Source organism: Streptomyces sp. NPDC006997 (assembly GCF_040635175.1).
Classification (GTDB): Bacteria; Actinomycetota; Actinomycetes; order Streptomycetales; family Streptomycetaceae; genus Streptomyces.
Map to the genome: position 1 here is coordinate 60226 of NZ_JBEYHH010000021.1, position 55531 is coordinate 115756.

Here is a 55531-nt window from a genome sequence, read left to right on the forward strand (position 1 = left end):
CGGTCGGGGTGGGGTCAGCGGCGCGGGGTGACCGGCAGCGACTCCAGGCCGCGCAGCATCATCGTGTCGCGCCAGCGCAGGTCGCGCTCCTGGCCGGCCAGGGTCATCCCGGGGAAGCGGGCGAGGAGCGCGGTGAGCGCGGTCTCGGCCTCCAGCTTGCCGAGCAGGGCCCCGAGACAGCGGTGGATGCCACCGCCGAAGGCGAGGTGGCCCGCGTCCCGGCGGTCGAGGACGAGGCGGTCGGGGTCCTCGAAGCGCGCCGGGTCGCGGTTGGCCGCGCCGAGGGACAGCAGCACGAACTCGTCCTCCGGGATCTCCACCCCGCCGACGTCCACCGGCTCGGTGGTGAAGCGGGTGGTGGCCATGCAGATCGGGGAGTCGTAGCGCAGGAACTCCTCGACCGCCCCGGGCATCCGGGTGGCATCGGCGCGCAGCCAGGCGGCCTGGCCGGGATCGCGCAGCAGCGCGAGGCAGGAGGTGCCCAGCAGGTTCACGGTGGTCTCGTGCCCGCCGATCAGCAGCAGGGCGACCATGCCCACGATCTCGTCGTCCGTCAGCTCCCCGCGCTCGCGGGCCGCCAGCAGGTCGGTGAGCAGATCGGCGGGACGGTCGTCGCGGCGGAGCCGCCGGTCGGCGAGGGCCAGGACGTACGCGCCCATCTCCTGGACGGCCCGCCGGAACGCCTCGTGGTCGCCCTCCCGGGTGACGATGGCGGTCGACCACGTCCGGTAGAGGTCGCGGTCCTCGCGCGGAAAGCCGAGCAGTTCGCAGACGACGAGGATCGGCAGCGGGAAGGCGAAGTCACGTATCAGGTCGACCGTGGCGGTGGTGCCGCTGGTCGTGGGTCGCGCGGCGACCGCGTCCAGCCCGTCGAGGAGTTCGCGGGTGATGCGCTCGACCATCGGCCGCATCGCCTCGACCCGCCTGCGGCTGAACGCCGCCTGGACGACGCGGCGGAGGCGGGTGTGGTCGGGCGGATCGCTGCTGAGCATGTGGGTGATCTCGGCGCCCAGGTGGACACCCTCGAACCTGCTGTCGGCCAGGGCCTGGGCGCGCCGCGCATCCTGCGCGAAGCGGCGGTCGAAGAGCGCGGCCCGGACGTCGGCGTAGCGCGGGATGATCCACAGCCGCAGGCCGCCGTCGCTGTGCAGCACGGAGACGGGGGCCGCTTCCCGCATCGCGGCCAGGGTCGGGTACGGGTCGCTGAGGAACGTCGGCGGGCTCTGGCGGGGTTCCGCCGTCTCCGGCGGCTGCTTCCGCGGTCGCTGGTCCTCCGGCCGGGGGCTGTTCGTCCGGGGTGCTGCCGTCGCTGCGGTGGCTGTGGTCATGGGGTCTTCCTGTCCTCACCGGTGCGGCCTGCGCCGCGGCGGGGTGCCGGGGGTGGCACCCCGCTACGGCACTGCCTGGGCTCACTGCACGGGCGACTTCTTCTCCGTGCAGGTGGTGCGGGTCCGTGCCGGGCGGTTCGGCCGGACCGGGACCGCCTTGCCCAGCGCGGTCTCGGGCCCCGGGTGGATGATGATCCCGCGCTCCCGCTCGGTGGCACTGAGGGGGTCGACGCGCAGTCCGTGACGCTTCATGGGATGGTCCTCTCTTCGGTTTCCTCGGTGTGGTGGACGGGGTGGTGCGAGCCGGTCCGCCCGTGCTGGCGGCGGTCGGCGGTTCTGGGGGAGGCGCGCAGCGCGTCGTCGGCGTAGCGCACCATGGCGGCCCAGGCGGCGGCGTGTCCGGCCGGGTCACGGCCCACGTCGTGTCCGCCGCCGAGCCACCGGACGCGGTGCGGGACGTCGCGGCGCCGCAGCGCGGCGAGATAGCGCTCGATCTGTTCCGGGGGGCACTTCTCGTCGTCCGCCGAGGCGGCGAGGAAGAGCGGGCCGCGTACGTGGTCCACATAGGTCATCGGGCAGGCCGCGCGATAGCGGTCCGGCACCTGCTCGGGGGTGCCGCCGAAGAGGCGGTCGTCGACCTCCCGCAGCGCTGGCGTCGTCGCCCGGTACGCCGCGGTGTAGTCGGCCACCGGGGCGACGGCCAGCCCCACGTCCCACAGCCGGGGCTGGACGCCCATCGCCAGCAGCGTCAGATAACCGCCCCAGGAGTAGCCGCACAGGCCGGTACGGCCCGGCTCCGAGACTCCCGCGTCGATGAGGTGGCCGCGCACCGCGGCGAGGTCTTCGAGCTGCGCGAGGCCGACCCGGTGGCCGAAGTCGTCCCGCCAGCGGGGGCCGTAGCCGGTCGAGCCCCGGTAGTTGGCGCGCACCACGGCGAACCCGGCCCGGACCAGGGCCTCGGTCCGGGCGTCGTAGGCGTCCCGGTCGTGGGTGTGGGGCCCGCCGTGGACGAGGAAGACCGTCGGCCAGGGGCGGTGGGGGCCCGGCCCGCGGCCGGGCGGGGTGGCCACGAAGCTGTGGATGCGCCCGTACGGCCGGGGTGTCCACAGCTCACGGCGGCTGGACCCGGTCGTCGCGGCGTGCGACGTGCGGCGTGCGGCTGTCGTGGAGTGGCCGGAAAGGCTGGAGTGGCCGGGGCTACCGGAACGGCCGGAGCCACCGGGATGGCCGGAGCCACCGGAGCGACCTGACTGTTCCGGGTGTCCCTGGCCTGTCTGGCCTGCCTGGCCTGCCTGCCTTTCCTCGCCCTCCCGGCTTTCCTCGCCGTCCTGGCTTTCCTCGCCCTCCCGGCTTTCCGAGTTCTCCGCGTGGCAGGTCAGCGGCCGGGGCGGTTCCCCGTCGCGGCTCCACAGGCAGTGGACCGTGCCGTCGGGTGCGCAGGAGAAGTCGATGATCGTGCCCTCGGGTGTGGGAAGCACCGTCGTCGTCCCGCGGTCGAGGTCGGCGCGGAGCAGGCGGCTGCGTCCCGCCCGGTCCTGCTGGACCAGCGCCGTGCGGCCGGGACCGTACCAGCAGGCGGTGATCTCCGTGTCGAAGTCGAGGGCGGAGCCGGGGCCGTGTGTGCGGAGCCCTTCGCCCTGCCGCCAGCAGGCCAGGGTGTAGCGGCCCGCGCGTTCGAGGACGAGCAGCAGTTCGGGGCGTGCGGTGGTGAGGTCGGGGCGGAAACCCAGCGCCCACACCGCGCCGCCGTCGCCATCCCCCGTCTCGCCGGGGATGGTGTCCACGAGGGCGCCGGAGGCCGGGGACCACAGCCGGACCGCGGCCGGTCCGGTCGGGTGCCCTGCGGTGGCCAGCAGTCGGCCGCCGGGGGCCAGGTCCACCACGGCCGCGTAGCCGGGCTCGTCGGCCACCAGGCGGGCGTGCTCGCCCGGGCGGCCGAGGTAGTACCGCGAGCGGTCCGCGACCCCGACGCCGACGGCGGCGAGGCCGCTCCGAGCGTCGAAGGCCAGGCCGTGCATCCGCCCGACGGGTACGCCGTCGAGCGCCGGGCGCGGGTGCCCGCCCTCGAACGGCACACGCAGCCAGCGGCCCTGACCGCCGGGGTCGGCGTCGAACCACCACAGGCCGTGGCCGTCCGGCTCGATGGCGGCGGTCTCCGCACCCAGCGGCGCGGTGGTCGCCTGGCGGCGCTGACCCGTCGTCAGGTCCCAGGTCACGATCTGCGGGAGACCGTCCACGTACCGGGTCTCGACCGCTCGCCGTCCGTCGCGGGCCGCGAAGGACGGGACGTGCACCGCCGGTCCGATACCGCCGCTCATCGCCGTCCCTCCCTCCGCTGGTGTCCGCTTCCGCCGCCGGTGGCCCCGGCTGTGCTGGGCTCCGACGGCCCTCACACTGCCGGACCAGCGGGCGGCGTGGCAGGGAAGAAAGCGCAGCGGCACCGGCAGTGAGCCACTGCCGGTCCTTCCCTGGCGGCGGACGGCGGGACGGCGACAGGGTGCGGGGGCGACTGAATGGCCCGGACCCATCGAAGAGAGAGGGGCGACTCGATGACGATCGCGGCGGCCCGACACGGCGCGACCCCCGTCCCACCTGGCGGAGCGCCGAACGGCACAGCGGGTGGCAGGCCGAGCCGTACGCTGGCGGCGGTCTACGTCGCGGGCGCGGTGACGGCGTTGGGCACCCAGATGACCCTGCTCGCGCTGCCCTGGCTGGTGCTGGAGACCACCGGCTCGGCCACCCGGGCGGGCCTGGTCTTCGCGGCCCAGGTGCTGCCCATGGCGCTGTTCGGCTTCGCGAGCGGGGAGGTCATCCAGCGCCTGGGCGCCCGCCGCACCATGGTCGTCTCCGATCTCGCCCGCGCCCCGGTGGTGGCGCTGATCCCGCTGCTCCAGGCCCTGGGCGCGCTCAACCTGGCCGTCCTGGTGGCGATCGTCACGGCGCTCGGGACGCTGGCCGTTCCGTACCACGCGGCGCAGCGGGTGCTGGCGATGGAACTGCTGAGCCCGCACGCCCGCTCGCTGGCCCGCGCCAACAGCGCGCTGGAAGGTGTGCAGAACGGCTCGGCGTTCGCCGGACCGGCGCTCGCCGGCGCGCTGATCCCGCTGGTGGGGACCACGTCGGTGGTGTGGCTGGACGCGGCCTCGTTCGCGTTCTCCGGGTTGCTGCTGCTGCGCCGGGTCCCGGCGGGGCGTGCCGGGGCGGGAGGGCCCGGGGCCGGGCCGCGCGGGCTGTGGGCGGGGGTGCGGCACCTGTGCGGCGACTGGTTCCTGAGGCGGGCGATGCTGTCCACGGTGGTGTTCGGGCTGATGCTGCGGACCCTGATGATCACCATGCCGGTGCTGGCGTTCGTCCGGTACGAGGGGGACGCCAGGGTCGGCGGCCTGCTGATCGCCGCCCTGGGCGCGGGTGGCCTGGCGGGCTCGGTGACCGCCTATGTGCTGGCGGCCCGGGTCGCCCCCGTACGACTCGCCTGTACGGCCCTGGTCCTCGTCGCCCTGCCCCTGTGGGCGCTCCTGGTACCCGTGCCGGCCAGCGTGCTCGTCGTCGCCGTCGGCCTGTCGTCGGCCGCCGCGCCCCTGGCGAACGCGCCGCTGATGGGCCTGCTCTCCGCCCGGCTGCCGGACGGCTTCGGGCCCAAGGTGCTCCAGGCCGTGGTCACGATCAGCACCCTGGCCGGACCGCTGGGCTTCCTCACCGCGGGCGCCGCGCTGGACCGGGCCGGTGTCGCGGCGACGCTGTGGGGCGTCGCCGCGCTCGCCACGTTCGGCAGCGGCAACCTGATCCTGGCGCTGCGCCGCCTCCGGGCCACCGGGGGCCCGGACTGACCTGGTCTTCCGAGCGGACCTCCGGTCGACGAGGGTCACGCGGCGGCGGAGTTCACCGGAAGTCCTCCTCGCGGTACTCGGCGTCCGAGCCCGCCGCCGTGGCCTCGCGCAGTTCGATGCGGCGGATCTTGCCGGAGACGGTCTTGGGCAGCGGGGCGAACTCCAGCCGCCGGACGCGCTTGTACGGCGCCAGGGTCTCGCGCGAGTGCTCGAAGATCACCTTGGCGGTGTCGGGGCCGGGCTCCCAGCCCTCCGCGAGGACGACGTACGCCTTGGGTACGGCGAGGCGCAGCTCGTCCGGCGCGGGGACGACGGCGGCCTCCGCGACCGCCTCGTGCTCCAGCAGGGCGCTCTCCAGCTCGAAGGGGCTGATCTTGTAGTCGGACGCCTTGAAGACGTCGTCGCTGCGCCCGATGTAGGTGAGGTACCCGTCCTCGTCGCGGGAGGCGACGTCGCCGGTGCGGTAGTAGCCGTCCGCCATGGCCTCCGCCGTGCGCTCCGGGTCGCCGTGGTAGCCGGTCATCAGGCCGACGGGGCGGGCGGCGAGGTCGAGCGCGATCTCGCCCTCGGTGGCGCCGGGCGCGCCGGTGGCGGGGTCGAGGAGTTCCACCCGGTAGCCGGGGCTGGGGCGGCCCATGGAGCCGGTCTTCAGGGGCTGGCCGGGGCTGTTGGAGACCTGCACGGCGGTCTCGGTCTGGCCGAAGCCGTCCCGGATGGTGACGCCCCAGGCCCGCCGGACCTGCTCGATGACCTCGGGGTTGAGCGGCTCACCGGCGGCGACGGCCTCGCGCGGCGGGGTGCGCAGCTGGCTCAGGTCGGCCTGGATGAGCATCCGCCACACGGTCGGCGGGGCGCAGAACGTGGTGACGCCCGCGCGGTCCATCTCGGCCATCAGGCGGGCGGCGTCGAAGCGGGTGTAGTTGTGCAGGAAGACCGTCGCCTCCGCGTTCCACGGCGCGAACAGGTTGGACCAGGCGTGCTTGGCCCAGCCGGGCGAGGAGATGTTCAGGTGTACGTCTCCGGGCCTGAGGCCGATCCAGTACATGGTCGCCAGGTGCCCGACGGGGTAGGAGGCGTGGGTGTGCTCGACGAGTTTGGGGCGGGCGGTGGTGCCGGAGGTGAAGTACAGCATCAGGGGGTCGGCGGCGCTGGTGGGGCCGTCGGGGGTGAACCCGGCGGGCGCGGCGTACGCCTCCTCGTACGGCTCCCAGCCCACGGGGGCGCCGCCGACGGAGATCCGGGTGTAGTCGCCGGGGACGTCGGCGAACTTGCCGGTGTCGGCGTGCCGTACGACGGCGTGCCGGACGGCGCCCCGGTCGACGCGGTCGCGCAGGTCGGCGGGGCCGAGCAGCGGGGTGGCCGGGATGACGACCGCGCGCAGCTTCATCGCGGCGAGCGCGAGCTCCCACAGCTCCGCCTGGTTGCCCAGCATCACCAGCACCCGGTCCCCGGCGCGCACCCCGAGCCCACGCAGCCAGCGCGCGACCCGGTCGGAGCGGTCGGACAGCTCGGCGAAGGACCGCAGCGTCTCGGTGCCGTCCTCCTCGACGATGTGCAGGGCGGTGCGGTCGTTGCCGTCCGCGACGGCGTCGAACCAGTCGAGCGCCCAGTTGAACCGTTCGGGGCGGGGCCAGGTGAAGCCCTCGTAGGCGGCGGCGTAGTCCGCGCGGTGTTCCAGCAGGAAGTCCCGTGCTCTGCGGAACTCCTCCGTGGGTGTCGTCATCTGTCCTCCTAGGTACCGGACCATTGCCGGGCGGCTCTGGGACATCGTGTAATCCGTGATGCCGGTCTTACCACCCCCGAACGGGGGGAAGCGCGGTGCGGCGGGCGGCGCGGTGGGTGCGAAGGGCGCGGGAAGGACGAGCACGTGGCAAGGGAGCCGGGCGGCACGGTGGAGGGGACGGCGGGCGGATCCCCGTGGGGGACGGCGCTCGGGGCGACGGACGGACCGGCGCTCGGGGCGACGGACGGACCGGTGCTCGGGGCGGCGGACGGGGCCGCGCTGCGGCCCGACCTGCGTTCCGCGATGCGCGGGTCGGGCGCCCGGACCCGGGGTGCGGCGGTCGTCGCGGCGCGCCGGGCGGGGGTGCTGCCGTAACTCTTCCCGTTATTCGACCGATGGCCGGAGAATTTCGCTCCGCTCAGCCGGTGTACTCGGCCCCTGTTATTAGCCTCACCACCTCCGCCCTCCGAATTTCAACGTTCGGTTGCCTAGAATTTGGCCGACCACACACACGGAGGGAGCGGTGACCGTGCGACGGGACTTCCAGGAGTCTGGCCGACGCCGCCCCGACCTGGTCATCGGCCGGGAGGAGCTGTTCACGGCCGCGCGTGAGCAGCTCGGCCGAGGCGGCAGCGTCCTGCTGCACGGCCCGGCCGGAATAGGAAAGTCGCATGTGCTGCGGGCATTGGCGGCGGAATACGGGGAGGGCGCCCGGACCGTGTTGCGGTGCTCGGCGACCGAGTCCGAATCCCATCTGCCGTTCCTGGCGCTGGCCGATCTGCTCGGTCTGGTCCTCGGCGAGGTGGCCGGGAAGCTGCCCCCCGCGCAGCGCACCGCGCTGGAGTCGGCGCTCACCGGCCGTGGCGAGTCCACGCTCCAGCGTGACGGCCTCGCCCTGCGGCTCGCGGTGCTGTCGGCGCTGCGCGCCCTCGCCGCCGACGGGCCCGTCCTGCTGGTCGCCGACGACCTCCAGTGGCTGGACCCGGCCAGCGCCGAACTCCTCGGCTTCGCCGCCCGCCGCCTGGGCGACACCCCGGTGCGGATGCTGTGCGCGGTCCGCACCGAGGGCCAGGAGTACGACCGCCACCTGCGCGCCTCCCCGCCGGACACGCTCGCGCTGCGGCTCGGCCCGCTGACCCGGGCCCAGGTGTCCGGGCTGCTGGAGCAGCGCGGCTACGGCGGGCTGTCCCGCTCCACCGTCCGGGACATCCACCGCACCAGCGGCGGCAACCCGCTGTTCGCCCTCGAACTGGGCCGGGCGCTCGCCGAGAGCCCCACGCCGCCGCGGCCCGGTGAGCCGCTGCCGGTGCCGACCTCGCTGCGGGCGCTGGTCCTCAGCCGCCTCCAGATGCTGCCGCCGGGTGCCCGGCACACCCTGCTGGTCGCCAGCGCGGGCGCCCGCCCCACCCTGGCCCTGCTGCACGCCGCCGGGCGGGAGGACGCCGAGGCGGAGACCGCCCGCGCGGCGGAGCTGGGGCTGCTGGCGACGGAGCCGGAGGGTCCCGCCGTACGGTTCGCGCACCCGCTGATCTCGGCCGCGCTGTACGCCGAGGCGACCGGGCAGCAGCGCCGGGCCGCGCACGCCGCGCTGTCCCGCGCCGCCTCCGACCCGATCGAACGCGCCCGGCACCTGGCGCTGGCCACCACCGGCGCCGACCCCGAGGTGGCCGCCCGGCTCGCCGAGGCCGCCGCGCTGGCCCGGGACCGCGGGGCGCCCTCGGTCGCCGCGTCGCTGGGCCTGCTCGCGGCCCGGCACACCCCGGCGCACGGCGTGCCGGGACCCGACGGGCGCAGGCTCCAGGCCGCCGAGGACGCGCTGCTCGCCGGCGAGGTGGACCTGGCGCGGGACATCGCCCACGAGGTGCTCACCCGGGCCACCGCCTCCGCCGAGCGGGTGGGCGCCTGGATGGTCGTCATCGAGGCCGCCGGACAGGCGCTCGGCGAGGTCGACGCCGTCTTCCCGCAGGCCCTCGCGGACGCGGGCGACGACCCGCGGCTGCTGGCGCCGGTCCACTACCAGCTGGCGTGGCGCGGGCTGATGGTCGAGGGCGACTTCGCGGAGGCCCGGCACGAGGCCGCGCACGCCGCCGAGCTGGCCGCCCGCGGCGGCGACCGGCGCACCGAGCTGCTGGCGCTGGCCTTCCAGGCGCAGACGGAGACCCTGATGGGCCACCCGGACGCGCCCCTGACGATCAAACGGGCGCTGCGCGAACCGCAGGACCCGCAGGTGGCCTGCCACCACAACGGCGCCGGCGCCGCCCGGTTCCGCTGGCTGCTGATGGGCGACCAGCTCACCGAGGCCCGCACCACCGTCACCGCGCTGCTGCGGGAGGTGCGGCGGCGCGGCATGGTCGAGTCCGAGGTGCACTTCCTGCGTTTCCTCGCCGACACCGAACTGCGCTCCGGACACTGCGGCCGGGCCCTCGACCTGGCCCGCGAGGGGCTCAGACTCGCCCGGGACTGCGGGATCGGCGAGGGCGCGTCCGCGATGCTGACCTCGCTGGCGGAGGCCGGGGGCGGGGACGCCGGGCGGGCGCTGACGCTGGCCCAGGAGGCGGTGTCGCACGCCGAGGAGGACGGCGACACGGTGTACCTGTCGCGGGCGCTGGCGGCGCTCGGGCACGCCCAGCTGGTCGCGCGGGACGCGGTCGGCGCGGCCCGGTCGCTGCGCCGGGTCCGGGTCCTTGAGGTGGGACTCGGGGTGACCGACCCGGCGCGCGGGCGGTGGCAGGGCGACCTCGCGGAGGCGCTGGTGCGGATCGGGGAGACCGGGGAGGCGCAGGACGTCATCGACGTCACGCGTGAGCAGGCGCTGCGGCTGGACCGGGAGAGCGTGCTGGCCGTCCTGGACCGGGCCGAGGCGCTGGTGCGCGCCGCGCACGGCGACGTCGACGCGGCGCTGGCGCAGCTGACGTCGGTTCAGGACCGGCTCGCCAAGCTGGGGTACGGCCTGGAGGAGGCGCGGGCCGCGTTCGAACTGGCGCGGCTGCGCGCCCTGCGGCCGGGTGCGGTGCCGTCGTCGTACGAGGAGGCGGCGCGGCTGTTCCGGCGGTGCCGGGCGCTGCCGTGGCTGCGGCAGGTGGACGCGGCCGTCGCCGCGGGCACGCCGGAGCCGGTGGCGCCGCCGCCCGCGCCCGCGCCGCCCGCCGTGCTGGAGGGCCTGGCGGCGATGGAGCGCCAGGTCGCGGCGCTGGTGATGGAGGGCGCCACCAACCGGGAGATCGCGGCGCGGCTGTTCATCAGCGTGAAGACGGTCGAGGCCACCCTCACCCGGGTCTACCGCAAGCTGGGCATACGCTCCCGGGTGGACCTGGTCCGGCTGGCGGCGGGCCGCCAGCCGCGCTGACCACAACGAAGGTTTGCCGTCCGGGACCGAGGGTTTTCCCTGCCAACTCCCCTCCCCTTCTAGGGGGTTCCCTCATTGGGTGCGCGCTGACGGCGGCCTTAGCGTAAGGGACGTGCCGCTCGCCCGGGCCTGCACCCCGGGCGACCCCCCACCGGCCACCGAGGAGATCCATGTCCGGGCTCGACAGCGCCAGGAACACCGTCGGACGCGAGGCGGTGACGGCGCTCGCCACCGCCGCCCCGCGTCTGCCGGGTGCGCGCCCCCTCCCCCGGCACGGCACGCCACCCACAGCTCGCCTCCAGACCGGTCAGTCACCGGCCCCAGGCTCCTGAGTACCCCTCAGGTGAAATACCAGGGGGCGTTGCGGGCCTCCACGAGCGGCCCGCAGCGCCCCCTCTCCATGCCGTCGCCCCCGCCGTCTCAGCGCTCGACGACGGTCCCGAAGCGCACGTCGTACGGCTCCCCGGGGCGCAGCACCCCCAGCATCCGCTCCGCCTCCGCGGTGACCGCCGCGCGCTGTACGGCGGTCAGGCGGCCGAACGGCTCGATGACGAGGGCGTCGTCGCGCGACCGCCACACGCCCGCGAGGAAGCCGTCGACGAGGAACGTGGGGTAGGCCACGTTGCCCTGCCAGGTGCGGCCCCGGTACTCGGCGGGCACGACACGGGTCCGGTCGGCGTGGGACAGCAGCAGGTTGTCGAACTCGGGCAGCAGCCGGGGCGGCGCCTCCGCGTCCGGGTCGGGGCGCGGCGCGTCGGGCAGGTCGAGGAGTTCGGTGCCGTGCTCGTCGCGGAAGGTGAGCAGTTCGGGGCGGAGCCGTTCGAAGGCGGGCCGCAGCCGGGTCAGTCCCGACCAGGTCTGCATGTCCTTCACGGACGCCGGGCCGAACGCGGCGAGGTAGCGCCGTACGACGTCCTCCGGGGCGGGCGCGGGCTCGGCGGGGCGGCCCAGCCAGTGCTCGACGGTGGTGAGCGCGACCTGGCCGCTCCGGCCCCAGAGTCCGCGCGGGGTGACCTGGACGAGCGGCAGCGCGCAGCGGGCGGCGACGGCGAGGGACCGCGGGTCGGCGTCCGGCCACTCGGCGCCCAGCGCCTCCCGCAGCTGCCCCATGGTGCGCGGCCCGGCCTCCACGAGGTCCCGGGCGAGCCCCGCGAGCCGGTCGAGGTCGACGCCGGTGAGCCCCTTGCGGAAGAGGTTGATCTCCCGGTCCCGGGCGGGCTGCACCAGGGGCCGCAGGGTGAGGGCGTCGTCGGCGGTGTGGGTGTGGATGGTCGACCGCAGGGTGACGATCCGGACGACGGCGCGGTCGGCCATCAGCCGGGACAGCTCCTCCGGCCGGAACCCCTCCAGGCGGGCGGCGAGCGCGTGGTACGGGGGCCGCACGTTCTGAGCCTGGAGCCCGAGCAGATGCCCGACGGCGTCCAGCGCGGTACGCCGCGCGGGGCGCAGCAGCAGTTGGCGGGCGAGGGTGGCTCGGTTGAGGGCACGGGTGCTGAGCAGGGGCGCCGCCGGGGCCGTCTTCGTCATGCTCCGCACGCTAGCGCGGATGGCGGACAGTTCCTGACCTATATGCGGCAAGGGCGGGGCGCGGCTCGGACACCCCCGTCGTACGTTTCGCCCCGTATATCCTGCTCGTTGATCACCCTGACGTCGGCCCCCACCGGAAGGCAGCCGTGATGCCCGAGCGACGTGACCGTCCCGGCGCGAAGAGCGTCCTGAGGCCGGGCTGGCGGCGGTCGCGGCCCGCGGAGCGGCCCCCGCGGCAGGCTCCCCCGGCGCCGCCCGAGGCACCGCCCGAGCCGTCGCCGCCGGAGCCGGTCAGCGTCGTGGAGGCCGCCCTGTACCGGGAGGGCGTCCGCGTCTCCTCCCCGGGCACCCTCGCGGAGACCTACCGTGAGCTGCGCGAGCACCCCGCCGGCATGGCGTGGATCGGGCTCGCCCGCCCCACCGACGTCGAACTGCTCTCGCTGGCCGCCGAGTTCGACCTGCACCCGCTCGCGGTGGAGGACGCGATGGAGGCCCACCAGCGCCCGAAGCTGGAACGCTACGGCGACACCCTCTTCGTCGTGCTGCGCGCCGCCCGCTACCTCGACGCCCCCGAGGAGGTCGACTTCGGCGAGCTGCACGTCTTCGTCGGCCCGGACTTCGTGCTCACGGTGCGGCACGGCGGCGCCCCCGACCTGTCCGCCGTGCGCCACCGCATGGAGGAGACCCCGGAGTTGCTGCGCCTCGGTCCCGAGGCGGTGCTGTACGCCATCCTGGACGCGGTGGTCGACGGCTACGCGCCGGTCGTCGAGGGCGTCCAGAACGACATCGACGAGATCGAGACCGAGGTCTTCCGCGGCGACCCCGAGGTCTCCCGCCGCATCTACGAACTCTCCCGCGAGATGGTGGAGTTCCAGCGCTCCACGCGCCCCCTGGTCGGCATGTTGCACGGCCTGATGGCGGGTTTCGCCAAGTACGGCACCGACGAGGAGCTCCAGCGCTACCTGCGGGACGTCGCCGACCACGTCACGCACACCAGCGAACGCGTCGACGGCTTCCGGCAGGCCCTCACCGACATCCTGACCGTCAACGCGACCCTGGTGACCCAGCAGCAGAACGCGGAGATGCGGGCGCTGGCGGAGGCGGGGTTCGCGCAGAACGAGGAGCTGAAGAAGATCTCGGCCTGGGCGGCGATCCTCTTCGCGCCGACCCTGGTCGGCACGATCTACGGCATGAACTTCGACCACATGCCCGAACTGCACTGGCTGTTCGGCTACCCCTTCGCGATCGCCCTGATGGGGGTGGTCTGCGTCAGCCTGTACGTCGTCTTCAAACGGCGCGGCTGGCTGTAGGCGCCCGGAGGCCGACCGGCGCCCCACGGGCGCGGACGCCCGCGCCGGAGCCGGGGATCAGCTCCGCCGGGGCAGGTCACCGGAGCAGGTGGCGCGGCCGAACTCGCCCGCCGCCGTGGCGCCCTGGACGTGCCTGCCACGGACGGCGACGGCACAGCGGGCCTCGCCGCCCTGCTCGCCGAGGGTGATGGAGACGACCGCCTCCCGGCCCAGGGGCACGTCGACGGTCTTGCGCCACGGCAAGGTGGCGGACCTGACGACCACCGCCTTACCGGACTCGCTGCGGGCCTGGTAGGTGATGTCGGCGGTGCCGGTGCCGGTCACCTCGTAGGTCACCGCGGCGGTGGGGACCTTGCGCTCCGGCTCGTCGTCGTCCCCGCCGGTTCCGGCCGTGATCCCGTAGCCGACGAGCACCGCGCACGCGGCGAGTACCCCCCCGGCGATCTTCAGCCCCGAGCGGTCGGGCCGCCCGGCTGGGGACCTGGACCCGTCGGGCCCGGATGAGGGCTCCGACTCGGGCTCGGGCCCCGTCGCCGTCCGTTCCGTGACGTCCATGGGAATTTCCCCTCCGCATAGCAATTCGCCCCGTCTCCGGGCGACGACCGGGGGCTTTATACCTGACGCCGACACCCGCCCGCCACTGTGCGGACAATTCAGACAACGCATTGCCGTTTTGCCGCCAACTGCCTGGACAGTCTCATCGATTGACTTGGCATCAGTCAGCTGACTAAGAATTCCGGCGTCATTCCCCTGGCATTTTCCTGGCACCAGGGACACGTCTGGGGAACGGCATTTTCAGCCAGGTTCCAAGATAAAGGTTTGGCGTGAGACCCAGACTGGGAAGCGTTACGGCCTGCTTGGTGGCGGCCGCGGTGATGAGCACCGCGCTGCCCCAACTCGCCTACGCAGCAACGACGTCGGACGGCGATGACGGCGAGGGAGTCGTCGACACCGTCAGAAGCTGGTTCACCGGCGACGACACCGACGCTCCCGAGCCGCCCTCGCACGACGAGGCCGGGATAGCCGACCGGCAGAAACTGCCCAAGGGAAAGAACGCCCCCAAGGCCAAGCGCGTCAAGGAACTCAGCGGTCGTCGCAGTGCGAATGCCCGCTTCTGGCAGCTTTCCGACGGACGCGTGCAGGCGGAGGTCTCGGCCACGCCGACCGGCTACCGGTCCGGTAAGTCCTGGAAGGACATCGACACCACGGTCCGGGAAAGCGACCGTAGGGGATTCGAGTTCTCCAACACCAGCAACGCGACGCGCAGCTGGTTCGGTGTGGACGCGGAGCGGCTGCTGCGGGTGGAGTCGGCGGACGGGCACGCCGTCACCGTCGGCCTTCCGCAGGCCGGGGAACTGCGTCCGGTCGCCGAGGGCGACGTCGTCACCTACCAGGACGCGGTGTCCGGCGCCGACCTGTCGTACCAGGTCGGTCCGGGACGGGTGAAGGAGAACATCGTCCTGGACCGGGCCCCCGACGGGCCGCTCACCTTCACGTTCACCCCTCGGTGTCCACGGACGGTGACCCCGTCGAGGACATCGCGGAGTCCCTCCGGTCTGCGGGCTGGAGCACGCGTGCGGGCGGAGCCGGTCCGCTGCTCCTGTCCGGGGACACTCCGGCGGAACACCCCGCGTACGGGGTGCCGGTGCAGAGCTACGAGGCCTTCACCTGCCTCGATCGGCCGGAGGTCTGTGCGGAGTTCGAGAAGGTGGCGGAAGGCGGCGAAGAGGACCTGTTTCGTGGCCACCTTCATGCCCTACGTCTGAGCGTCCCGCCCCGTCCCCGTACCGACGACGGGGCCCCGGTCAGCCTGACGCTGACCGGGGTCCCGTCGGTTTGACCGGGTCTCCTCCCGGGGTGCCCGAGGGTGGGACGCGGAGTGTGAGACAGGGCACCTCCGGGCGTCCGAGTGCGCCGGTGTGCGGGTGTGCGCCCGCATTCGCGCCCCTGATGCCCGCTTGTCACCACCCCCGGGGGCCGATTACTGTCACCACGCCTTGGTGAACGGGAAATCCGGTGTGATGCCGGTGCGGCCCTCGCCACTGTGATCGGGAAGTCCGGCTCCAGCCCCCAGGGGCAGCCACTGGGTCCTTTCTTCGGACCCGGGAAGGCGGAGCGCGGGCGGTGGTACCCGTCAGCCAGGAGACCGGCCAAGGCGCGTCAACCATCCACGAGGTGCTGGAGAGGGTCTGCTGAGCCATGCACATAGCCGAGGGTTTCCTACCTCCGGCGCACGCGATCGCCTGGGGTGTCGCGTCCGCGCCGTTCGTCGTCCACGGAGTCCGGTCACTCACCCGTGAGGTCAGGCAGCACCCCGAGAGCACCCTGCTCCTCGGGGCGTCCGGCGCCTTCACCTTCGTCCTGTCCGCGCTGAAGCTGCCCTCGGTGACCGGCAGTTGCTCGCACCCCACCGGCACCGGTCTGGGCGCCATCCTGTTCCGGCCGCCGGTGATGGCGGTGCTCGGCACCATCACGCTGCTCTTCCAGGCGCTGCTGCTCGCGCACGGCGGGCTGACCACGCTCGGCGCCAACGTCTTCTCCATGGCGATCGTCGGGCCGTGGGCCGGGTACGGCGCCTACCGGCTGCTGCGCCGCCTCGACGTGCCGCTGATGGGCGCCGTGTTCGGCGGCGCGTTCGTCGCCGACCTGTCCACGTACTGCGTCACCAGCGTCCAGCTGGCGCTGGCCTTCCCCGACCCGAGCAGCGGGTTCCCGGGCGCGCTCGGCAAGTTCGGCTCCCTCTTCGCCGTCACGCAGATCCCGCTCGCGGTGAGCGAAGGGCTGCTGACGGTGCTGGTGATGCGGCTGCTGGTGCAGTCCAGCAAGGGCGAGCTGACGCGGCTCGGGGTGCTGGTCACCGGGGCGCGGACGCGGCAGGCCCGACAGGAGACCGGGGCGGTGACCCGATGAGCCGGAACGCGAAGATCAACCTCGTACTCCTCGCGCTGGTGGCGGCGCTGGCCGTGCTGCCGCTGGCCCTCGGCCTCGGCGACGACAAGGACGAGCCGTTCACCGGCTCCGACGGCCAGGCGCAGTCGGCGATCGCCGAGGACCACCCGGACTACGAACCCTGGTTCTCCCCGCTGTACACACCGCCGTCCGGGGAGATCGAGTCGGGCCTGTTCTCCCTCCAGGCGGCGCTCGGCGCGGGCGTCCTCGCCTACTACTTCGGGCTGCGCAGGGGCAGGCGCCAGGGCGAGGAGCGGGCCCGGACCGCGGCCGCCGGACCCGCCGACCCCACCGCCGGACGGGACTGACCGCCGGTGCTGCCGATCGACGCGGCGGCGCACAGCAGCCGCTGGCGCCGCCGCCATCCCGTGGACAAGGCCGTGCTCGGACTCGGTCTGACGGTGCTCGCGATCTCGCTGCCGCCCTGGCCGGGCGCGGCCCTGGTGCTGCTGACCGCGCTGGCGCTGCTGCTCGGCCCGGCCGGGGTGCCGGGCCGTCAGCTGTGGCGGGCCTACAGGGTGCCGCTGGGCTTCTGTGCGACCGGCGCGGTCACCCTGCTCGTCCAGGTGGGCGGCCCGGACGGGTTCGTCTCCCTCGCCGCCGGCGGCCCGGCGCGCGCCGGGGAGTTGCTGCTGCGGACGTCGGCGGCGTCCCTGGGCGTGCTGCTGTTCGCCTTCACCACACCGATGTCGGACCTGCTGCCGCGCCTGGTGCGGGCCGGGGTGCCCGCACCGGTCGTCGACGTGGCGCTGGTGACGTACCGGATGAGCTTCCTGCTGCTGGACTCGGTACGGCTGGTCCGCGCCGCGCAGGCCGCCCGGCTCGGCCACACCACCCGCGCGGCGACCTGGCGGTCCCTGGCGGGGCTCGGGTCGACGGCGTTCGTGCGGGCCTTCGACCGGGCGCAACGGCTCCAGACCGGCCTCGCCGGACGCGGCTACGACGGCTCCCTGCGGGTGCTGCTCCCCGAAACCCGCGTCTCCCCACGCTTCACCGGCGCCAGCCTGACCCTGCTCGCGGCCGTGGCCGCCCTGACCCTCGTACTCGAAAGGCCACTGACATGAGCGAGCCCGCACTGGTCGCCCTGCGGGGCGTGTCCTTCGGCTACGAGGACGGGCCGACCGTCCTCAGCGGCCTCGACTTCGACGTCCACGAGGGGCGTGCGCTCGCCCTGCTCGGCCGCAACGGCAGTGGCAAGACGACCCTGATGCGGCTGCTGAGCGGTGGACTGCGCCCGCGCGAGGGCCGGTTGACGCTGGAGGGGCGGCCGGTCGGCTACGACCGGAAGGGGCTGACCCGGCTGCGGACGACCGTGCAGCTGGTGGTGCAGGACCCGGACGACCAGCTGTTCGCCGCGTCCGTCTCCCAGGACGTGTCCTTCGGGCCGCTCAACCTGGGGCTGCCCGACGCGGAGGTGCGCGCCCGGGTCGACGAGGCGCTCGCCGCGCTGGACATCACCGCGCTGGCGGACCGGCCCACCCATCTGCTCTCCTACGGCCAGCGCAAGCGGACCGCGATCGCGGGCGCGGTCGCGATGCGGCCGAGGGTGCTCATCCTCGACGAGCCGACCGCGGGTCTCGACCCGGACGGGCAGGAGCGGCTGCTGACCACCCTGGGCGGGCTGCGGGCCACGGGGACGACGGTGGTGATGGCCACCCACGACGTGGACCTGGCGCTGCGCTGGGCCGACGACGCGGCCCTGCTGACCCCGTCCGGCGCCCACACCGGCCCCACGGCTCGGATGCTGGCCCGCACCGACCTGCTCGGTCAGGCGGGGCTACGGCTGCCGTGGGGCATCGCGGCGGCCCGGCTGCTGCGCACGAGGGGCCTGCTGGCGGAGGATGCCGCGGGGCCGCGCACCGCGGAGGACCTGGCAGCGCTCGCGGGGGCGGCGGGGTGAGGGCGGCTCAGCCCCACTTCTGACGGTCCGTGCGGTCGCAGGGCAGGGCGCGCAGGCCGGCGGCGGCGTCGGTGAGGCAGTGGTGGGTGACGGCGTTGCGGATCTCGACGGAGTGGTCCCGCAGCGGGGTGACGGTCCACCGCTGGGTGGGGTACTCGCCGCAGTCGGCGGGGCGCGGCCCGTGGTCGCCGTGGTCGAGGCAGGCTCCGGTGGCGTGGTTGCGGAGCCGGGTGGTGCCGTCGTCCGCGGTGGCCACCGTCCACCGCTGGTAGTTGAGGGCGTTGCAGGGGTAGGAGCGCAGCCCGTGGTCCAGGCTGTCGTCCAGACAGGCGCCGGTGGCACGGTTGACGAACATGCGGCCCGCGTCGGGGGACCGCTGGGCGCCGGCAGCGGTGTCGGCCGCCGGGGCGGGGTCGCCGGTGGCGGGCAGGAGCAGGGCGGTGAGCGCGCCGCCCAGCAGGGCACCGGCGAGGGCTCCGGCGCCGGCGTACCGCCAGCGGTGGCGGGGACGGTGCCCGGGGTCGGGGCCGGGGCCGGGGTCGGCGGCGGGGTCGGCGGCGGGTCCGGGTGGTGGGGGCGGGGGCGCGGCGGGCTGGCTGCGGTGGGCCGCCTCCCACAGGGACCGGTACTCCGTGGGGTCCGCCTTCAGGGCGACGCAGAGGTCGCGGACGGTGGACCAGGGCGGCACCGTGCTGCCGCGGAAGTAGCGCGACAGGGACGAGTCGCTGATCCGCACCTCGTCCTCCAGCGCGCGCAGGGTGCGGCCCGAACGCTGCTGGAGCGCGCGCAGGGCGCCGCCGAGGGCGCGTGCCGGGTCGTCGTCCGGGGAGACCTTGCCGACGGGCATCTCCGAGTCCTCCACGCCGGGCCGCCCGGGTGCTCCCGGTGGCCGTCCGAAATCCCGGGACGTCTACGTCCCCGCAGGTCAGAACCTTAGGGATCCCGACATCAGTGAAGCAAACGGGACAAGCTTGCGAAGGGTGACGGACCCTCACAGACTCGGATCACCGCGCTCCCCGGAACCGTCCGGGACCGCGTTCGGGCCGCGCCGTCGAGACGTGTGCGCGGCCAACCCCAGACGCCGTCACGTCAGTTCGTCGTGTCCGCCGCGTCTGCCGACCGACAGGAGCACACCATGCACCGCACCTCCGCACGCCGACGGCTGCGCCCCGCCCTCGTCGCCCTCTGCGCGTCCGCCCTGCTGCTCGCCGCGGGCACCGCCCCCACGCAGGCCGCCGAGCCGGAGCCGTCCGGGTTCCAGGCCGTCCAGGTCGACAAGGCGGACGGGACGCCGACCGGCGGCGTCATCCCGTGCGACTGGGGCGTCCGGGCCCACTGGACGGAGGGGAACCCGGCCGACCTGACGTACTCGGCCCGCTTCTGGTGCCCGCCGGTACCGGACGGCCCGGAGCTGGCGGGCTTCGTGGAGGCGTCCCTGTGGGGGGCGGACGGTGAGGTGAGGGAGATCGCCCCGCGGGCGGACGTCGTGCCGTACGACCCCTCGGAGACGGTCAGTGAGTCGACGGTGCGGGTGAACCGGCCGAGCACGCAGTTCGCCCGGCACACCTCCTGGGTCCAGTTGCTGTCGGTGGACCCCACCAAGGTCTGGGTCTGGGGAGCGCTGCCCGAGGGCTGTGACGGGACGGGCTCGCCGATCGCGTCCTGCGAGATCGACAGCGACCTGTTCACCGTCGAGTAGCGGGCCCGCCGCTCAGCTGATCTCCTGTTCCGCCCAGATGATCTTGCCGCGTGGGGTGTACCGGGCGCCCCAGCGGTGGGCCAGTTGGGCTACCAGGAAGAGGCCGCGGCCGCCCTCGTCGGTGCTGCGTGCGTGGCGCAGCCGGGGGGCGGTGCTGCTGGCGTCGGATACCTCGCAGGTCAGCCGGGCGTCGCGGAGCAGGCGTAGGCGGATGGGCGGTTCGGCGTAGCGGACGGCGTTGGTGACCAGTTCGCTCACGATGAGTTCCGTGGTGAGGGCCAGGTCCCAGAAGCCCCACTCCTCCACCTGGCGGGTGGCGCGGGCCCGGACGTCGGCGACGGCGGCCGGGTCCGCCGGCACGTCCCAGGAGACGACGTGGTCGGCGCCGAGGGCGTGGGTGCGGGTGAGCAGCAGCGCGATGTCGTCGGCCTGCGGTACGGGGACCAGCCGCCGTACGACCGACTCGCACAGGGCGCGCAGGTCGGGCTCGGGCCGGGCGAGGACCTCGCCGAGGCGGTCCATGCCGCGGCCCATGTCGTGGTCGGCGCCCTCGATGAGGCCGTCCGTGTAGAGGCCGAGGAGGCTGTTCTCGGGCAGTTCGACCTCCATCGCCTCGAAGGCCATGCCGCCGAGGCCGAGCGGGGGCCCGGCCGGGGGCTCGGGGAAGGACACCGTGCCGTCGGGGGTGACGACGACGGGCGGCGGGTGTCCGGCGCGGGCCATCGTGCAGTGCCGGGTGACCGGGTCGTAGACGGCGTACAGGCAGGTCGCGCCGAGGAGCGGGGTACGGGTGCCGTCGCCGGGTTCCTCCTCGCCGAGCCGGAGGACCAGGTCGTCGAGGTGGGCCAGCAGGTCGTCCGGCGGCATCTCCATGTCGGCGAGGGTCTGTACGGCGGTGCGCAGCCGTCCCATGGTCGCCGCGGCGGCGAGTCCGTGGCCGACGACGTCGCCGACGACCAGGCCGACCCGGCCGCCGGAGAGCGGGATGACGTCGAACCAGTCGCCGCCGACGCCGCCCGGCGCGTCCGCGGGGAGGTAGGAGGAGGCGACCTCCAGGGCGGTGCCGCCGGTGAGGGCCTGCGGGAGGAGGCTGCGCTGGAGGGTGACGGCGGCGGTGTGCTCGCGGGTGTAGCGGCGGGCGTTGTCCACGCAGAGCGCCGCCCGCGCCACCAGCTCGCGGGCCAGCAGGACGTCGTCGGGCCGGAAGGAGACGGGGTTGAGGGAGCGCATGAAGGTGGTGAGGCCGAGGGCGGTGTTGCGGGCCCGCATCGGCACGGAGATCAGCGAGTGGATGCCGTACGCGCGGATGTTCGCGGCGCGTCGCGGCTCCTGGGCCAGCCACAGCTCGTCGGCGGGGTCGAGGACGGGGATGTGGACGGCCTCGCCGCTGATCAGCAGGTGCACGTCGTGCGGCGGGGGCAGGAAGTCCACGCGCTCCCCGACGCCCGCGACCGCCTCCGGGCCGCCCTCGCGCACCGACCTCAGCGCGGCGCGCCGCATCACCGGCCGCAGGTGCGCGGGGCCCGCGTCGGGGAGCCAGGTGTCGTGGCCGCCGGTGCTGAGGACGGTGTCGAGGAGGTCGACGATGACGAAGTCCGCGAACCGGGGCACGGCGAAGTCGGCCAGTTCCTGGGCGGTGCGCAGCACGTCGAGGGTGCGGCCGATGCTGGTCCCGGCCTCGTTGACGAGGGACAGCAGCTGGCGGGCGTTCCACCGCTCGGTGACGTCCAGGACCATGTAGCAGACGCCGGTGATGGCGTCGGCGGCGTCCACCAGGGGGAAGAACGACGTGGAGTAGGCGTGCCGCCGGTGCGGGTCGGCCCAGCTCCAGCCGACGTACTCGTAGTCGGTGACCGGGATGCCGGTCGCCAGGACCTTGCGCATCAGGCCCTCGATGGCCTCCGCCTGGAGGCCGGGCAGGAGTTCGCTGAGGCGGTGGCCGAGGCGCTGCTCGCGCGGGATGCCGCCGAACTCCTCCAGGGTGTCGTTGAGCCAGACGTAGCGCAGGTCCAGGTCCATCACCGCCATGCCGACCGGTGAGCGGGTGAGGAACCCGTCGAGGACGGACTGGCCGAGGGCCCACCGCTGGCGCGGCTGCCGGGCGGAGAGCAGGAAGCACTCGGTGCCGCCGATCCGGAAGGACGCGGAGACGCGCAGGTCGACGTGGACGCGGCGGCCGTCGCCGTGCCGCAGCGGGGCCTGGCCGCTCCAGCCCATCCCGGCCCGGCACCGCTCGGCGATCCACGCCACCCGCGCCGGGTCGCCGGGGCCCGCGAGCAGCCGCCCGGCGGACCGGCCGACGACCTCCCCGGCCGCCCGGCCCAGCAGTTCCTCGGCGGCCCGCGTCCAGCCCGTCACGACACCGCTGCCCGCCACGACGGCCACCGCGTCGGTGGACGCGTCGAACCGCCCGGCGTCGCCGGGCTCCGGGTCCACGGGGTTCATGGCTCGGTCCCCTCTTTCACAGCACCATCGTCCTGCTACTCCGCCGGATCCGCACGGTCCGCCGGTGCGGCAAGAAGGGAGGGGCGGGAGGAGCATGGAAGTGGCGGTCGTCGGAACCCGGGGCGCGCGGGTGCCGCCGACCGGTGGAGGAGGTGCTGTCATGACAGCGGGATCCTTCCGACCCGCGGACGGCGAGTCCGAGGAGCACGGCGGGTACGGCGACTACGGGGCCCACGACGCGGAGCCGCCCCGGCCGACCGGTCTGCTGGACGTGCTGAGCGTCGCCGCGGTGGTCCTCGACGCCGACGGCCGCATCGTGTTCTGGACCCCGCAGGCCGGGGAGCTGTTCGGATACCGCGCGGACGAGGCGCTGGGCAAGTACGCGGCGCGGCTCTTCATCCACCCCGAGCACCTCCAGGCGGTGATGAGCCTGTTCGCGGAGGTGCTGGAGACCGGCCGCAGCTGGGCGGGGGCGTTCCCCGTCCGGCACAAGGACGGCTCCACCCGGCTCACGGAGTTCCGCAACATGCGGCTGACGGACGACCTCGGCGACGTCTACGCCCTCGGCATCGCGGCCGACCACGCCCTGCTGGAACGCGTCGAGACCGATCTGGCGCTGTGCGAGCGGCTGATCAACCAGTCCCCCATCGGGCTGGCCCTGATGGACCCCGACCTGCGCTACCGCCTGGTCAACCCGGCGCTGGAGCGGATCGACGGCATCCCCGCCGAGGACCACATCGGCCGCCATCTGCGGGAGACCCCTGCGCTGCCCGACGTCGACACCGTGGAGTCGGCGCTGCGCCAGGTGCTGGCCACCGGGACGCCGCTGCTCGACCAGTACCACGTGGGCCGCCCGCCCGCCGACCCGGACCACGAGCACGCCTGGTCACTGTCGTTCTACCGCCTGGAGGACCCCGGCGGCCGGGTGCTGGGCGCGGCCACGTCGGTCGTCGACGTTTCCGAGCGGCACCGTGTGGCGGCCGAGGCCGACCGGGCCCGCCGCCGTCTCGCGCTGATCGCCGAAGCCTCCGCGAAGGTCGGCACGAGCCTGGAGGTCGACCTGACCGCCCGGGAGCTGGCCGACATCGCCACCGCCGAACTCGCCGACGTGGCCGCCGTGGACGTCCTGGACGCGGCGCTGGCCTGCCGCCGCGCCCGCAGGCCGGACAACGGCCCGGAGCTGTTCCGGGCGCTGGCGCTGAAGGCGGCGCACCCCACGGTCGCGGTGAGCGCCGCCGACGCGCCGGGCGACCTGGCCGCGTACGACGGCGACCGCCTGGTCACGCTCTGTGTGCACACCGCGCGGCCGGTGCTGGTGGAGCGCGTCGGCCGCCACGACCTGCCGCGGATCGCGCGGGACGCGGAGGCCACCGCGCTGCTGGCCCGCGCGGGCGTGCACTCCTACCTGGCGGTGCCGCTGATCGCGCACGGCGAGGTGCTCGGCGTCCTCGACCTCAAGCGCACCCGCAACCCGGTCCCGTTCGACCGGGACGACGTGCTGCTCGCCTGTGAGCTGGCCGGGCGGGCGGCGGTGGCCATCGACAACGCGCGCTGGTTCCAGAGCGTGCGCAACACCTCGCTCACCCTCCAGCGCAGCCTGCTGCCGGACCACCCGCCGCACCACCCGGGCCTGGAGCTGGCCTCCCGCTACCAGCCCGCCCAGGCCACCAGCGAGGTCGGCGGCGACTGGTACGACGTGATCCCGCTGGGCGACGACAAGACCGTCCTCGTCGTCGGGGACGTGATGGGCAACGGCATCGACGCCGCCGCCACCATGGGCCGCCTGCGGACCGCGACCTGCGCCTACGCCGACCTCGACCTGGACCCCGGGGAGGTGCTCCAGCACCTCGACAAGATCACCTGCGACCTGGAGCACTACATCGTCACCTGCGTCTACGCCGTCTACGACCCCGCCACCCGTGCCTGCCGGATCGCCAACGCCGGTCACATGCCGCCCGCGCTGGTCCGCCGCGGCGCGGCGCCCACGCTGCTCGACCTGCCCGCCGGGGCCCCGCTCGGCGTCGGCGGCGTCGCCTTCGAGACGACCACCGTCGGCCTCGGCCCCGGCGACCTGCTGGTCCTCTACACCGACGGCCTGGTGGAGACCCGGCACCACCCCATCGACGACCGCCTCGACACCCTCCTGGGCTTCCTCACCGAACCCCACGGTTCCCTGGAGGAGACCTGCGACCTGCTGCTGCACGGTCTGCGCCACCCCGACGACCACGACGACGTCGCCCTGCTCATGGCCCGGATCCAGGACCCGCCGTAACCGCACGGGGTCACGGGACCCCGGCGTCCGCATGGCCGCCCGCGCCCAGTCTGCCGGTCGGCAGGAACGGCTCCCGCGCCGACAGCCGGGGCAGTTCCCAGCGGGATACCCGCAGCACCACCGGGGGCAGCGCGGCCCGCGCCGCCTGGCCGAGGCGCAGCCAGCCGGGCACGTACACGGCGGTGCGGCGGCGTTCCACGGTCCGCACGAGCCGGTCGGCGACGTCGGCCGCGGAGTGCAGCCGCCGGGCCGGTCCCATGTGGCGGCGCAGCTCCCGCAGCACGGGGTGGCGGTCGGCGTCGCGGACCATGTCGGTGTCGGTCCAGCCCAGGTAGGCGATGCCGACGGCGACGCCCTGCGGGGCGACCTCGGCACGCAGCGCGTGCGCGAACGCCTCCACGCCCGACTTGGAGGCGCAGTAGGCGCTCATCAGCGGCGCGGCGCCGAACGAGGCCATCGAGGCGACCTGGAGGAAGTAGCCCTTGGTGGCCTCCAGGTCGGCCAGGAAGGCGCGGGCGGTGAACGCGCTGCCGGTGAGGTTGACGTCGATCACCCGGCGCCACAGGTCCAGGTCGGCGAGGGCGAACGGGCCGCCCTCCGCGATGCCCGCGTTGGCGACGACGACCGACGGCGTGCCCAGTTCCGTACGGACCCGCCGGGCGGCCCGGTGGAGCGCCGGGGCGTCGGTGATGTCGAGTTCGACGGTCAGGGTCGGGGTGGGGAGGGTCGCGGCGACCGCGTCCAGGGCCCGCAGCTCGTGGCCGAGCAGGGCCACCCGGGCGCCGCGCCGGGCGGCGGCGCGGGCGACGGCGGCGCCGACACCCCGTGCCGCGCCGGTCACGACGACCGTGCGGTCCCGCAGCGGACTGGTGGTCACGGTCTCGGGAACTGCCACGGTGGCACCTTTCCTCCGGTTCTCCCGGCTTCGGTCTCTACCGACTCTTCCCGTTCCGCGGCGGGAGCGGATGCGGTACGCCCGGACGGCCCCCTGCCGAAGGCCGGTGTGGCGAGGGTTGCGGTGGGGGCGGGCTGGGCACCCGGTCGGCACTGTGAGTGTGCGTGCGATACGACAGCCCGAGGCGCGGCGGCGTCCGCCGCGGCGCCGGATCCTGGTCGCCGGGTGGTTCAGCTTCCTGGACGGGGAGGCCACTGCCGGTGACGTGCTGGCGCTGCGCCGGGTGGAGGACGTCCTGCGCCGGGCTCGGTCCGAGTACGACGTCGTGTGGAGCCCCGGCTTCCGGGCGGGCGCGCTGCACCTGGACGACGTGCGCGCCGAGGACTACACCCATCTGGTGTTCGTGTGCGGCCCCCTGCACGGGCCGCAGGTCGAGGAGTTGCACCGGCGGTTCGCGCACTGTGTGCGGGTCGCCGTCGGCACGTCCGTCGTCGACCCGGGCAGCGCGGCCGTGGCCGGGTTCCACCGGGTGCTGGCGCGCGACGCCCCCGCCGCCGCGCCGGTGGAGGACCTGGCGGCGCGCGCGCCCGCGGTCCCGGTGCGGCCGGTCGTCGGGGTGATCCTCACCCACGGGCAGCACGAGTACGGCCCCCAGCGGCGGCACGACGAGGTGGCCCGCACGGTGACGGGCTGGCTGGCGGGGCGGGACTGCGCGCGGCTGGAGCTGGACACCCGGCTCGACGCCCACGACTGGCGGCTGAGCGCGACCCCGGCCCAGTTGCTGTCGGTGCTGGCCCGGCTCGACCTGGTCGTCACCGACCGGCTGCACGGGCTGGTGCTGGCGCTGCGCGCCGGGACGCCCGCGCTGGCCGTCGACCCGGTCGCGGGCGGCGCCAAGGTGAGCGCGCAGGCCCGCGCCTGCGGCTGGCCCGCGCTGATCGGTGCGGAGCGGCTGGACGGACGGCTGCTGGAGCGCTGGTGGGAGTGGTGCCTGACGTCCGGCCGGGTGGCCGCGCGCCAGGTGCGCGCCGAGTTCCTCGAGGGCAGCGCGCCGGACAGCGCGGACGGGCTGCTGACGGCGCTGGACGCACCGCTCGGTCAGCCGACGTAGCGGCGGGCGGTGGAGGCGCGCTGCGCGTGTTCGAGGGTCCGCAGCCGGGCCTCCACGTCGGCGGGCAGCACCCGGCGTTCGCGCAGCACCCACGGCAGCGCGGCGGCGGCCTCCGCGAAGCCGCGCAGCGAGGTGGCGTCACGCGGGACGGTGCGGGCCAGGTACCAGGTGCGGCGCAGCGCGCGTCCGGCCGGGCGGCGCAGCCAGGTGAACCACAGCGTGTTGCGGATGCCGTGCGCCCGCCGCACGGTGGAGTCCCGCAGCACCGACGGCTGGTGATGGATCGTCAGATAGTCGGCGTACGTCAGCCACCAGCCGTTCGCCGCGAGGTCGGCGGCGAGCAGTTCCTCCTCGCCGCCCAGCCACAGCCGGGGGTGGAAGCCGCCCGCGGTGCGGAAGGCGTCGGCGCGCAGCACGGTCGCGGCGGCGAGGAAGGACCCGAGCGCCGGACCGGGCAGCCAGGACGGGCCCGGCACGGGCGAGCCGCGCAGCTCCGCCACGATGGGGTCCTCCGTGCCGTCCGGTTCGACGACGATCCGGGCGGTGACCGTGCCGACCGCCGGGTGGCGGTCGAGCAGGTCGGCGGCGCCGGACAGCGCGCCGGGCGCCCACCAGGAGTCGTCGTCGCAGAACGCCACGTACGGCGTGCGGACCCCGCGCACGGCCGCGTTGCGGCCGACCGCGCCGAGGTTGGTGGCGGCGCGCAGCAGCCGGACCCGGGGGTGGTGGCGGCGGACGGCGTCCGCGGTGCCGTCGGTGGAGGCGTTGTCGGTGACGAACACCTCGGGGCGTTCGGGGAGTTCGGCGAGGCGGTCGAGGGTGCGCAGGAGTTCGGCGCACCGGTTGTGGGTGATGATGACGACGGAGGTGCGCGGGTCGGTCATGGGCTCGTCTCCTCCAGCAGCCGGGCGGCGCGTTCCAGGTGCGGGGGCAGCGGGCTGCGGGCGTGCAGGGCGGCGGGCAGCCGGGTGACCGCCTCCCGCAGGGCGCGCCGGGCGGGGACCTCGCGGCGGGCCTCGGCGGCCAGTCGGCAGGTGCGGGCGACGGCGTGCGGCACGGGGCGGCGCAGCCAGGCGGTGAGGACCTCGTTGCGGCGGACCATGGCGGGGCGCTCCGGGCGGGGCCCGGTCGACGGATGGTGGTGGGCGGTGACGTCCGGGCAGTGGACGACGCCCCAGCCGCGGGCGGCGAGGTCGTAGGCGAGGCAGGTCTCCTCGCCGCCGATGAACAGCAGGTGGTGGTAGCCGCCCGCGTCGAGGTAGGCGGCCCGGCGGACGACGGCGGCGCAGCCGAGGAAGCCGAGCACCTGGGTGCCGGGCAGGTCGGCGGCGGGGCCCAGGGGTGAGCTGGCCAGGACGTCGTTGAGCGGGTCGGGCGTCTCCTCGGGGCCGACGAGGGTACGGGCGGAGAGCAGCCCGAGCCTCGGGTGGGCGTCGAAGTACCCGGCCGCGCGGGCGAGGGAGCCGGGCGCCCACCAGGAGTCGTCGTCGCTGAACGCCACGTACGGGGTGTCCAGGGCCCGGACGGCGTGGGTGCGGGCCAGGGCGCCCCGGTTCGACGGCAGGGCGACCACTTTGACCTGCGGGAACTCCCGGGCGAGCCGGGCGCGGGTGCCGTCCGTGGAGGCGTTGTCGGCGACGACGACGGGCGGGCGTTCGGGCAGGTCGAGGAGGTGGCGGAGGGTGACGGCGAGTCGGTCGGAACGGTTCCGGGTGGCGATGGCCACGCCGACGCGTGCGGTGCTCATGACGGGTGCCGGTCCAGGGGGTCGGGGGCGGGGGGTGGTGCGGAGGGCGTCCGTGGGGCGACGGGCCCGGCGCATCCGGGCGCCGGTTGCCGGTCCGGGGCCCGGGCCGCCCGGCCTTCTTGACGCCGGTTGCCCGGTCCGGGGCGCGGGCCCGGCGATCCGGGCTCCGGCTGCCCGGTCCGGGGCGGACGTCGGCCACGCGGGCGCGGGCCGGTCGGCCAGGATGCCGGTCGCCTGGTCCCGGACGGGGCCCGGCACGGGCGAGCGCGGTGCTGGCCTCGGCCACGCGGGCGCGGGCCGGTCGCTCACGGCGCCGGTTGTCGGGCCAGGGCCCGGGGGCCGGGGTCGGTCTGGTGGACGCGGGTCAGGGCGTCCAGTGCCTCGGCGGGCTGGACGCGCAGCAGCGCCGGGTCGGGGTGGTCGGCGTGGGGGTCGCCGTCCGGGCCCGGGTGCCAGAGGGCCTGGTGGCGTGGGTGCGGGGGCGGGCCCCAGCGGCTGGGGGGTACGGGGCCGAAGAGCGTCACCGAGGCGGTGCCGTGGGCGACCGCGAGGTGGGCGATGCCGGTGTCGCCGCTGAGGACGGCGTCCGCGTCGGCGACGAGCGCGGAGAGCCGGGGCAGGCTGAGCGTGCCGCCGAACAGGTCGGCGCCGGTCAGCCCCGCCCGCTGGCCGAGGCGGGCCACGAGCCCGGCCTCGCCCGCGCCCCCGGTGACCACGACCCGGTGTCCCCGCTCGCGCAGGGCGCGGGCGACGGTGGCGTACCGCTCGACGGGCCACTGCCGGGACGGGGCCCCGGCGCCGGGGTGCAGGACGACGGCGCCGGGCGCCGGTGAGGGGCCGGGCGGGCGCGGCAGCCGCAGGTCGGCGGCGTCGGCGTGGACGCCGTAGGCCGTCAGCAGCCGGCACCAGCGGTCCCGTTCGTGTTCCTCGGCGTACCAGGGCGGGCCCTCGATCTCGGGGGTGTCCGGGTGCGCGAAGGCGAACAGGCGGCGAGGGTGCAGGCGTTGCAGCAGCCGGTGGCTGGGGGGTCCGTTGCCGTGCAGGTCCACGGCGACGTCGGGCGGCGGCCCGGTCCACGCCAGCGCCCGGGGCACGGCACGCCCCGGCGCGGAGGCGGGGAGCAGCCGGTCGACGGCACCGGTCGCCTGGGCGACGGGCGCCAGCTCGGCGGGGGCGGCGAGGACCACCTCGTACTCCGGGAACCCGCGTCGCAGCGCCCGCAGCGCGGGCACCCCGGCGAGCAGGTCGCCGAGGCCGAGGGCACGGAGGACGAGGAGACGGGGGCGGGTGGTCACGGCGCACCCTCTCCCCTGGAGCCACCGGACGCCTCGGCACGGCCGCTCGCCTGCCGCGCGGCAGCCGCCGACGGCCCGGCCGGGCCGTCCCACCCGCCGGTCGGCGCGGCGGCGGCGGACCCGTCCGCCGCCCCGCCCCTCGCCCGTGCCAGCAGCTCCGTCGACGAGCGGCCGTCCAGGTAGGGCAGGAGGAGCGCCTGCCCACCCCACTCCTCCAGCAGCGCGGCCTCGGGCAGCTCCGCGCCCGCGTAGTCGCCGCCCTTGACCCAGACGTCGGGGCGCAGGGCGGTCAGGAGGCGTTCGGGGGTGTCCTCGTCGAAGACGGCGACGGAGTCGACGCAGGCGAGGGCGCGCAGCACGCGGACGCGGTCGGCGAGCGGGTTGACGGGACGCCCGTCGCCCTTGCGGCGGCGCACGGAGGCGTCGGAGTTGACGCACACGACCAGGCAGTCCCCGATGCGGCGGGCGGCCTGGAGCAGGCCGACGTGCCCGGCGTGCAGCAGGTCGAAGCAGCCGCCCGCGGCGACGACGGTGCCGCCGGTGGCGCGCACCCGTTCGGCGAGCGCGTACGGGTCCGCGGCCGGGAGCGCGGCCCGCTCCCGCCGCAGCGCCGCCCCGGCGCCGCCCGCGCCGACGAACCCGGTGGCCGCCGTCACGGCCCCCGCCACCGCCTCCTCCACCAGCACCCCGTCGGCGAGCAGCCCGGCGGCGGTCGCGGCGTACCGGTCGCCCGCGCCGCAGGCGTCGCCGTGGTGGGCGACGGGCGCGGGGACGAGCAGCGGGTGCTCGCCGTAGGAGAGCAGGGCGCCGCGCGGGCCGAGGGTGACCGTGACGGCTGCGGCCCGCCAGCGTCGTACGAGCGCGGCGGCCCCGTGGGCGACGGCGCGCAGGCCCTCGCCGACCTCCGCGAAGGCGCGGGCCTCCTTCTCGGCGGGGGTGACCAGGCGGGTGCCGGGGACGGGCGGGCCGCCGCGCGGGTGCGGGTCCCAGACCAGCGGCGGGTGCGCGGCGAGCGTGTCGCGGACGGCGTCGGCGGCGCCGCGGCCGTAGTCGGAGACGAGGACGGCCGGGGCGCGGCGGATCGCCTCGCGCGCGGTGTCGGTGGCCTCGCGGGTGCGGCCGTCGCCGCGGTCGAGGCGGACCACGGGCCGGTCCCCGGCGAGCACCCGGGTCTTCTCGGGCAGCGCGCCGGTCAGCGGCAGCGGCACCACCTCCACGTGTCCGTCGAGGAGGGCGCGGAGTTCCTGGCTGGCCCCGTCGTCGCCGAGGCCGGTGACCAGGGTGACCTCGCGGCCGTCGCGGGCGGCGAGGTACGCGGTGAGGGCGGCGCCGCCGGGCCGTCGCCGTCGCGCGCAGTCGGCGACGACGGGGACGGGCGCGTCGGGGGCGAGGCGTTCGGCGGTTCCGGTGAGGTCGTGGTCGAGGAGGGCGTCCCCGACCACGACGAGGGGTGCCTTGTCAGCCATGGGCCCTCCCGTCGGCGCCGTCGACGGCCGCGTCGAACGCCTCGCAGACCATGTGGACGGCGACCAGGTGCAGTTCCTGCACGGTCGCCGTCGACCCGGCGGCCACGCAGAGCGCCTCGTCGCTGCCCGCGAGCAGCGGGTTGGGCGCGGGTCCGGTGAGCGCCCACACCTCGCAGCCCGCCGCGCGGCCCGCGTCGGCGGCGGACAGCAGGTTGGCGCTGGCGCCGGAGGTGGACAGCAGCATCAGCACGTCGCCGGGGCGGCCGTGGGCGCGGACCTGGCGGGCGAAGACCTCGTCGACGCCGTAGTCGTTGGCGATGGCGGTGGTGCTTGAGGTGTCCGCGTGCAGGGCGAGCGCGGAGAACGGCGGCCGGTCGGCGCGGTAGCGGCCGACGAGTTCGGCGGTCAGGTGCTGGGCCTGCGCGGCGCTGCCGCCGTTGCCCGCGGCGAGCAGCCGCCCGCCGCCGCGCAGCACCGTGGCGAGCCGCTCGCCCCACCGCTGGGTGACCGCCACCGAGCGGCGGAACTCCGCGATGGCGTCGCTCAGTTCGTCGCAGTGCGCGGCCAGGGGGTTGGCCTCGACGCTCATCACGCCACCTCCGTCGACATCGCGTGCCCGACCGTGACGTGCCGGTACACCTGCTCGGCGCCGTCCGCGACCCGCTGCCAGGTGAAGCGGGCGAGGACGCGTGCGCGGCCCGCGTCGCCGTAGCGGTGGCGCAGTTCGGGGTCGGCGAGGAGTTCGCGGGTGACGGCGGCCAGCGCGCCGGGGTCGCCCTGCGGGACGAGGCGTCCGGTGACGCCGTCGGCGACGGAGTCGCGGTGTCCGCCGACGTCGGTGGCGACGACGGGCACGCCGCACGCCATCGCCTCCAGCGGGACGATGCCGAACGGCTCGTAGACGGGGGTGCACAGCACGAGGTCGGCGCTGCGCAGCAGCGCGGGCATCCGCGCGGGGTCGACGGCGCCCAGCAGCCGTACCCGGTCGGCGACGCCGTGCCGGTCGGCGAGCCGCAGCAGCCGCTCCGCCTCGGGTTCGGTGTCGAGCAGTCCGGGCGGCGGGCCGCCCGCGATGAGCAGTTCGGCGCGGGGGATCCGGGTGAGCGCGCGGATGGCCTGGTCGTAGCCCTTGCGGCGGACCAGGCGTCCGCAGGACAGCAGCCGGTGGCGGGCGTGACGGCCGGGGAGGCCCTTCTCCCGTCCGGTGCCGGGCCGGAAGTGCTGGACGTCCACACCGCACGGCACCACGGACACCTGCCGGGGCGGCACGCCGAGGTCGGCGAGTTCGTACACCTCGTCGGTGCAGGTCGCCAGGACGCGGTGGCAGGTGCGGCCGATCTGCCGCTCCACGCCGATGCGTTCGTACGGGCTGGTGTCCCGGCGGCCCTGGTGGCGCCGCTTGACGGTGCCGAGGGCGTGGTAGGTCTGCACGACCGGGACGGCGTGCGGGTGGGCGCCGATCTGGGCGGCCATGCCGGACATCCAGAAGTGCGCGTGCACGATGTCGGGCCGCTCCTGCTCCCAGGCGCGCGCCAGGGAGGCGCCGAAGCCGGGCATGTGCTCGAACAACTCGTCCTTGGGCAGCGGGGCCGCCGGCCCGGCGGGCACGTGCTCGACGGTCCCGCCGCCGGGCAGCGGCACCCGCACCGGCAGGTCGGCGGCGTCGCGCCGGGTGTAGACGGTCACGTCGTGGCCGCGGCGCGCCAACTCCTCGGTGAGGCGGGCCACGTACACGTTCTGGCCCCCGGCGTCGGGGCCGCCGAGCGCGGCGAGCGGGCTCGCGTGCTCGGACACCATGGCGATCCTCATCGGGTCACCTCCTTCAGCAGCCGCTCCCAGTCGTCCAGGAAGCGGGTCAGCCCGTAGCGGGCGAGTGCCGCCGCGCGGGCCCCGTCGCCGACCACGCGCGCGTGCAGCGGGTCGGCGACGAAGTCCCGTACGGCGTCGGTCAGTACGTCGACGCGGTTGGAGACCACCCCGGCGCCGGGCGGCACCGCCTCGGTGACCTCGGTGGTGGCGAGCGCGACCACCGGCATCCCGAGGAACATGGCCTCCAGCAGGGACAGCCCGAGGGAGGTCCAGCGCACGGGGTGCAGGTAGAGGCGGCGCCGGGCCATCTCGGTGTGCAGGTCGGCCTGCGCGAGTTCATGGGTGCGGCAGGGTTCGGGCAGGGTGGTGAGCCGCTCGGTGCCCATGCCGAACACGTCGAGCGGCGCGGCGCGGGCGAACGCGGGCAGCAGGTCGGTGCCGGTGGTACGGCCCCTGCGGACGGGTTCGTTGACGACGACGGCGGCCCGCGGCAGCTCCCCGCTCCAGCGGTGCCCGGGGTCGACGACGCCGTGTTCGATCACCTCCGTGGGGAGGGCGCCGTTGTCCCACATCAGCCGGTTGAAGTGGGTGACGTGGACGAGGGTGACGCCGGGGATGTCGGCGGCCGGGTGCCGGGTGTCGGGGACGTTGCCGTGCGGGGCGTTGTGCTCCAGGTAGACCAGCGGCGGCCGGCGGCCCAGCCACCGGTCGACGAGGGCGGGTTCGTGGGGGCGCTGGAGGACGACGACATCGATGTCGGTGTCCCGCAGCCGTTCCGGCGCCACCTCCACGACGCTGTCCGGCCAGTCGAAGGTGCGGGCGCGGCCGAGGCCGTCGGGTCCGCGGTCGGGGGTGACGGGGACCAGGTAGGTGTGCGGGCCCTGGACGAAGGACGTGGTCCAGGAGCCGTGCACGTGCCAGATGAGGATGTTCACGGCTGCATCACCTTCTCCACTGCGACCAGGACGTCCTGGGCGGTCACCGTCTCCAGGCACGGGTGGCCCGGCACGGGGCACCTGCGGGCGCGGCTGCCGGCGCACGGCGCGTCCTGGTCGCCGAGCAGCACGTAGGGGACGCCGTAGGGCCGCCAGCGTTCGGCGGGTACGACGGGAGCGAACAGGGAGACGACGGGGGTGCCGACGGCGGCGGCGAGGTGCGCGGGACCGGTGTTGCCGGTGACGACGGCGGCGGCGCGGGCGAGCACCCCGGCGAGTGCGGGGGCGCCGGTGCGCCCGCCGAGGTCGAGCGCGTCGCCGCCCGCGACCCGCGCGGTCAGCTCCCGCTCCCCCGCGCCGCCGGTCACCACCACCCGGTGCCCGGCCGCCGTCAGCTCGGCCACGGCCTCGGCGCACCGCCCGGCGCTCCAGGCGCGGGCCGGGACGCTCGCGCCGGGGTGGACGACGACGTACGGCCCGGCACCGGTCAGCGCGGTGGTGTCGGGCGGCGGCAGCACGCGCGGCAGCCCGTCGTCCACGGCCGGGTACCCGGCCGCCGCCGCCAGCTCCAGCGCCGCCTCCACCTCGTGGGCGTGCGGGGGGCGGTGGTGCCGTACGTCGAGCAGGGACCCGGGGTAGTCCTCGCTGTCCGCGGCGATCCGGGCGACCCCGGCGAGCCGGAGCAGCAGGGCGGTGGGCAGCGGGGACTGGTGGAAGGAGGTCAGGATGAGCGCCGTGTCGGCGTCGATCCGCCCGGTCAGTCCGGTGATCTCGGCGGGGCGCACCGGCGGCGGCGTGAACCCGGCCCAGGGGGCGTCCCAGACGACGACCTCGTCGACGCCGGGCAGCATCCGGGCGGCGGGCGCGCCGAGCGGTCCGCACAGCACCGTCACCGAGTCGGCGCGGGCGGCGACGGCGCGGACGGCGGGCCCGGCGAGGAGCACGTCCCCGAAGCTGTCCAGCCGGACGACGAGGGCCTTCACACCGGCCTCCCCGGGGTCCGGGGGGCGAGCAGGGCCCGCACCGCCGAGGCGAGGTCGGGCTCCGCGTGCTCGGCGGCGGCCGTCTCCTCCGGCCGGGTCGTGCCGTTCGGTACGAGGATCCCGTGTGCGCCCGCCCGCCGGGCGGCCTCGACGTCGGCGCCGATGTCACCGACCACGGCGCAGTCGGCCGGGTGGGTGCACAGCCGTCCCGCGGCCCACAGCACGAGCCCCGGTTCGGGCTTGCGGCAGTGGCAGCCGTCGTCGGGCCCGTGCGGGCACACCGCCCACACGTCGAACGGCCCGAGGAGGGCGTCGACCCGCTCGTTGACCTTGCGCACCTCGCCCTCGGTGAGCAGCCCGCGGGCGATCCCGGACTGGTTGGTGACGACGCCGGTGCGCACGCCCCGCGACCGCAGCAGCGCCAGCGCGGCCTCGGCCCCGGGGACCGGGCGGACGAGCGCCGGGTCGCCGTTGTAGGGGACGTCCTCGACGAGGGTGCCGTCCCGGTCGAACAGCACGGTCCGCACGGTCATCGCGCCACCTCCCGCCAGGGCGGGGCGTTCCGGTACCGCCACCGTCCGGTCAGCCAGTGCCAGCTGGCCAGCGGCGGGATCAGCGCGCTGGTGACGGCCATGGTCGTGACCTCGTGGCGGGTGCGCGGCCCCGGCGCGATCCGCGACCAGGCGAACTCGGCGGTACCGAGCGCCCACCCGGTCGCGGCGACCGTGGCGGCCCGGCGGCGCCCGGTCAGCGCCAGCGCCACGGCCGCGGCGCCCGCCCCGGTGACGGCGAGGTGCCCGCGCAGCCGCCCGCGCGGCGCGACGGCCCGGTGCCACCAGTTCGGCCCGTGCAGCCGCAGCATCAGCGCGTCGTCGGCGTTGCCTCGCTGGGAGCGCAGGGAGACCCAGCGGTCGGCGGGGCGCACGGGGTGCCGGGTGGTGCGGCGGCCCTGCCGGATGCGCCAGCCCGCGTCCAGGAGCCGCAGCGCGAGGTCGGCGTCCTCGCGGAAGGCGTGCGGGAAGCGTTCGTCGAAGCCGTCGACCTGCTTGAGGGCGTCGGTGCGGTAGGCCATGTCGGCGGTGATCCAGCGGGCCCGCGCGAGGGCGGCGGTGTTGCGTTCCCAGTCGGTCGGGCGGCGCGCCCCGGGCAGGGGTACGGCGATGACGCCCTGGACGCCCGCGATGTCGGGGCCCGCCTCGTCGAGGTCCTGGGTGAGCTGCTCGCACCAGTGCGGGCCCACCTGGACGTCGTCGTCGAGGAACGCGGCCCACGGGGAGGCGACGGCGCGCGTCCCGGTGTTGCGGGCGGCGGCGGGCCCCCGTCCCCCGCCGCGCAGCACGGTCGTCCGGTCGCGCAGGTCGCCCAGGACGCTCAGCGGGTGCTGGAGGTCGGCGCGGTCGGGGTCGGGCCGGTCGTCGACGACGACGATCTCCCGTGGCTTGGGCCCGGTCGCGGCGGCGAGCGCGGCGAGGCAGTCGGCGAGGGTGTCCCGCACCAGGGTGGGGATCACCACGGCGTAGTCGGTCATATCCGGCCGCTCCCTCCGTAGGCCCGTCCCCGGCGCACCGCGAACGGCCCGACGGCCAGCAGGTCCACCGGCGCCGAGCCGAAGCACTCCAGGGCGTCGCGCGGGTCGTCGACCATGGGGCGCCCGGCGGTGTTGAGGCTGGTGTTGACGACGACGGGCAGCCCGGTGCGCCGTTCGAAGCCGCGCAGCATCCGTGCCACCAGCGGCTCCCGCCGCTCGTCGACGGTCTGGATGCGGGCGGTGCCGTCGACGTGCACGACGGCCGGGATGCGGTCCCGCCACTCCCGTGCGACGTCGTGCACGAAGAGCATGTACGGGCTCGGCATCGGCCCCTCGAACAGCTCCGGCGCCCGCTCGGCCAGCACCATCGGCGCGACCGGCCGGAACTCCTCGCGCCCCTTGACGCCGTTGAGCCGCTCCAGGTTCTCCGCCCGCCCGGGGTGCGCGAGCAGCGACCGGTGCCCGAGCGCGCGTGGCCCGTACTCGCTCCGGCCCTGGAACCAGGCGACGACCCCGTCCCCGGCCAGTTCCTCCGCGACCGTCTCGGCGATGTCGTCGGGCAGCTCGTACGGTACGGCGGCGGCGTCCAGCCAGGCCCGCAGCTCCTCGTCGCTCCAGCCGCGCCCGAGGTCGGCGCCGGGCATGGGTTCGGGCCGCCCGGTCAGGTGCAGGGCGCTCCCGAGGGCGGTCCCGGCGTCCCCGGCGGCGGGCTGGACCCACACGTGCCGGTACGGGCCTCGCGCGGCGATCTTCGAGTTGGCGACGCAGTTCAGCGCGACGCCGCCCGCCAGGGCGAGGGCGTCCCCGCCCGCCTCGGTGTGCAGCCAGGTCGCCAGCTCCAGGAGGGTCTCCTCCAGCACGGCCTGGGTGCTGGCGGCGAGGTCGGCGTGGTCCTGAGTCCAGGGCTCGCCCGGCGCGCGGGCGGGCGCCAGTTCGGCCCACTCGACGCCGTGCGCGCGGAAGCCGCCGTCGCCGGTGGCGTGCACGTACTGGCGCAGCTGGTCGAGGAAGCGGGGCTTGCCGTAGGAGGCGAGCGCCATGACCTTGTACTCGTCGCTGCTGCGCAGGAACCCCAGGTGCTCGGTCAGCTCCTCGTAGACCAGGCCGAGGGAGTCCGGCAGCGCCTGCGCGGCCAGCGTGCGCAGGCGGCCGTCCTGGTAGCGCCCGGCGAGGTGGGAGGCGGCCTCACCCCGGCCGTCCAGGACGAGGACGGCGCTGTCGGGGTGCGGGGAGGCGGGGGCGGCGGAGGCGGCGTGCGCCACGTGGTGCGGCACGAAGACGACCTTCTCGGGGTCGAGCCCCGGCAGCGCCTCGGCGAGGAACTCGGGGGCGCGGCGCGCGTACTCCTGGCGCAGCGGGTCCCACGGGTCGTCGAGGCCCTGGTCGCGGGCGGGCCGGGCGAGCGCCGGGTCGTAGGAGTACGTGACGGCGTCCAGCTCGTCGGCGCGCAGTCCGGCGTGCTCCAGACACCAGCGGGCCGACAGCTCGGGCAGCTCCCAGGCGGAGAACGGCACCGGGCGTTTGCCGTGCTTGCGGCGGCTGAAGCGCTCCTCCTCGGCCGCCGCGACGGTCCGGCCGTCGACGACCAGGGCGGCGGCCGGGTCGTGGAACAGGGCGTTGATACCAAGGATGCGCATGGGGTGCTCCGTCCCGTACGGCGTGCGGGGGACTCGGCTAACGCGGGTGCCATTTTGAGGTTGTCTCAAACACTTGAAGACAACTTCACCCCGTATGAGCCGATTTCATACACTCTGTAACGGAAGTGTGGACGGCGCGGCCCGATGGTCAGGCGGCGACCGACTCCGTGAACCAGCCCACGGTCCGCTCCAGGCCCTCGCGCCAGTCGACGCGCGGCCGCCAGTCCAGCAGTTCCCGGGCCAGCCGGGTGTCGGGACGGCGGCGCCCGGGGTCGTCGACGGGGCGGGCCACGAACCGGATCGGGGAGCGCGACCCGGTGAGGTCGACGATGTGGCGGGCCAGCTCCAGCATGGTGATCTCGTCGTCGCCGCCGATGTTGACCGGTCCGGGCGCGCCGGACGCGGCGAGCGCGAGGACGCCGTCCACGGTGTCGTCGACGTAGCACAGGGAACGGGTCTGGCTGCCGTCCCCGGCGACGGTCAGCGGGCCGCCGGCCAGCGCCTGGGCGACGAAGGTGGGCACGGCGCGGCCGTCCCCGGTGCGCATCCGGGGGCCGTAGGTGTTGAAGATGCGGACGATCGCGGTGTCCGTGGCGTGCACCCGGCGGTAGGCGGCGACCAGCGCCTCGGCGAACCGCTTGGACTCGTCGTACACGCTGCGCGGCCCGATCGGGTTGACGTTGCCCCAGTAGCCCTCCCGCTGCGGGTGCTCCAGCGGGTCGCCGTACACCTCGGAGGTGGAGGCGAGCAGAAAGCGGGCGTCGTCGCGCCGGGCGCGGTCCAGGGCGTGCCGGGTGCCGTTGCTGCCCACGTCGAGGGTCTCCAGGGGGAGCCGCAGGTAGTCGACGGGGGAGGCGGGGCAGGCGAAGTGCAGGACGAGGTCGAAGCGGCCGGGCAGGGCCCGCCAGGCGGCCGGGTCGGTGGCGTCGGCGGAGACGAACCGGAATCCGCTCTCACGTTCGAGTTCCATGGTGTTCGCCGGTGAGCCGGTGGACAGGTTGTCCAGGCACACGACCTCGCACCCGGCGTCGAGCAGTCGACCGCACAGGTGCGACCCCAGGAACCCGGCCCCGCCGGTCACCAGCACGCGCTGCCACGCCGGACGACCGTGTCCCCCGGAGACCACCTGCGCCTTCACGTGTCCGTCCACGGGCGGCTCCTCACTCTCAGGCGATCGCTCGAACGCCGCCGCGAGTACCCCGCCGGAGAACTTAGCAGCGGAAGAAACCGTTCTGAATACGTATGCACCAAGAAGTGAATCGCGCACGTCCCGCTGTCTAGGATCCCGATGTGGTCACCTTTCACCTGGAACGCACGGCACCGCTTCCCGCCCCGGAGTCCTGGCGCCGCCTGACCGACTGGCCCCGGCACGGCGCCGCCGTCCCGCTCACCCGGGTCACGGTCGAGACCGCGCCGCCCACCCGCCCGGGCACGGTCTTCGTGGCCCGCTCCGGCGTGGGACCGCTCGCCTTCGACGACCGCATGGAGGTCGTTCTCTGGCAGCCCCCGGCGGACGACGCGGCGGGCCGCTGCCGACTGGAGAAACGGGGGCGGGTGGTACGCGGCTGGGCGGAGATCGAGGTCCGGCCGCGTCCGGACGGCGGCTCCCTGGTCGTGTGGCGCGAGGAGATCGGCGTACGACTCCTGCCCGGGGCCGCGGACCCGCTGCTGCGGGGGGCGTCGCGGGTGGTGTTCGGGCGGGCGGTGGAGCGGTTGCTGCGGATGCCGTGACGGAGGGGCGGAAGTGCTGGTGGGCGCTCGGGAGGGGCCCTGCGTCCTCTCGCACCCGAGGGTGCTCGCGCGTGTGTAGCCGCCGCGCGACGCGGCCCGCTGGCCCCGGCCCGCCGCTGAACGGCTGCTACGCCACCGACCCGACCCGCCTCACCTCCCCCGACGGCGCGTCATGGTGGATCGGCGTGTGGGCCCCCGTGAGCGACACCCCGCTGCCGCCCCGCCGCTCGGCGACGATCTCCGCGGCGATGGACAGCGCGGTCTCCTCCGGGGTGCGCGCGCCCAGGTCGAGGCCGATGGGCGACCGCAGCCGCGCCAGCTCCGGGTCGGTGACGCCGACCTCGCGCAGCCGGGCCTCCCGGTCCAGGTGGGTGCGGCGGGAGCCCATGGCGCCGACGTAGGCGACGGGCAGCCGCAGGGCGAGCCGGAGCAGGGGGACGTCGAACTTGGCGTCGTGGGTGAGGACGCACAGCACGGTACGGGCGTCGACGGGGGTGCGGGCGAGGTACTCGTGGGGCCACTCGACGACGACCTCGTCCGCGTCGGGGAAGCGGGCCGGGGTGGCGAAGACGGGGCGGGCGTCGCACACCGTCACCCGGTAGCCGAGGAAGGCACCGGCCTTCGCCAGGGCGGCGGCGAAGTCGACCGCGCCGAAGACGATCATCCGGGGCGCCGGTACCGACGACTCGACCAGCACCGTGAGCGGCGCCCCGCACCGCGAGCCCCGCTCCCCGATCTCCAGGGTGCCGGTGCGCCCGGCGTCCAGGAAGGCGCGGGCCTCGGCGGCGACCGTGCGGTCCAGCTCCCGGTGGGCGCCGAAGCCACCGTCGTAGGAGCCGTCGGGCCGGACCAGCAGGGCCCGCCCGCGCAGCTCGGCGGGACCGGAGACGACCCGGGCCACGGCGGCCGTCTCCCCCGCCGCCGCGGCGGCCACCGCGCCGGCGACCACCGCCCGCACCGCGTCCCCCACCCGCACCGGCGTCACCAGCACGTCGATGACGCCCCCGCAGGTGAGCCCGACCGCGAAGGCGTCGTCGTCGCTGTAGCCGAACCGCTCCAGTACCGTCCGCCCGTCGGTCAACGCCTGTTGGCACAGCGCGTAGACGGCGCCCTCCACACAGCCGCCGGAGACCGAGCCGACCGCCGTGCCGTCGGCGTCCACCGCGAGGGCGGCGCCCACCTGGCGCGGGGCGCTGCCCCCGACCGCGACCACGGTGGCCACGGCGAAGTCACGTCCCCGCCCGGCCCACCGGTGCAACTCCTCGGCGATGTCCAGCATCTCCCGGTCTCCTTCAAGCAGCGGGCGTAAGCGAACGAGTGACCCGGTAGCCGACCTACCGCACGCCCAGCCACCCCTCGATCGGGTGGAGGGCGGGCAAGACGACGAAGACCGCCGTCAGCGCCCACATGAAGGCGCCGGTCTCCCGAGCCTTGCCCTGCGCGGTCTTGATCGCCACATGGGAGACGACCCCGGCGGCGACCCCGGCCGTGATCGCGTAAGTGAACGGCATGACCACCACGGTGAGGAGGACCGGGACCGCGGTCGCGCGGTCGGCCCAGTCCACGTGCCGGGCGTGGGTCGTCATCAGCGCCCCGATGACGACGAGCGCCGCGGCGGCCACCGAACGGGGCTACGGGGTAGCGGTGCCCGTGAGGTGCTCGGGCCGTACCGGCGTCCGGTCCAGCTCCAGCCCGGTCGCGTCGCGGATCGCCGCGAGGACGGCCGGGGTGGAGGACAGGGTGGGCGCCTCACCGACGCCGCGCAGCCCGTACGGGGCGTGCTCGTCGGCGAGTTCGAGAAGGTCGACGGGCATGGTCGGCGTATCGAGAATGGTCGGAATCAGATAGTCAGTGAACGAGGGGTTCCGGACCTTGGCGGTCTTCGGATCGACGACGATCTCCTCCATCACCGCCACCCCCAGTCCCTGCGTCGTACCCCCCTGGATCTGCCCGATCACCGACAACGGGTTGAGCGCCTTCCCGACGTCCTGGGCACAGGCCAGCTCGACGACCTTGACCAGCCCCAGCTCGGTGTCGACCTCGACGACGGCGCGGTGCGCGGCGAAGGAGTACTGCACGTGCCCGTTGCCCTGCCCGGTGCGCGGGTCGAAGGGCTCGGTGGGCCGGTGCCGCCACTCCTCCTCGACCTCGACCGCCTCCTCCCCCAGCACGTCCACCAGGTCGGCGAGCACCTCGCCCCCGTCGGTGACGACCTTGCCGCCCTCCAGCAGCAGCTCGGCGGTGGCCCAGGCGGGGTGGTACGACCCGAGCCTGCGCCGCCCGATCTCCAGCACCCGCTCCCGCACCAGTTCGCAGGCGTTCTTCACGGCGCCCCCGGTGACGTACGTCTGCCGGGAGGCGGACGTCGAACCGGCGCTGCCCACCCGGGTGTCCGCGGGCTGGATGGTCACCTGGGCGACCCCCAGCTCACTCCGCGCGATCTGGGCGTGCACGGTCACCCCGCCCTGCCCGACCTCGGCCATCGCGGTGTGCACGGTGGCGACGGCCTCACCGCCGACCACCTCCATCCGCACCCTGGCCGTGGAGTAGTCGTCGAACCCCTCGGAGAACCCGACGTTCTTGATGCCGACCGCGTACCCGACCCCGCGGACGACGCCTTCCCCGTGGGTGGTGTTGGACAGACCGCCGGGCAACTGCCGTACGTCGGCGCCCTCGCTGCTCTCCCACTGCCGCTCCGGCGGCATCGGCATCGCCTTGACCCGGCGCAGCAGTTCGGCGACCGGCGCCGGGGAGTCGACGCGCTGCCCCGTCGGCATCAGCGTGCCCTGCTCCATGGCGTTGCGCTGCCGGAACTCCACCGGGTCCATGCCCAGCCGCTTGGCCACCTTGTCCATCTGCGCCTCGTACGCGAAGCACGCCTGCACGGCCCCGAACCCCCGCATGGCCCCGCACGGCGGATTGTTCGTGTAGAGGGCGAGGGCCTCGATCTCCACGTCATCGACCGCGTACGGGCCCACCCCGAGCGACGAGGCGTTGCCGACCACGGCCGGGGAGGACGAGGCGTACGCGCCGCCGTCCAGCACGATCCGGCACTTCACATGGGTGAGCTTGCCGTCCCGGGTGGCGCCGTGCTCGTAGGTCAGCCTGGCGGGGTGGCGGTGGACGTGCCCGAAGAAGGACTCGAACCGGTTGTAGACGATCTTCACCGGCTTCCCGGTCCGCAGCGCCAGCAGACAGGCGTGGATCTGCATGGACAGATCCTCCCGCCCCCCGAACGCGCCGCCGACCCCGGAGAGCGTCATCCGCACCTTCTCCTCGGGCAGCCCGAGGACCGGGGCGATCTGCCGCAGATCACTGTGCAGCCACTGCGTGGCGACGTACAGCTGCACGCCCCCGTCCTCGTCCGGCACGGCGAGCCCGGACTCGGGCCCGAGAAAGGCCTGGTCCTGCATCCCGAAGACGTACTCCCCCCGCACCACCACATCCGCCTTCGCACTGGCCGTGGCCACGTCCCCCCGCACGATGGGCTGCCGATGCACGATGTTGGGATGCGGCACGTGCCCGGCGGTGGGGGTCCCCCCTGGACCGGAGCTTGCCGGAGGCCCCTGGGGGAGATCGTCCCGCCCCTCGTGCACGAGAACGGCACCCGGCGCAAGAGCCGAGGCCTCGTCAGTGATGACGGGCAGCTCCCGGTACTCGACCCGGATCCTCGCCGCGGCACGACGCGCCGTCTCCGGATGGTCGGCGGCGACGATGGCGACGGGCTCCCCGTGGTGCCGCACCTTCCCGTGGGCGAGCACCGGGGTGTCCCGGATCTCCAGCCCGTAGTGCTTCACCTCGGTCGGCAGGTCGTCGTACGTCATCACGGCGTACACACCGGGCAGCGCGAGCGCCTCCCCCGTGTCGATCGAGACGATCTCGGCGTGGGCGACGGTGGAGCGCAGGACCTGCCCCCAGAGCATGTCCTCGTGCCACATGTCGGAGGAGTACGCGAACTCACCGGTGACCTTGAGGGTGCCGTCGGGCCGGAGCGTCGACTCCCCGATGCCGCCCCTGGTCCCGGCCCCCTGGGTGATCTTCGTGGGTGCGCCGTTGGTCGGCATGGATCAGACCGCCTCTCCCTGCCGGGCGGCCGCGAGCCGGACCGCGTCCAGGATCTTCTCGTAGCCGGTGCACCGGCACAGGTTGCCCGACAGCGCCTCCCGGATGTCCGCGTCGGACGGGTCGGGGTTGTGCTCCAGCATCTCGTCGGCGGCGACGAGCAGCCCCGGCGTGCAGAACCCGCACTGCACGGCACCGGCGTCGATGAACGCCTGCTGGACGGCGGAGAGTTCCCCCTCGGCGCCACCGCTCCCCCGCTTCCGGGCGTACTCGGCGAGTCCTTCGACGGTGACGACGTCGCGCCCCTCGGCCTGCCCGGCGGCCACCAGACACGAGCAGACGGGCACCCCGTCGAGCCGTACGGTGCACGACCCGCACTCCCCCTGCTCACAGGCGTTCTTGGACCCGGGCAGCCCGAGCCGTTCCCGCAGCACGTACAGCAGGGACTCGCCCTCCCACACGTCGTCGGCTTCCTGCGGACGGCCGTTGACCGTGAAACTGACGCGCATCAGGCGACTCCCTCCGTGGCGCGGGCGGTGCCGCGGTAGGACTCCCAGGTCCAGGTCAGGGTCCGGCGGGCCATGACGCCCACCGCGTGACGGCGGTAACCGGCGGTCCCGCGTACGTCGTCGATGGGGTTGCAGGCGGCCGCACACAGCGCGGCGAACTCCTTGGCCACGGACGGCGTGATGACCCTGCCGTTCTCCCAGAACCCCCCGTCCTCCAGGGCGGCGTTGAGGAACTCCTCGGCGGCGAGCGCGCGCACGGGGGTCGGGGCGGCGGACCCGATCCCGGTCCGCACCCGACGGCTTCCCGGGTGCAGGGCGAGCCCGAAGGCGCACACGGCGATGACCATGGCGTTCCTCGTCCCGACCTTCGAGAACTGCTGGGGCCCGTCCGCCTTGTCGATGTGCACGGCGCGGATCAGTTCGTCGGGCGCCAGCGCGTTGCGCTTCACGCCGGTGTAGAAGCGGTCGATGGGGATCATGCGCGAGCCGCGCACCGACTCGACCTCGACCTCGGCACCGGCGGCGAGGAGCGCGGGGTGGGCGTCCCCGGCCGGGGAGGCGGTGCCGAGGTTGCCGCCGACGCCGCCGCGGTTGCGGATCTGCGGGGAGGCCACGGTGTGCGAGGCGAGCGCGAGCCCCGGCAGCTCGGCACGGAGGTGCTCCATGATCCGGCTGTACGGCACGGAGGCCCCCAGCCGAACCCGCCGCTCTCCCACCTCCCACTCAAAGAGATCACCGACGCGATGGAGATCCATCAGGTATTCGGGCCGCCGATGGTCGAAGTTGATCTCGACCATCACATCAGTGCCGCCCGCAATCGGCACAGCGGTGGGGTGCTCGGCCTTCGCGGCGAGCGCCTCCTCCCAGCTGGCGGGGCGAAGGAAGTCCATGACCGGCTCTCTTCTTCGTCTCGTGGGTGCTTCGGATCGAGCCAATCCGGGTGCGGCGGGCGAGGCTCGTTCAGGTGCTGTTCACGCGGAGTGCCGCCAGTACACAGCGCCGTCCCCCACCCGGGTCAGTCACGGAAACCATGAAGGAGTTGGCTGGCCAGGCCGGTCATCTTGTAGATTCGTATGAAACGAGGCGCCTGGTTACCTCCACGATTTCCTGTGGAAACGTGAGAACACGTCGCGCCCCGCCTCCGAACCGGCAGCCCCCACCCGGACCACTCCCCCACCTCCCCCACACACACCACACCCCCACCCGATCCACCCACCATTTCGAGACAAAGAACGGCGGCGACGAGAATGCGGCTGCGCGCACTGCTGGACACCGATGCGCTGGGGCTGCGGCTGCTCGGCGGCGAGGACGAGCTGGACCGCACCGTACGGGGTGTGATGACGACGGACCTGCGGGACCCGAGCCGCTATCTCTCCGGCGGCGAACTGGTCCTCACGGGCCTAGCCTGGCGCCGGGACGCGACCGACTCCGACCCGTTCGTGCGCATCCTGGCGCAGGCGGGCGTGGCGGCCCTGGCGGCCGGTGAGGCGGAACTGGGCGACATCCCCGAGGACCTGCTCGTGGCCTGCGCCCGCCACCGACTCCCGCTCTTCGCGGTGCACGAGTCGGTGGCCTTCGCGACGATCACCGAGCACGTCGTACGGCAGGTCTCCGGCGAACGGGCGGGCGACCTGGCGGCGGTCGTGGACCGGCACCGCCGCATGATGACGGCGGGCCCGGCGGGCGGCGGCCCGGACGTGGTCCTGGACCTGCTCGGCTCCGACCTGGACCTGCGCGCGTGGGTGCTCTCCCCGACCGGCCGCCTGATCGCGGGCCCGAAGGCCAACGCCCCCGAGCTGCCGCCGGAGACGTGCGCGGCGCTGGCGGCGGAACACCTGTCGGCCACCCGTGCGGGCCGCCGCGCCCCGCACCGCGTCCTGCTCGGCGCGACCACCTACTCCCTCTTCCCGATCCGCGGCGGCGGCCGCTCCCCGCAGGGCACCCGGGACATCCGCGAGACGGTCCTCTCCGAGTGGCTGCTCGCGGTGGAGACGGACGCGGGCGACTGGCCGGAGGAACGCCTGGACCTGCTGTACGGCGTCACCCAGCTGATCGCGGTGGAACGGGACCGCCGGGACGCCGCCCGCACGGTCCGCCGCCGCCTCGCCCAGGAGGTACTGGAACTGGTCCAGGCGGGCGCGGCCCCGGCCGAGATCGCCGCCCGCCTCCGGGTGGCGGCCCCGGTCCTCCTCCCCGGCTCCGGCGCGGCCCCGCACTGGCAGGTGGTGGTGGCCAGCGTCGACTGGCAGGGCTACGACCTGGAGACGGGCGGGACGGCCCAGTCGCTCCTGGAGGAGGTCCTCGTCGACCCGCTCAGCACCGGCCCGGACCCCTCCGACCGGATAGCGGTCGCCCACACCGGTGAGGAGGCGATCGCCCTGATCCCGCTCCCGGCGGTCTCCACCGAGCACGACGGCTCGGAACAGGGCGTCCACGCCGACACCCTGCTGGACGCGATCCGCGCCCCGCTGACCTCCGGCCTCGACGACGACGGCCGGGTCACCCTCGGGGTCAGCGCGCCCGTGCACTCGGCGGAGGGCCTGCGCGGGGCGCTGGAGGAGGCCAGACACGCCCGCCGGGTGGCCGCGGCCCGCCCCGGCCGGGTCTGCGCCGCGGGTCACCAGGAACTGGCGTCGCACGTCCTGCTCCTGCCCTTCGTCCCGGACGACGTCCGCCGCGCCTTCACCGCCCGGCTGCTGGACCCCCTGCGCGACTACGACGGGCGGCACCGCGCCGAGCTGATCCCGACGCTGGAGGCGTTCCTCGACTGCGACGGCTCCTGGACGCGCTGTGCCTCCCGGCTCCACCTGCACGTCAACACGTTGCGCTACCGGGTGGGCCGCATCGAGCAGTTGACGGGCCGTGACCTGTCCCGCCTCGAAGACAAGCTGGACTTCTTCCTCGCGCTGCGCATGAGCTGACACCCGATCGACCGGATCTCCCCCCACTTTGTGAATTCCTTCACCCGCCCCCTTGGCCCGGCGCCCCGATCGGTGCTGGAATGCGACCACTCAACAGCTCGACGGCGCGCTCGGGGAGGGCAACGTGGCGCATCCCGCCATGTCTGGTACCGGAACGACCTCACAGAACGATCCCCTCCAGACCGCGGTATGGCGGCTGCGATCACGGGCCTGCTGGGCCGACGCGGCGGCCCTGCTCCGCCCGGACACCGCGGGCGCCGCGCTGCAACGGGCGGCGCTCCTCGGCGAGCGCTGCCTCTACACCGAGAAGGGCTGGGAGGAGGCCGAGGACGCGCTGCGCACGGCGGAGGCCCTCGCCCACACCGACGAGGAGCGCGGCGCCGCCGCCTGCGAACGCGGCCAGCTCGCGTACGCCGCCACGCTGCACGGCGTACGCGACCGGGCCGACGAGGCGCGGGCCGCGCTGGGCAGGGCGGCGGCGCTGATCCCACCCGGGACGCCGGGGCGCGCGGTCCTCGACTTCCGGCGGGGGCTGCTGGCGGAGAACCTCACGGGCGCGCCCCAGGCCGCCCGCGCGGCCTACCGGCGGGCCCACGCGGGCGCGACGGCGCACCCCGACGCGCTGTTGCTCTCCTTCACCTGGCGCCACCTCGCGGGGCTCGCGCTGCGCGACGGCGACCTGGCGGAGGCGCGGCACGGCTTCTCGGAGTCCCTCCGCATCCGTGAGGAACTGGGGTACCTCGTGGGGACGGCCCCTGCCCTGGTCTCCCTCGCCGCGACGGAGCCCGAACCGGAGGCGAGCCGCCTCCGCGAGGAGGCCCGCCGCCTGTTCCGCCTCCTCGGCGGCGTCCCCACCTGGCTCACCACCCAACTGACCCCACCAGCAGCGACGGCCTGACGCTGCCCCGGGGGGCTGCGCCCGCCCCGGCGCTGCGCGGTGCCGCCAGTCCGCGCTGACGCGGGGCGGGTGCGCGCGGCCCGGCGCGGCGGGGTGCCGCCAGTCCGCGCTGGCGCGGGGCAGGTGCGCGCGGCCCGGCGGGGTGCCGCCAGTCCGCGCTGACGCGGGGCAGGTGCGCGCGGCCCGGCGGGGTGCCGCCAGTCTGTGCTGACGCGGGGTGGGTGCGCGCGCCCACCCGTGCCGCCCCAGCGGCAGGACTGCCCGCAGCCAAGGCCGATGTGGCGGAGAGCCGCAGTCGCCGTACGACGGAAGGGGACGTGTCGGGGGGTGTCCGCCCGCAGTGGTTCGCGCGGAAAACCCCGTACACCCCCGAACCCACAGGGCGCGCGGTTCCGAGGACGGACACCCCCCGGCGCGGCCCCGACCCACCACCCGGCAGGCAGCGCTACACCAGCCACCCACCGGACAACAACAGGCCGCCGCAGGCGTCACGCCGCAGCGAAATGCCTCCGCACCAGCGACCGAGCCCCCTCCACATCACGCGCGATCAGCGCGTCCAGCAGCGCCGTGTGCTCCGTCGCGTCGGCCAGCAGGTCCGCGGCGGAGCGGACCAGGGGCCACTGCGCACGCCGGTGCAGATCCTCCGCGATCCGCACCAGCTCCGCGTTCCCGGCCAGCCCGAGCACCCCCCGATGAAACGCCCAGTCGGCCTCCGCGTACGTCGCCGGGCACCCCGCCCCCGCCGCCCGCACCGTGGCCTCCGCCAACGGCCGCAACTCAGCCCACCGCTCCCCCGGCACCGACCGCGCCAGCCGCAACACCACCGGCACCTCGATCAGCTCCCGCACCTCCGCCAGCTCCGCCAGCTCCCGCTCCCCCCGCCGCACCACCCGGAACCCCCGGTTCGGCACGACCTCCACCGCCCCCTCCAACGCCAGCTGCTGCATGGCCTCCCGCACCGGCGTGGCCGACACCCCGAACCGCTCCCCCAACACCGGCGCCGAGTACACCTCCCCCGGCACCAACTCCCCCGCCACCAACGCCGCCCGCAACGCGTCCAGCACCTGCCCCCGCACAGACGCCCGCTGCACCACCCCCCGCGCCCCCGCCACCTCACCGTGCGCGTGCTCCCCACGACCCCCCTGCTCGGGCACCCGCTCGACCCGCTCACCGGCAACACCCACAGAGCCCCGCGCCGGCGACCGCACCCCCTGCTCCACAGGTCCTCCCAAGGCTCCACATGGTCAACACTCAGGGCAGTTGACGACGTCTTGTTACTCACCCGTCAAGCACCTTAGGCGCACACCCCCACCATGCAAACTCCCCCCAGCCCCGGGTAAGGTAAGCCTTGCCTACAAGCTGACGTGAATCGGTGGTCACACATGCCCGCACCCCACTCGGCGGTCACGGACGCGTACACCCGCCTCACCGAGGCGTACCCCTACCTCACGATCACGGAGCTGCCCCCCGGCACCCCACCCCCCGCAGGCGACGGCTGGGTCACCGCGGCGGCCCTGGCCACCGACACCCCCGCCCTGGACAGGTTCCTCGCCTGGGACGACGAGCAGACCCAACGCGACTACCACCGCCGCGCCCGCCCCGACGTCGTCGCCAGCTTCGGCCTGCACCGCTACGTCTGGCCCGCCTGCCTCCTCGTCACCGTCCCCTGGTTCCTGCACCGCCGCGTCCCCCGCTACCCCGCGACCCACGTCTCGTACGACCGTACGGCGGGCCGCATGGCGCTGCACCCCACCACCGCGCCCACCCCCTTCGCCTGCCTCCCGGACGACCCGGCGGCCACGCTCCCCGGCGCCCGGACGGTCCCCGACGAGGAAGCGCTCCGCGCCGAGGTCCGTGCCGCGATAGCCGAGCACGTCGAACCGCTCCTCGCCGCCTTCGGCCCGAGGACGCGCCGCCGGGGCAGGGCACTGTGGGGCATGGTGACGGACGACGTCGTCGAGGGCCTGTGGTACATCGCCCGGCACCTCGGCGAGGAGGACCGCGCCATCCGCGAACTGGAGGCCCTGTTCCCCGGCACGAGCGCCACCAAGCCGTACCTCGGCCCCCCGGCCTTCCGCGCGTCCCGCACCCCCGACGGCCAGCCGACCGCCACCCGCGACCGGGCGAGTTGCTGCATGTTCTACACGGTGGTCCCGGAGGACATCTGCGACACCTGCCCCCGCACCGGCGCACAGTCCCGCAAAGCCAACGCCCCCACGCCCACCCCCGCCTGACAGCACGTCAACAACTCACCCCCCGCACGTCGAGTAAGATCACCCGCGAGCGTGACACCCGTACGGTTACAGCCGATTCACAACTTCCTCACGCCCCCCGGAAACTTTCCGCGGAACCACCCGTACGGGTAGTCTTATTCGAACTCAACTCCCGCCCGTCAAGCGGCAGTTCGAGCAGAACGCCGCCCTGGGCTCCCCACGCCCCCACCTTGGCGGCCTCTTGCCCCGAAACCCCCTGAGGCGCGGCGGGTTTGGGCCACCATGGCGGGCGTTACGCCCTATCCCAGTTGCAAGGGACCCCAGATGAGACTGACCGACATATCGCTGAACTGGCTGCTACCGGGCGCCGTACTGCTCCTGGGCATGGTGGCGGCGGTAGCGGTGCTCGCGCACGGCAAGCGCACCCTGGCCAAGGAAGCGAGCGCGGACGACTCGTGGGAGCGCGCGGAGGAGCGCCGCAGACGCAAGGAGGCGCTCTACGGCACCGTCTCCTACATCCTGCTCTTCTGCTGCGCGGCGGTCGCCGCCGCCCTCTCCTTCCACGGCCTGGTCGGCTTCGGCGAGCAGAACCTCGGCCTGAGCGACGGCTGGCAGTACCTGGTCCCGTTCGGTCTGGATGGCGCGGCGATGTTCTGCTCCGTGCTCGCGGTGCGCGAGGCCAGCCACGGTGACGCGGCGCTCGGCTCCCGGATACTCGTATGGACGTTCGCGTTCGCCGCGGCCTGGTTCAACTGGGTGCACGCGCCCAGGGGCACCGGCCACGCCGGGGCCCCGCACTTCTTCGCGGGCATGTCCCTGTCGGCGGCCGTCCTCTTCGACCGCGCCCTGAAGCAGACCCGCCGCGCCGCGCTGCGGGAGCAGGGCCTGGTACCGCGCCCGCTGCCGCAGATCCGCATCGTCCGCTGGCTGCGGGCGCCCCGCGAGACCTACCGCGCCTGGTCGCTGATGCTCCTGGAGAACGTGCGCAGCCTGGACGAGGCCGTCGAGGAGGTCCGCGAGGACAAGCGCCAGAAGGAGGAGTCGCGCCTGCGCCGCCGGGACCAGCAGCGCCTGGAGCGCGCCCAGCTGAAGGCGATCAGCCGGGGCCACCGCGGCTTCGTCGGCCGGGGCGGCGGACGCCAGGTGGAGCTGCCCACCGTGGAGCGCGCCGACATGACGACCACCGCGGAGCCTGCCATATCGGCGTCACCGACGCCCGAACAGCTCCCGGTCCGCACCCGCCCGTCGCTCCAGCCGGTCCGCACCACCACCTCTGACCCGGTCAAAGTAGATCTGACCGCGGAGGACGACACGATGGCCCTGCCGCGCCTGGACTCCCTGGAGCGCAAGCTCAAGGACCTGGAGCAGCAGTTCGGCTGACCCGGGCCCAGGGCCTGTCCGCCCCTTCCCGCCCGCTCAGCCCTTCGGGCGACGACGGGAAGGGGCGGACAGGCCCTGGCACGAAAGGGCGGGAGCGCAACCGAAGGACCGCGCTCCCGCCCTCCTCACACCCTCAGACGGCGATCTCGAACCACACGGCCTTCCCCACCCCGTGCGCCCGCACCCCCCACGCGTCCGCCAGCGCCTGCACCAGCACCAGCCCCCGCCCGTGCGTCCCGTCACCGCTGTCGGCCGCCGTACACACCAGGGGCGGCCGGGCGACGAAGTCCCGCACCTCCACCCGCAGCCCGCGCTCCCCCACGACCGCCGTCAGGAAGGCGTCGGCGTCGGTGTGCACGAGCGCGTTGGTGACCAGCTCGCTGGTGAGCAGTTCCGCGGCCTCGCACCGCCCGGACACACCCTGGTCCCGCAAGAGCTGCCGCAGCGCCCGCCGGGCCTCGGGCACCGCCCTCAGGTCGGCCCGGCCCAGTCTGCGCCGGAGCCGTGACGTCTCCACGGCCCCCTCCGCCTCGGTCCCGATGGCCGCGGGACCGCCCCCTCGTACCTGCCTCTTCATGACCCCCGCCTGCGTGCCGATGTCGGTTCCCCTCCTGCTCGAACACGTTCACGGAATCCATGCCCCGTGGGTACCGCCCCAGACATGCAGGGCCGTCAACGACCACCCCAAGCCAAAACTGGCCGAAATGCAAAGGCCAGCGACCGACGACGGTCCTCACCACACCCCTACGGCCGAGGCACGTTCCGCAGGTTGGACCGAGCGATCTGCACCATCCGCCCCACCCCGCCGTCCAGCACGATCTTCGAGGCGGAGAGCGCGAACCCGGTCACCATCTCCGCGCTGATCCGCGGCGGAATGGACAGCGCGTTGGGATCGGTCACGACGTCGACCAGCGCGGGCCCCTTGTGCTGGAAGGCGGCCTTCAGCGCACCGGCGAGCTGCTTGGGCTTCTCCACCCGCACCCCGTAGGCCCCGCAGGCCCGGGCGACGGCGGCGAAGTCGGGGTTCTTGTTGGTGGTGCCGTAGGAGGGCAGCCCGGCGACGAGCATCTCCAGCTCGACCATGCCCAGCGAGGAGTTGTTGAACAGCACCACCTTCACGGGCAGGTCGTACTGCACCAGCGTCAGGAAGTCCCCCATCAGCATGGAGAAGCCGCCGTCCCCCGACATCGACACGACCTGCCGCCCCCGGTCGGTGAACTGCGCGCCGATCGCCATGGGCAGGGCGTTCGCCATCGACCCGTGGGAGAAGGACCCGATGATGCGACGGCGCCCGTTGGGCGAGATGTAGCGGGCGGCCCACACGTTGCACATCCCGGTGTCCACGCTGAACACCGCGTCGTCGGCGGCGACCTCGTCGAGCACCGAGGCGACGTACTCGGGATGGATGGGGACGTGCTTGTCGACCTTCCGCGTGTACGCCTTGACGACCCCCTCCAACGCGTCCGCGTGCCGCTTCAGCATCTTGTCGAGGAAGCGCCGGTTCTCCTTGACCCGCACCCGGGGGATGAGACAGCGCAGGGTCTCCTTCACGTCCCCCCACACGGCGAGGTCGAGCTTCGAGCGACGGCCGAGGTGCTCGGGCCGTACGTCGACCTGCGCGATGGTCACGTCGTCGGGCAGGAAGGCGTTGTAGGGGAAATCAGTCCCGAGCAGGATCAGCAGGTCACACTCGTGGGTGGCCTCGTAGGCGGCCCCGTAGCCCAGCAGCCCACTCATCCCCACGTCGAACTCGTTGTCGTACTGGATCCACTCCTTCCCCCGCAGCGCGTGCCCCACGGGCGACTTGATCCGCCCGGCGAGTTCCATGACCTCGGCGTGCGCGCCCGCGGTGCCGCTGCCGCAGAACAGGGTGACCTTGTTCGCCCGGTCGATCAGCTCGACGAGCCGGTCGATCTCGGCGTCCCCGGGGCGGACGGTGGGCCGGGAGGTGACGAGGGCGGTCTCGGCGGCCTTCTCGGGAGCGGGCTGCGAGGCGATGTCACCGGGCAGCGAGACCACGCTGACGCCGCCGCGTCCGACCGCGTTCTGGATGGCGGTCTGCACCAGCCGCGGCATCTGCTTCGGACTGGAGATCAGCTCGCTGTAGTGGCTGCACTCACGGAACAACTGGTCCGGGTGGGTCTCCTGGAAGTACCCGAGCCCGATCTCGCTGGACGGGATGTGCGAGGCGAGGGCGAGCACGGGCGCCATGGAGCGGTGGGCGTCGTACAGACCGTTGACGAGGTGCAGGTTGCCGGGGCCGCAGGAACCGGCGCAGGCGGCGAGCTGCCCGGTGACCTGCGCCTCCGCCCCGGCGGCGAACGCGGCGGTCTCCTCGTGGCGCACGTGGATCCAGTCGATGCCGGAGGTGCGGCGGATCGCGTCGACGACCGGGTTGAGGCTGTCCCCGACGACGCCGTAGAGCCGTTTGACTCCGGCGCGGACGAGGATGTCGACGAACTGCTCGGCGACGTTCTGCTTGGCCATGGATCCCTGCACCCCTTCAAGCCCTGTGGGTCTCTTCGGGTCCATCAATCCACACCCGTCGCGGTTACGCCTCCCAAACGGCCGCCGCCGTACGGTCGTCGGAGTACCCCTTGACCCGCACCTGGGCGCCGGCGAGGAACTCCGCGATCCCGGGCGGCTCGGGTGCCGACCAACGCCCGGTCAGGTGGGCGGCGAGGTCCGGCTCCCCGCGCAGCGGCTCGGCCAGGCCCGCGGTGCACACCAGCAGGGTGTCGCCCGGCCGGGCGACGGAGGCCCGGAACCGGAAGGGTTCACGGGGCGGGGCGGGGGCGGGTTCGTACGGGCTGGGCGGGGTGGGTATGCCGAGGTCCATGGTGAGCCGGTCGCCCTCGGTGGTCTCGGACGGCAGTGAGCCGAAGCCGACGACGGGGGCGCCGGTGACGTCGGCGACCGGCGGCTCGATGTCCTGCCACTCGCCGTCCCGCAGCCGGAACAGCCCGCCGGGTCCGACGCCGAAGAAGACGCGGGTACGGCACTCGGGGTCGGCGGGCAGCAGCAGACAGCGCAGGCTGGCGGCGTACTCCTCGGGCCGCAGCCCCTGTTCGGCGGCGCCCGCGCGGAGCCTGCCGAGGCTGCGGTCGGTCAGCCGGTGCAGGCCCGACTTGAGGTCGCCGCGCCGCCCCGCCCGGATGTCCTCGGCGAGCCGGGCGTGGCTGCGCCCGACGGCCTCGCCGATCCACCGGCACACCTCGGCCGCCGCGCGGTGCGCGCCGGGGGTGGCACGGGCGCCGGTCGCCATCGCCACCAGCACCAGCGCGTGTTCGCCGGTGCCGAACCGGGCGGTGAGCAGCGCGTCGCGGCGGGGTTCGCCCCGGTAGCGCGCGGAGTCGCCGCGCATCGACACGGCCCGCAGGGTGCAGGCGCCGTAGCGGGCCCCGTCGAGCACGGTGTCGGCCACGAGGTCGTCGAGATCGTCGGGGTCGGCGGGCGGCAGGGTGGTGGGCTCGGGTTCGTAGGTGGGCGGCCCGGAGCCGATGTAGGCGGGAGCGGTGGAGGGCTGAGCCGCGACGGCGTCGGGCACCGCACCGGACGCCGCACCGGACGCCGGACCGGGCACCGCACCGGACGCCGGTATGGTCCCGGGCCCCGTGGTCGCGGCCGTGGGCCCCCCAGGTCCCGAGGCAGAACCCTCCTCCGCCTCCCCGGCCCTCCGCTGCCGGAAGATCCCCCCGCGCCGCGAACCCCCGCCGCGGCGAGCATCACCCGACACGGCACCGTCCCCGGGCGCCTCAGGTAACGCCACCGCCCCGGAAGCCGACGCGAACCGGTCGTCCAGTGAGTCGGGCGCGGCCGTCGGGCCGGTGTCCTCGGTGGAGTCGTCGTACAGCTGCCCCCACCAGTCGTCGGACTGACCGGCGGGCCTTCCCCCTTGCTGGCTCATGCGCCCAATTGTCCACCGCGAGGGCGAGAGGAAAACGGGACATCCGGAAATTCGGGGTCGCCGGGCGGCTCCACCCCCCACGGGAGAACCGCCCGGCGACGTGGGGTGACCCGGGCCCGGCCCCTGCGCGCCACAACGCGTCACGGACCCGGGTCACGCTCGTGAGGCCCCTGCTGGC

General features: G+C 74.8%; 46 protein-coding genes, 2 pseudogenes and 1 riboswitch. Of the genes and pseudogenes, 18 read left to right on the top strand and 30 right to left on the bottom strand.

Features of this window, described 5'->3' with window-relative positions:
- Nucleotides 1-14: 14 nt before the first annotated feature.
- The 3 genes from ABZ659_RS21800 to ABZ659_RS21810 form a co-directional block, all read right to left on the bottom strand.
- Nucleotides 15-1328: a cytochrome P450 gene (locus ABZ659_RS21800; RefSeq protein WP_360222482.1), complete on the bottom strand. Its 1314-nt coding sequence runs from the start codon at nt 1326-1328 to the stop codon at nt 15-17.
- Nucleotides 1329-1409: 81 nt separating this feature from the next.
- A complete protein-coding gene (locus ABZ659_RS21805) occupies nt 1410-1580 on the bottom strand; it encodes a hypothetical protein (RefSeq protein WP_360222485.1) in 171 nt (56 codons plus the stop codon).
- A complete protein-coding gene (locus tag ABZ659_RS21810) occupies nt 1577-3646 on the bottom strand; it encodes a prolyl oligopeptidase family serine peptidase (RefSeq protein ID WP_360222488.1) in 2070 nt (689 codons plus the stop codon). The genes ABZ659_RS21805 and ABZ659_RS21810 overlap by 4 nt, the downstream gene beginning before the upstream one ends.
- Before the next feature lie 231 nt (nt 3647-3877).
- Here ABZ659_RS21810 and ABZ659_RS21815 point away from each other — a divergent pair, with 231 nt between their 5' ends.
- Nucleotides 3878-5155, top strand: a complete 1278-nt coding sequence (locus tag ABZ659_RS21815) for an MFS transporter (protein ID WP_360222491.1) — start codon at nt 3878-3880, stop codon at nt 5153-5155.
- Nucleotides 5156-5207: 52 nt separating this feature from the next.
- On the opposite strand, the gene ABZ659_RS21820 is transcribed toward ABZ659_RS21815, so the two are convergent.
- Complete coding sequence (locus ABZ659_RS21820) at nt 5208-6878, bottom strand: AMP-binding protein (protein ID WP_360222494.1); 1671 nt, start codon at nt 6876-6878, stop codon at nt 5208-5210.
- Nucleotides 6879-7169: 291 nt separating this feature from the next.
- Between ABZ659_RS21820 and ABZ659_RS21825 the strand changes: the two are divergent.
- From ABZ659_RS21825 to ABZ659_RS21835, 3 genes and pseudogenes are all read left to right on the top strand, one after another.
- A pseudogene (locus ABZ659_RS21825) lies at nt 7170-7253 on the top strand (helix-turn-helix transcriptional regulator); the annotation flags it as partial.
- Between the two features lie 148 nt (nt 7254-7401).
- The gene (locus ABZ659_RS21830) at nt 7402-10224 is read left to right on the top strand and encodes a LuxR family transcriptional regulator (RefSeq protein WP_360222497.1); all 2823 of its coding nucleotides are present in this window, start codon (nt 7402-7404) and stop codon (nt 10222-10224) included.
- 170 nt (nt 10225-10394) lie between these two features.
- Entirely contained in the window at nt 10395-10556 is a 162-nt protein-coding gene (locus ABZ659_RS21835) for a hypothetical protein (RefSeq protein ID WP_360222500.1), read from the top strand.
- 88 nt (nt 10557-10644) lie between these two features.
- On the opposite strand, the gene ABZ659_RS21840 is transcribed toward ABZ659_RS21835, so the two are convergent.
- Nucleotides 10645-11751 carry a winged helix DNA-binding domain-containing protein gene (locus ABZ659_RS21840; protein ID WP_360222503.1) on the bottom strand — a complete coding sequence of 369 codons (1107 nt, stop codon included), beginning with the start codon at nt 11749-11751 and terminating at the stop codon, nt 10645-10647.
- Nucleotides 11752-11900: 149 nt separating this feature from the next.
- Between ABZ659_RS21840 and ABZ659_RS21845 the strand changes: the two genes are divergently transcribed.
- Complete coding sequence (locus tag ABZ659_RS21845) at nt 11901-13061, top strand: magnesium and cobalt transport protein CorA (RefSeq protein WP_360222506.1); 1161 nt, start codon at nt 11901-11903, stop codon at nt 13059-13061.
- 57 nt (nt 13062-13118) lie between these two features.
- Here ABZ659_RS21845 and ABZ659_RS21850 read toward each other — a convergent pair whose 3' ends face one another.
- Entirely contained in the window at nt 13119-13616 is a 498-nt protein-coding gene (locus ABZ659_RS21850; protein ID WP_360222509.1) for a hypothetical protein, read from the bottom strand.
- A 305-nt stretch (nt 13617-13921) separates the two neighbouring features.
- Here ABZ659_RS21850 and ABZ659_RS21855 point away from each other — a divergent pair, with 305 nt between their 5' ends.
- From ABZ659_RS21855 to ABZ659_RS21875, 5 genes are all read left to right on the top strand, one after another.
- Nucleotides 13922-14827 carry a hypothetical protein gene (locus ABZ659_RS21855; RefSeq protein ID WP_360222512.1) on the top strand — a complete coding sequence of 302 codons (906 nt, stop codon included), beginning with the start codon at nt 13922-13924 and terminating at the stop codon, nt 14825-14827.
- A 215-nt stretch (nt 14828-15042) separates the two neighbouring features.
- A riboswitch (cobalamin riboswitch) is annotated at nt 15043-15231 on the top strand.
- 29 nt (nt 15232-15260) lie between these two features.
- A complete protein-coding gene (locus ABZ659_RS21860; protein ID WP_360222515.1) occupies nt 15261-15971 on the top strand; it encodes an energy-coupling factor ABC transporter permease in 711 nt (236 codons plus the stop codon).
- On the top strand, nt 15968-16318 hold the full coding sequence (locus tag ABZ659_RS21865) for an energy-coupling factor ABC transporter substrate-binding protein (RefSeq protein ID WP_360222518.1): 351 nt from the start codon (nt 15968-15970) through the stop codon (nt 16316-16318). The genes ABZ659_RS21860 and ABZ659_RS21865 overlap by 4 nt, the downstream gene beginning before the upstream one ends.
- Nucleotides 16319-16324: 6 nt before the next feature.
- Nucleotides 16325-17074, top strand: coding sequence for a cobalt ECF transporter T component CbiQ (gene cbiQ, locus ABZ659_RS21870; RefSeq protein WP_360222521.1), 750 nt, complete (start codon nt 16325-16327; stop codon nt 17072-17074).
- A complete protein-coding gene (locus tag ABZ659_RS21875; protein WP_360222524.1) occupies nt 17071-17910 on the top strand; it encodes an ATP-binding cassette domain-containing protein in 840 nt (279 codons plus the stop codon). Before cbiQ ends, ABZ659_RS21875 begins: the two co-directional genes overlap by 4 nt.
- A gap of 7 nt (nt 17911-17917) precedes the next feature.
- On the opposite strand, the gene ABZ659_RS21880 is transcribed toward ABZ659_RS21875, so the two are convergent.
- Nucleotides 17918-18757, bottom strand: a complete 840-nt coding sequence (locus ABZ659_RS21880; protein ID WP_360222527.1) for a helix-turn-helix domain-containing protein — start codon at nt 18755-18757, stop codon at nt 17918-17920.
- Between the two features lie 288 nt (nt 18758-19045).
- On the opposite strand from ABZ659_RS21880, the gene ABZ659_RS21885 reads away from it, so the two are divergent.
- Entirely contained in the window at nt 19046-19609 is a 564-nt protein-coding gene (locus tag ABZ659_RS21885; RefSeq protein WP_360222530.1) for a hypothetical protein, read from the top strand.
- Between the two features lie 12 nt (nt 19610-19621).
- Here ABZ659_RS21885 and ABZ659_RS21890 read toward each other — a convergent pair whose 3' ends face one another.
- On the bottom strand, nt 19622-22054 hold the full coding sequence (locus ABZ659_RS21890) for a SpoIIE family protein phosphatase (protein ID WP_360222533.1): 2433 nt from the start codon (nt 22052-22054) through the stop codon (nt 19622-19624).
- Nucleotides 22055-22214: 160 nt separating this feature from the next.
- Here ABZ659_RS21890 and ABZ659_RS21895 point away from each other — a divergent pair, with 160 nt between their 5' ends.
- On the top strand, nt 22215-24326 hold the full coding sequence (locus tag ABZ659_RS21895; protein ID WP_360222536.1) for a SpoIIE family protein phosphatase: 2112 nt from the start codon (nt 22215-22217) through the stop codon (nt 24324-24326).
- 10 nt (nt 24327-24336) lie between these two features.
- On the opposite strand, the gene ABZ659_RS21900 is transcribed toward ABZ659_RS21895, so the two are convergent.
- Nucleotides 24337-25203 (bottom strand): SDR family oxidoreductase, encoded by an 867-nt coding sequence (locus ABZ659_RS21900; RefSeq protein ID WP_360222713.1) that lies wholly within the window; start codon nt 25201-25203, stop codon nt 24337-24339.
- Between the two features lie 178 nt (nt 25204-25381).
- Between ABZ659_RS21900 and ABZ659_RS21905 the strand changes: the two genes are divergently transcribed.
- On the top strand, nt 25382-26332 hold the full coding sequence (locus ABZ659_RS21905; RefSeq protein WP_360222539.1) for a polysaccharide pyruvyl transferase family protein: 951 nt from the start codon (nt 25382-25384) through the stop codon (nt 26330-26332).
- Here ABZ659_RS21905 and ABZ659_RS21910 read toward each other — a convergent pair.
- From ABZ659_RS21910 to ABZ659_RS21965, 12 genes are all read right to left on the bottom strand, one after another.
- Complete coding sequence (locus ABZ659_RS21910) at nt 26320-27216, bottom strand: glycosyltransferase family 2 protein (protein WP_360222542.1); 897 nt, start codon at nt 27214-27216, stop codon at nt 26320-26322. The two genes, ABZ659_RS21905 and ABZ659_RS21910, sit on opposite strands and share 13 nt — an antisense overlap.
- Nucleotides 27213-28079 carry a glycosyltransferase gene (locus tag ABZ659_RS21915; protein WP_360222545.1) on the bottom strand — a complete coding sequence of 289 codons (867 nt, stop codon included), beginning with the start codon at nt 28077-28079 and terminating at the stop codon, nt 27213-27215. Before ABZ659_RS21915 ends, ABZ659_RS21910 begins: the two co-directional genes overlap by 4 nt.
- Nucleotides 28080-28384: 305 nt before the next feature.
- Nucleotides 28385-29374, bottom strand: coding sequence for a glycosyltransferase family 9 protein (locus ABZ659_RS21920; protein WP_360222548.1), 990 nt, complete (start codon nt 29372-29374; stop codon nt 28385-28387).
- Complete coding sequence (gene rfaE2, locus ABZ659_RS21925) at nt 29371-30840, bottom strand: D-glycero-beta-D-manno-heptose 1-phosphate adenylyltransferase (RefSeq protein WP_360222551.1); 1470 nt, start codon at nt 30838-30840, stop codon at nt 29371-29373. Before rfaE2 ends, ABZ659_RS21920 begins: the two co-directional genes overlap by 4 nt.
- The gene (locus ABZ659_RS21930) at nt 30833-31429 is read right to left on the bottom strand and encodes an SIS domain-containing protein (RefSeq protein ID WP_360222554.1); all 597 of its coding nucleotides are present in this window, start codon (nt 31427-31429) and stop codon (nt 30833-30835) included. Before ABZ659_RS21930 ends, rfaE2 begins: the two co-directional genes overlap by 8 nt.
- On the bottom strand, nt 31429-32649 hold the full coding sequence (locus tag ABZ659_RS21935) for a glycosyltransferase (RefSeq protein WP_360222557.1): 1221 nt from the start codon (nt 32647-32649) through the stop codon (nt 31429-31431). Before ABZ659_RS21935 ends, ABZ659_RS21930 begins: the two co-directional genes overlap by 1 nt.
- The gene (locus ABZ659_RS21940) at nt 32646-33584 is read right to left on the bottom strand and encodes a glycosyltransferase (protein ID WP_360222560.1); all 939 of its coding nucleotides are present in this window, start codon (nt 33582-33584) and stop codon (nt 32646-32648) included. The genes ABZ659_RS21935 and ABZ659_RS21940 overlap by 4 nt, the downstream gene beginning before the upstream one ends.
- A complete protein-coding gene (locus ABZ659_RS21945) occupies nt 33581-34567 on the bottom strand; it encodes a glycosyltransferase family 9 protein (protein WP_360222563.1) in 987 nt (328 codons plus the stop codon). Before ABZ659_RS21945 ends, ABZ659_RS21940 begins: the two co-directional genes overlap by 4 nt.
- Entirely contained in the window at nt 34564-35100 is a 537-nt protein-coding gene (locus ABZ659_RS21950; RefSeq protein WP_360222566.1) for an HAD family hydrolase, read from the bottom strand. Before ABZ659_RS21950 ends, ABZ659_RS21945 begins: the two co-directional genes overlap by 4 nt.
- Nucleotides 35097-36095, bottom strand: coding sequence for a glycosyltransferase (locus tag ABZ659_RS21955; protein WP_360222569.1), 999 nt, complete (start codon nt 36093-36095; stop codon nt 35097-35099). Before ABZ659_RS21955 ends, ABZ659_RS21950 begins: the two co-directional genes overlap by 4 nt.
- Nucleotides 36092-37732: a carbamoyltransferase C-terminal domain-containing protein gene (locus tag ABZ659_RS21960; RefSeq protein WP_360222572.1), complete on the bottom strand. Its 1641-nt coding sequence runs from the start codon at nt 37730-37732 to the stop codon at nt 36092-36094. Before ABZ659_RS21960 ends, ABZ659_RS21955 begins: the two co-directional genes overlap by 4 nt.
- A 148-nt stretch (nt 37733-37880) precedes the next feature.
- Complete coding sequence (locus tag ABZ659_RS21965) at nt 37881-38882, bottom strand: UDP-glucuronic acid decarboxylase family protein (protein WP_360222575.1); 1002 nt, start codon at nt 38880-38882, stop codon at nt 37881-37883.
- A gap of 140 nt (nt 38883-39022) precedes the next feature.
- Between ABZ659_RS21965 and ABZ659_RS21970 the strand changes: the two genes are divergently transcribed.
- Nucleotides 39023-39463, top strand: coding sequence for an SRPBCC family protein (locus ABZ659_RS21970; RefSeq protein WP_360222578.1), 441 nt, complete (start codon nt 39023-39025; stop codon nt 39461-39463).
- Nucleotides 39464-39590: 127 nt separating this feature from the next.
- Here ABZ659_RS21970 and ABZ659_RS21975 read toward each other — a convergent pair whose 3' ends face one another.
- The 5 genes and pseudogenes from ABZ659_RS21975 to ABZ659_RS21995 all read right to left on the bottom strand — a co-directional run bounded on the left by ABZ659_RS21975 (nt 39591) and on the right by ABZ659_RS21995 (nt 44924).
- Complete coding sequence (locus ABZ659_RS21975) at nt 39591-40742, bottom strand: XdhC family protein (protein WP_360222581.1); 1152 nt, start codon at nt 40740-40742, stop codon at nt 39591-39593.
- A 55-nt stretch (nt 40743-40797) separates the two neighbouring features.
- A pseudogene (locus ABZ659_RS21980) lies at nt 40798-41085 on the bottom strand (NCS2 family permease); the annotation flags it as partial.
- A gap of 9 nt (nt 41086-41094) precedes the next feature.
- Nucleotides 41095-43527: a molybdopterin cofactor-binding domain-containing protein gene (locus ABZ659_RS21985; protein WP_360222584.1), complete on the bottom strand. Its 2433-nt coding sequence runs from the start codon at nt 43525-43527 to the stop codon at nt 41095-41097.
- A gap of 3 nt (nt 43528-43530) precedes the next feature.
- Nucleotides 43531-44034 carry a (2Fe-2S)-binding protein gene (locus ABZ659_RS21990; protein WP_360222587.1) on the bottom strand — a complete coding sequence of 168 codons (504 nt, stop codon included), beginning with the start codon at nt 44032-44034 and terminating at the stop codon, nt 43531-43533.
- The gene (locus ABZ659_RS21995; protein WP_360222590.1) at nt 44034-44924 is read right to left on the bottom strand and encodes an FAD binding domain-containing protein; all 891 of its coding nucleotides are present in this window, start codon (nt 44922-44924) and stop codon (nt 44034-44036) included. Before ABZ659_RS21995 ends, ABZ659_RS21990 begins: the two co-directional genes overlap by 1 nt.
- Before the next feature lie 357 nt (nt 44925-45281).
- On the opposite strand from ABZ659_RS21995, the gene ABZ659_RS22000 reads away from it, so the two are divergent.
- Both ABZ659_RS22000 and ABZ659_RS22005 read left to right on the top strand, forming a co-directional pair.
- Entirely contained in the window at nt 45282-46955 is a 1674-nt protein-coding gene (locus ABZ659_RS22000; protein WP_360222593.1) for a PucR family transcriptional regulator ligand-binding domain-containing protein, read from the top strand.
- Between the two features lie 139 nt (nt 46956-47094).
- The gene (locus tag ABZ659_RS22005; RefSeq protein WP_360222596.1) at nt 47095-47853 is read left to right on the top strand and encodes a hypothetical protein; all 759 of its coding nucleotides are present in this window, start codon (nt 47095-47097) and stop codon (nt 47851-47853) included.
- Nucleotides 47854-48341: 488 nt separating this feature from the next.
- Here ABZ659_RS22005 and ABZ659_RS22010 read toward each other — a convergent pair whose 3' ends face one another.
- On the bottom strand, nt 48342-49007 hold the full coding sequence (locus ABZ659_RS22010; protein WP_360222599.1) for a GntR family transcriptional regulator: 666 nt from the start codon (nt 49005-49007) through the stop codon (nt 48342-48344).
- Between the two features lie 228 nt (nt 49008-49235).
- Between ABZ659_RS22010 and ABZ659_RS22015 the strand changes: the two genes are divergently transcribed.
- Both ABZ659_RS22015 and ABZ659_RS22020 read left to right on the top strand, forming a co-directional pair.
- Entirely contained in the window at nt 49236-50087 is an 852-nt protein-coding gene (locus tag ABZ659_RS22015) for a (2Fe-2S)-binding protein (protein WP_360222602.1), read from the top strand.
- Nucleotides 50088-50390: 303 nt separating this feature from the next.
- Nucleotides 50391-51446: a DUF2637 domain-containing protein gene (locus ABZ659_RS22020; RefSeq protein WP_360222605.1), complete on the top strand. Its 1056-nt coding sequence runs from the start codon at nt 50391-50393 to the stop codon at nt 51444-51446.
- A gap of 133 nt (nt 51447-51579) precedes the next feature.
- On the opposite strand, the gene ABZ659_RS22025 is transcribed toward ABZ659_RS22020, so the two are convergent.
- The 3 genes from ABZ659_RS22025 to ABZ659_RS22035 form a co-directional block, all read right to left on the bottom strand.
- Nucleotides 51580-52023 carry an ATP-binding protein gene (locus tag ABZ659_RS22025; RefSeq protein ID WP_360222608.1) on the bottom strand — a complete coding sequence of 148 codons (444 nt, stop codon included), beginning with the start codon at nt 52021-52023 and terminating at the stop codon, nt 51580-51582.
- 167 nt (nt 52024-52190) lie between these two features.
- Nucleotides 52191-53933, bottom strand: a complete 1743-nt coding sequence (locus ABZ659_RS22030) for a pyruvate dehydrogenase (RefSeq protein WP_360222611.1) — start codon at nt 53931-53933, stop codon at nt 52191-52193.
- A 64-nt stretch (nt 53934-53997) separates the two neighbouring features.
- The gene (locus tag ABZ659_RS22035; RefSeq protein WP_360222614.1) at nt 53998-55353 is read right to left on the bottom strand and encodes a protein phosphatase 2C domain-containing protein; all 1356 of its coding nucleotides are present in this window, start codon (nt 55351-55353) and stop codon (nt 53998-54000) included.
- Nucleotides 55354-55531 lie beyond the last annotated feature (178 nt).

What these genes read in the sequence shown, in the direction of transcription:
- ABZ659_RS21985 (WP_360222584.1), bottom strand. Translation starts at nt 43,527, where the DNA reads ATGCCGACCAACGGCGCACCCACGAAGATCACCCAGGGGGCCGGGACC.
- ABZ659_RS21915 (WP_360222545.1), bottom strand. Translation starts at nt 28,079, where the DNA reads ATGAGCACCGCACGCGTCGGCGTGGCCATCGCCACCCGGAACCGTTCC.
- ABZ659_RS22000 (WP_360222593.1), top strand. Translation starts at nt 45,282, where the DNA reads ATGCGGCTGCGCGCACTGCTGGACACCGATGCGCTGGGGCTGCGGCTG.
- ABZ659_RS21935 (WP_360222557.1), bottom strand. Translation starts at nt 32,649, where the DNA reads ATGAGGATCGCCATGGTGTCCGAGCACGCGAGCCCGCTCGCCGCGCTC.
- ABZ659_RS21960 (WP_360222572.1), bottom strand. Translation starts at nt 37,732, where the DNA reads ATGCGCATCCTTGGTATCAACGCCCTGTTCCACGACCCGGCCGCCGCC.
- ABZ659_RS21895 (WP_360222536.1), top strand. Translation starts at nt 22,215, where the DNA reads ATGACAGCGGGATCCTTCCGACCCGCGGACGGCGAGTCCGAGGAGCAC.
- ABZ659_RS22035 (WP_360222614.1), bottom strand. Translation starts at nt 55,353, where the DNA reads ATGAGCCAGCAAGGGGGAAGGCCCGCCGGTCAGTCCGACGACTGGTGG.
- ABZ659_RS21990 (WP_360222587.1), bottom strand. Translation starts at nt 44,034, where the DNA reads ATGCGCGTCAGTTTCACGGTCAACGGCCGTCCGCAGGAAGCCGACGAC.
- ABZ659_RS21890 (WP_360222533.1), bottom strand. Translation starts at nt 22,054, where the DNA reads ATGAACCCCGTGGACCCGGAGCCCGGCGACGCCGGGCGGTTCGACGCG.
- ABZ659_RS21995 (WP_360222590.1), bottom strand. Translation starts at nt 44,924, where the DNA reads ATGGACTTCCTTCGCCCCGCCAGCTGGGAGGAGGCGCTCGCCGCGAAG.
- ABZ659_RS22030 (WP_360222611.1), bottom strand. Translation starts at nt 53,933, where the DNA reads ATGGCCAAGCAGAACGTCGCCGAGCAGTTCGTCGACATCCTCGTCCGC.
- ABZ659_RS21835 (WP_360222500.1), top strand. Translation starts at nt 10,395, where the DNA reads ATGTCCGGGCTCGACAGCGCCAGGAACACCGTCGGACGCGAGGCGGTG.
- ABZ659_RS21800 (WP_360222482.1), bottom strand. Translation starts at nt 1,328, where the DNA reads ATGACCACAGCCACCGCAGCGACGGCAGCACCCCGGACGAACAGCCCC.
- ABZ659_RS21875 (WP_360222524.1), top strand. Translation starts at nt 17,071, where the DNA reads ATGAGCGAGCCCGCACTGGTCGCCCTGCGGGGCGTGTCCTTCGGCTAC.
- rfaE2 (WP_360222551.1), bottom strand. Translation starts at nt 30,840, where the DNA reads ATGGCTGACAAGGCACCCCTCGTCGTGGTCGGGGACGCCCTCCTCGAC.
- ABZ659_RS21885 (WP_360222530.1), top strand. Translation starts at nt 19,046, where the DNA reads ATGCACCGCACCTCCGCACGCCGACGGCTGCGCCCCGCCCTCGTCGCC.
- ABZ659_RS21930 (WP_360222554.1), bottom strand. Translation starts at nt 31,429, where the DNA reads ATGAGCGTCGAGGCCAACCCCCTGGCCGCGCACTGCGACGAACTGAGC.
- ABZ659_RS22005 (WP_360222596.1), top strand. Translation starts at nt 47,095, where the DNA reads ATGTCTGGTACCGGAACGACCTCACAGAACGATCCCCTCCAGACCGCG.
- ABZ659_RS21850 (WP_360222509.1), bottom strand. Translation starts at nt 13,616, where the DNA reads ATGGACGTCACGGAACGGACGGCGACGGGGCCCGAGCCCGAGTCGGAG.
- ABZ659_RS21910 (WP_360222542.1), bottom strand. Translation starts at nt 27,216, where the DNA reads ATGACCGACCCGCGCACCTCCGTCGTCATCATCACCCACAACCGGTGC.
- ABZ659_RS21950 (WP_360222566.1), bottom strand. Translation starts at nt 35,100, where the DNA reads ATGACCGTGCGGACCGTGCTGTTCGACCGGGACGGCACCCTCGTCGAG.
- ABZ659_RS21815 (WP_360222491.1), top strand. Translation starts at nt 3,878, where the DNA reads ATGACGATCGCGGCGGCCCGACACGGCGCGACCCCCGTCCCACCTGGC.
- ABZ659_RS21955 (WP_360222569.1), bottom strand. Translation starts at nt 36,095, where the DNA reads ATGACCGACTACGCCGTGGTGATCCCCACCCTGGTGCGGGACACCCTC.
- ABZ659_RS21865 (WP_360222518.1), top strand. Translation starts at nt 15,968, where the DNA reads ATGAGCCGGAACGCGAAGATCAACCTCGTACTCCTCGCGCTGGTGGCG.
- ABZ659_RS21820 (WP_360222494.1), bottom strand. Translation starts at nt 6,878, where the DNA reads ATGACGACACCCACGGAGGAGTTCCGCAGAGCACGGGACTTCCTGCTG.
- ABZ659_RS21975 (WP_360222581.1), bottom strand. Translation starts at nt 40,742, where the DNA reads ATGCTGGACATCGCCGAGGAGTTGCACCGGTGGGCCGGGCGGGGACGT.
- ABZ659_RS21845 (WP_360222506.1), top strand. Translation starts at nt 11,901, where the DNA reads ATGCCCGAGCGACGTGACCGTCCCGGCGCGAAGAGCGTCCTGAGGCCG.
- ABZ659_RS21880 (WP_360222527.1), bottom strand. Translation starts at nt 18,757, where the DNA reads ATGCCCGTCGGCAAGGTCTCCCCGGACGACGACCCGGCACGCGCCCTC.
- ABZ659_RS21860 (WP_360222515.1), top strand. Translation starts at nt 15,261, where the DNA reads ATGCACATAGCCGAGGGTTTCCTACCTCCGGCGCACGCGATCGCCTGG.
- ABZ659_RS22020 (WP_360222605.1), top strand. Translation starts at nt 50,391, where the DNA reads ATGAGACTGACCGACATATCGCTGAACTGGCTGCTACCGGGCGCCGTA.
- ABZ659_RS22015 (WP_360222602.1), top strand. Translation starts at nt 49,236, where the DNA reads ATGCCCGCACCCCACTCGGCGGTCACGGACGCGTACACCCGCCTCACC.
- ABZ659_RS21840 (WP_360222503.1), bottom strand. Translation starts at nt 11,751, where the DNA reads ATGACGAAGACGGCCCCGGCGGCGCCCCTGCTCAGCACCCGTGCCCTC.
- ABZ659_RS22025 (WP_360222608.1), bottom strand. Translation starts at nt 52,023, where the DNA reads ATGAAGAGGCAGGTACGAGGGGGCGGTCCCGCGGCCATCGGGACCGAG.
- ABZ659_RS21805 (WP_360222485.1), bottom strand. Translation starts at nt 1,580, where the DNA reads ATGAAGCGTCACGGACTGCGCGTCGACCCCCTCAGTGCCACCGAGCGG.
- ABZ659_RS21810 (WP_360222488.1), bottom strand. Translation starts at nt 3,646, where the DNA reads ATGAGCGGCGGTATCGGACCGGCGGTGCACGTCCCGTCCTTCGCGGCC.